Origin of the sequence: Streptomyces sp. NPDC019890 (assembly GCF_044903445.1) — a bacterium.
In the GTDB taxonomy this organism is placed as follows: domain Bacteria; phylum Actinomycetota; class Actinomycetes; order Streptomycetales; family Streptomycetaceae; genus Streptomyces.
In genome coordinates, this window is sequence record NZ_JBJDQK010000001.1 from 846,257 (window position 1) to 901,883 (window position 55,627).

Sequence of the window (55,627 nt, forward strand, 5' to 3'; positions counted from 1 at the left end):
CGGGCCCCCCCCCGGCCTTTTGGCCGGCGCCCCCCTGGGGGCCTACCCCCGTCTTGGGGGGGCCCCCCCCCCCCAAACCCCCCCCCCCGGGCGGGGGGGCCCCGCCCGGCCCCGCCCCACCGCCCTCCCAACGGAGGCAACGCCATCCATCCCCGACACTCGCGCACCACCGCAGCGACCGTCGCCGAGGCCGACGCCTGGGCAGAGGTCCTGGTCCGCTACCGGCTCCTGCACGCCGCCCTCCCGGTGACGAACGGCCAGTGGCTCGTCCAACACGGGCCCCAAGCACCCGTCCTGGTGCTCGCCGGACCCGCCGCGATGGTGGATCTCGCCGCCGAAATCCAGCACCGCACCCGCACCACGAGGACCCGCACCCGATGACGAACCGGACCACACACCACACCACCGAGCCGGGCGAGGAGGACACCAACTCGGCCTCACCACGAGCAAGTTGGTGCAAGAGCATTGCTCCCGGTGGGAGCAATGCTCTTGCGTCTCCCGCCCCGGGGGTGGCGGGAGCGGATCGACACTGGGGGGCGCCGATCCTTCAGGATGCGACCGAGGGCGGCTCGCATCCTGAAGGGGAGGAGAAGCACTCCTGTCACAGTGCCGACTGCGCCCACGCCGAGCCGCCGAAGCCCCGCGTCCAGCAGCGCGAGCGCCTGCGCGACGAGAAGAAGCGCATGCACCAGCCCAGCTGCCGCATGAACGACGACGAGTACCAACTCCTCGTCCGAGCCGCTGCTGCTTGCCAGCTGAGCGTCGCCAGTTTCCTCGCCCACGCTGCCCTCAAAGCCGCCCGTGACCTCGACCGCACGGCCGCCGAAATCGCTGGCGAACGCGAAATGCTGAACGAGTTGTTCGCCCTGCGACGCCACCTCGGCCAGGTAGGCAACAACCTCAACCAGGTGGCCAAGACCCTGAATTCGGGCGCCGATGCCCCGCAGGCCGAGGCAGTCCTCACCGCCGTACACCGCGCCGCCAAGCGTGTGGACACCTTCACCCAGCACTACCTGGACAGCGAGGCCCCGGCTGCATGATCCCCCGAGTCCACGACATGGGCACACGGACCATCGGCCTGCTGTATTACCTGTACGGGCCCGGCACGCACGAGGAGCACATCGACCCCCACCTCGTCGCCGCATGGGATGGCCTGGCCCCCGACCCTGGCCGCGACCCCAAGGCGACGTACGGCGACCTGCAGCGCCTGCTCGATCAGCCCGTCATGGCGTTGCCCAAAAGCCGCAGGCCCGCCGAGCACGTGTGGCACCTCTCCGTGCGCGCTGCTCCCGAGGACCCGATCCTCACCGACGAGCAGTGGGCGGACATCGCCCGCCGCATGGTCGCCGCCACCGGCATCGCCCCGGCAGGCGACGATGCCGCCTGCCGTTGGGCCGCCGTACGGCACGCCGACGACCACATCCACATCATCGCCACCGTCGTACGCGAGGACGGCCGCCAGGCCCGCATCCGCCAGGATGGCGCCCGCTCGCAGGCGGAAGCACGGAAGATCGAAGTTGAGTACGGGCTGCGCAGGCTCAACGCCGGTGACGGCACCGCCGCCAAGCGTCCCACGAGCGCCGAACGCCACAAGGCCCAGCGCCAGGGCAAGGAGCGCACCCCGCGCGAGGAGCTGTGTGAAACCGTGCGTCGAGCGGCGGCCGGCGCCACCAGCGAGCAGGAGTTCTTCGATCGCCTGGCCGCCGCCGGCCTCTTGATCCGCCAGCGCGTTGCGCCCTCCGGCGACTTGCTCGGCTACAAGGTCGCGCTGGCCGACGACCGCAACGAGGACCAGGAGCCGATCTTCTATTCGGGCTCCACCCTCGCGCCCGACCTCTCTCTGCCCCGCATCCGCGAGCGGTGGTCCGGCGCCGAGAACGGCCACAGTAGCGACGCTCCCACGGACCGCTCCGCCGACTCGGCGCGTATCAGCCCGTCGACCGCACGGCGCCGGGCGACGACGGCGGTCTGGCAAGCCGTGCTGGTCCTCGACCAGGGCGACGACGGGCAGATCGCTGCGCACCTCGCAGCGGCCGGCGAGGTCCTCGACGCGCTCGCCAAGACCTCGGCCGCGCACACACGCCGTGAACTCCGTGAAGCCGCCTGGGCGTTCGAGCGGGCCTGCCGCTCCCACATCCGGGCCGAGCGGGGCCACGACCGTGCCCTGCGGCAGGCCGCCCGCGACCTGGTCTACGGCGGGCCGGCACTCGGCCGCGGGGAGGACGGCGCCACCACGGCGATGCTGATCGACATGGCGTTCTTCCTCGTCACCGCCGCCGCCCACTGGCACGGAAAGAAGCAGCACGCCCAGCAGGCAGCTGCTGCCCGCCAAGCCGCCGAACACCTGCGCGCCGCCTACCAGGCAGCCGCGCCCACGCCGCTGGGCGCCCTGTACCAGCGTGGCCGGCGCCTGTCCCAGCCCTTGCGGCACGAGCAGATCGTCTACCTGCGTCAGGCGGTGCCGGAGCTGGCCGAGCAGGTCCTGGCCGAGCCCGGCTGGTACTCCCTGGCCGCCACGCTCGCCGATGCCGAGAGCGCCGGTCACGACCCGGCCGCGCTCCTGGCCAAGGCCGCCGAGCGACGGGAGTTGGACACCGCCGGCTCGATCAGCGACGTGCTTGTGTGGCGGCTGCGGCGGATGGCAGATCTGCCCGCCGACGCATCCGCCATGCCCGAGCACACCACCTCCGCGCCCACAGCCACCCGCGGTACCGCGCAGCGCTCGACGAAGGGCAACGACAGTCTCGGCAAGTCCCGCTGAGTTCAACAATTTTAGAGTTGCAGCAGGTCAGAGACTTACGGCACTCTCCTCGTGCACGGCCCGACGACAGAGACGGAGGCGGCATGTTCCGACGCACTCGTGCGGACCGAGAGTTCCGTGAAGCCCAGCGCGCCGGCCAGGCGATGCTGGCGAAGCACACCGAGCTGCCGCTGCCCGCCGCACCTGGCCCGGCAGCCGCGGCTCCCCCGGCCGCGCTGGAGGCCCCGGTGCCCGACTTCCTCCCGCCGGACTTCCGAGCGCCGTCCCGCCAGGACGTCTCCGGGTTCATGATGCCTTGGGACCAGCCGCTCGTCATCGACGGCGAGGTTCACCAGTGCCACTGCGGCGCGTACCGGAACTGGGTCGTCTTCAACATGCGCGACGACTCGGTGTGGCTGCGCTGCACGGCCGGCCACGAGAGGAAGGAGCCGCGCCTGGACACCGCCTGGTACAACCGCAACTCCGGTCCGGTCGACCACTTCCACCCCACCCTCGAAGATGGCCTGCGCCACCTCGGCCACTGAACCCGCGAAACCCCTTTCCCCACCCTTGCGTTCGTCGGCACTCGGAGGGCCGACCGGTCAGACCGTCCGTCTCGCATCACCTAGGGGTTTCCGCATGCGCCTTTCCAACACGACCGCCCTCGGCTTGAGCGCCCTCACCGTCCTTGCCCTGGCGGGTTGCTCCAGCAGCACCGAGCCCGCCGACGCCCCGGCCGCGTCCTCCGCACCCGCGCACCGGGGCGGCAACGCCGCGAAGGCATCCGCGCCGCTGTCCTCGGCCGAGCTGAGCAAGCGGCTCCTGAACGAGAGCGACCTGGGCGAGGGCTACACCCGCAAGCCCCGGCCTGCGGTCCGGCACGACGACGTCACCGTGATCGGCTGCCCGGCGCTGGAGAAGCTCGGCGACACGGCCACCGGCAGCAGCCTCAGCTTCCCCCGCAAGGCGAGGGCGTCCTTCACGTACGCCGGCAGCAGCAGCTCCGAGGTGAGCGAGGAGCTGTACAGCGACAGCGCCGCGAAGCTGTCCAAGGGCATCGGGAAGGTCTTCGACGCGATGGTCTCCTGCCCCTCCTACCAGGTGGCGTCGGGCAGCACCGTCATCGACATGGGCACCCGGAGGACTACCGCGCCGAATCTGGGCGACGAGCAGTGGAGCCAGCTGCTCACCTACTCCGCCGGCGGGCGGCGCAGCGTCGTCAAGCAGACGGCGATCCGCACCGGCAACGTCCTGGTGGTCGTCTCCGGCTCGCCGGGCCTCGTGGACGCCCACCTGGAAGAAGCGCTCGCCAAGGCCTGTGCGGCACACTGACCCGCTCCACCGTCCCGCCCTGGTGTCCCGGCCTGTCCACTCGACAGACCGGGACGCCGGCGTTTCCGCGCATGAGCCACCAACGGCTATTCCTCGGTGTACGCGTTCTCTGGCGATATCGCCTCGTGAGGATCAGCCAGTCTGGCGGAGTTCGCCTGGCTCGTACCGGAGCTGGAATGTCTGCGCGTGATCCCCGTCCATCCAGTACAGGGTCATGGTCGACAGCATGCTTCTTTTGACATACCGGGTTCGCGAGGGCATTCCTTCGTCCTGTTCGACGATCCACGCTTCCACGCGCTCCGGCAGACCGAACCTCAACGCGTACTCGTCCGGGTGTTCCGCCGAGCGGAGTTCCCAGACGGGGTGTGAGGCTGCCTGATTGATTCGACGGAGGCGCACTGCGTGCGTGGGGTGCTCCCTCGCGTAGTTCACGAAGCCGTACAGATTTTCCGAGGCCAGACCCAGCACGAACGGCGCTGCAGGAAAGGCAAGGACGAGTCCGAGTTTCGATCGGCTGTGCAGTGCCTGTGCCAGGTCATCGAGCGGCTCGCGGAACGTATCCGGCAGGTGCACGTCGTCGCCGTACATGTCCAGCAGAGGGCCGCGGAGGTACTCCCGTATCTTGTGCATCTTCGGCCGCTGGGCTGCAGGCGTGGCTTCGAGCGCTGCGTGAATGGTGTCGGCTGTGGTCTTGACCAGATCCCGCAGTTTCGCGAAGTCCGGGGTAGAGAGGTCGATCAGGGATATCTGGTGGGCCAGCGCGTAGTCCTGTGCTTCCTTGCTGAACCCGGACGTAGAGAAGATCGCGTAGTTGTAGCGGTATCGAGTCCTCGGCCGGCGAGGCCCCAAGGCGGTGAGCGTTGTGGTCTCACCCTCGTTCACGTCATGGATCACGCCGTGGCCGTTGCGCACTGTGGGCAAACCAACTGGCGTCGAAGTCAGGTACTTTGCCTCAACGAACAGGCGGACAGGCAACGAGAACGGCGGGACATATCGGAACTGTCCGAGGGCGTCGACCTGGTGCCATGCCCCGCGCCCGCGGACCAGCAAACCGTTCTTGTCTTCCTTCAGCACCTTCCATGGCTCTTTGTCCTGGTCGTCCCGGTGCGTGAGGACTTCGAAGCCACTGGACCTCAGCAACCAGGCCAGCACTTCCTCCAGCAGATACCCGCGCAATGGTCCTTTGCCTATTACTTTGCCTGTCACGGGGTGATCCTAGGGGCGGTCTGGATCTTGGTTCCAGGGTGTCGTCGCGGTGACTGCCACCGCGGATACGACGAAGGCCCGGTGGTTCCACACCCTTGGAGGTGTGGAACCACCGGGCCCTACAGGGGCGGCTTCACGCCATCGCCCCCGTGGCTCGGTCAGTGGCTATGAGCGGCTCACCCGCCGTCGTCAACTCCGGCGAACGACCGTGAGGCGGTCCTCCGCAACCTCGGGCAGCGTGCGGCGCGGTACCGGGCCGGGGGCGGCGAGCGAGGAGGCGAATGCTGCGACCAGATCGTGCGGGACGCTCGCGCTGAAGCTGGCACACCACAGATACGGCGCCCCCAGGACGGGTTCCGCCCACGCCTGCCACCCCAGAAGGTCATCCCGGGGATCGGCGTCGTGGATGAGCGGCGGCAGCATCTCCAGGGAGACGCTGGCGGAGAAGCCGGGGTCCGTGGCGGTCGTGCGCGGACGGTCCATGTCGCGGAGCCAGCCCCGCGAGGTGAGCGCGGTGAGCACCGACTCGGCGCTCTCGAATCCGGTGTCGGGTGCCTCGCGGGCGTCGAGCGCGAGCAGGAGGTCGGCGAGCGCCTCGTGCGGAACGCCTGCGGTGAAGTAGGCGTTCCACTCAGTCATGGCCGAGGCGGCGTGGGGGCGCGCCGAGAGCTGCCAGGCCACCGGCAGCCCGCCCAGCTCGAACGGGTAGGCGGCGAGGATCCATTCGGCGGCACGCAGCTCGTCCGGGCTCACATAGAGCAGGCTGTTGCGGGAGGTCGGCCACATGCGCCAGCCGAGCCCGGTGAGGGTGTCGCCGATCCGCTCGGCGAGGGCGTCGTCGTCACCGGCTAGGTGGCGCGGGGTGACCCAGTACACCGGGTCCGGCGAGTCGGGGTGGGAAGGATCGATGGGGTAGTGCGGGTGCAGGGGCGCCTCCGTGGGTTCGGGGATGGATCACTGGCCGGCGTTCGGCCCGGTCGCGCCACGTCGGCGGCGCGGGGGTGCCTCGGCTGGCGCCTGCCAGGTCAGAGCGACCGCCACGGCGGGCGGCAGGGGGCCGAACTGCTCGGCCTCCTTGGACTCGGCGATGTAGACCACCGGTCGGCCGTGCTCGTCCACCGCCTTCTCCACACCACCCAGACGGTGGGCCATGGGGAAGAAGGGGTTGATGGCCAGGCGGACGGGCGCGTCACGGTCGCATGCGGACAGCAGGTCGAGGATTTCCCCGACGGTCATCTCGTGCGGGTGCAGGGCCAAGGCGTTCTCCAAGCAGTAGCGGGCGGGGCCGCAAGAGCAGGGGCAGGGTAGGCGTTGTGTACGAATGGATGGGACGTGCAGGTCACAGGGGCCGGGAGGTGGCCAGGATCCGGGTCACGACAGCAGCGATGATCTCCGCTGGCGTCTCCGTGCCGAAGGACATCCGGTAGCCGGGGACATGCTCGGTACCGGTGACAGCGATCACCCAGCCCTCGCCCGTCACCCAGTCTTCGTCAGCACCGCCGGGCCGGCCGTTCGGGAAGTATCCGAGGTAGAACCGGCCGTCGCGCGAGCTGATGTGGACGTCGGCCCGGTCGTCGACGATGTGGGTGAACTCGGCCTCCGTGAACTGGTCGATGACCTGCATCGGCTGGCCGGCGCCGAGCTTCCAGGAGCGGAGCCGCAGGGCCGCGACCGTGGTGGAGAATCCGGGTTGCGCCGCATCCAATGCCACAGCATCACCTCTCTGACCTGGGGTTTTCCGGGAAGGTCGTTTAGGTTGACATGCCGCTGCGGCGTCCACCAGTCCTTTCGGGATCTTTCCTGTCTGCCGCAGGCGAACTGGATCAGACGGGCCACTGCGCGTTGAGGCTGCCGTCACTCACGGCGTCGGTCAGGACGTCGCGGCTCTCCAGGACGCACCGAGTTCCACGAGCCGACCCCGGAGCACGCCGCGCTGCTCCTCCAGGTCCTGCGAGCTTGGCGAGAGGAGATAGATGTTGTCGCGGTAGAGGCGGAACCCAAGGCGCTCACACCCTTGGGCGATCTTGGCGTTCACGCGGTCCCACTCGGATCGGTCCTTCAGGCACTGGCTGCCCAGGTCCGTGACGCCGGGTGAGCACGCAATGGCCCGGCAGCCGGCCATGAGCCTGTGGATCGCCTCGATGGCGAGTACGGCGGCCAGGCCATGCCCTCGCCACTGCTGATCCAGGGTCACCCGGTCCATGACGAGCAGGGCAGAGCCGACGTACTCCAGCAGCTCGCCGACCTCGCTGGTAAACGAGCCCGTCCCCTGATCGAGGAGGACCTGGGCGGTCTCGTACAGCTCCTCGGATTCCTCTTCCATGGCCCAGTAGGCGTTCCGGCCGCGGTCGAGATGCACCCGATAGAAGGTCATCGACCCGACGGCGATGTCCTCCACGGTGCACGAGGGGCAGACTGCGTTGACGCAGCCGCTGGTCTCCGCCGGGCCGTTGCCGCCGTGATGCGTACGCCGGCGGTGGAGGATGGCCACATCCCACCGCTCCAGCGTGTCGGCCTGCGGGGTGTCGCAGAGTTCGTCGACATAGGAAATGCGCAGGTGCAGCTCGGTGGGGTCTGCGGGCAACGAGGAAGGCTCGATCACTGCGGCAGCCTAACGAGGCGCGTACTGCAGCGACGGGGCGTCCCGCCGGCGGAGAGGGAAGCCCCCACACGGCCGCCGCCTCGTCGGCGTTGCTGGGTAGCCGGGCTTCAGTTGGGAGCGAGTTGAGTGTTGCGGTCGGCGAGCGAGCTGATCTCGCCCCCGACACGCAAGCTCTCGCCGCCGGAATCGACCGAGACTCCACAGCCCAACCCACCCGGGGCCATGGCGCATGAGCACACAAGGCTCACGTGTCGGGTGTCGTTAAGGCTCCGCGTCAGGACGGGGCGAGGACGCAGAACTCATGGCCCTCCGGGTCGGACAGGCACGTCCACGGGACGTCGCCCTGGCCGAGGTCGAGGTCGGTGGCGCCGAGGGCCCGCAGCCGGGTCACCTCCGCCTCTTTGTCGTCACCGGGGTACGGCAGCAGGTCGAGATGGATGCGGTCCGGCACGGTCTTCACCTCGGACGTGCGGAGGAACTCGAGATACGGGCCGACACCCTTTGCTGAGCGCAACACCGCATGTTCGTCGGTCACTTCGTGCAGGGTCCAGTCCATCGCCTCGCCCCAGAACCGGGCCATGGCCCGCGGATCCGCGCAGTCGACAAGCACCGCGGCGATCGGTCCGGTGTCCCGGTAGATCTCCCGGGGCTCCAGCACGCAGAACTCGTTGCCCTCCGGGTCGGCGAGGACCGTCCACGGCACTTCGCCCTGGCCCACGTGGGCGGGCGTCGCACCGAGAGCCTTCAGGCGCGCGACCAACTCCGCCTGATGCGCCACAGAGGTGGTGGCGAGATCGAGGTGCAAACGGTTCTTTGCTGCTGCCTTGGGTTCCGGGACGGGAACGACGTCGATGCAGACGGCGACCGGGTCCGGCCAGACGGGGCCGCCGGCGGGTCCGACGTAGGTGGTCACGCCGGGGCTGTAAGCGCTCCAGCCGAGCGCCTCCGCCCAGAACCGGCCGACCGCCGAGTCATCAAGAGCCTTTATGTTCACCTGAACAGGTCGCAGTGCCATGCCGGCGATCCTATGCACCCGCTCTGCAACGACATCCGCACCATCGCCAAACAAAGATCAACTCGCTCACCAGCCGCAATGCTCAGCTCGCCAACTAGATGATCAATTCCAAGTGATGCCTGCGGAGGGTGTGGGGTGGGCGGCGGCCGAAGCCACCGCGAGACGGTCAGGCGGCGGGCTGCCGGCCCTGGTTGTCGAGGTGGCAGCGGGCGGTCAGGCGTCAGGGTCGACTTCGGGGTGCGTGAACCGCACGGGCTTGCCCAGCGACCGGGCGTAGGCGATTTCGGCTCGGGTGCTGTCTCCGATGTAGTCGCCGACTACGAGCACCTCATCAGCGAGCCGGATCTTCGCCCGGTGCAGATCGTCGAGTCGAACCTTCAGCGCCTCGGCCTCGACAGGATCGGACCAAAGTTCGTGCGGCGACTTCATGTCACAGCCCGGTTTGACGACAATCTTTCCGGCTTTAGTCTCCCGCAGATCGGCCTCGTTCATCTCGGTCATGAAGCGGGTGGAGCCGCAGATCACGACGATACGCGGGAGGCTCAACAGCTTCTTCGCGTCGGCGAGCTTCTCCTCGTGGGTGAGCAGTTGCGGGTATGACACTGGTTCCTCCTGGTGGTGTGGTCCAAGGGGTGCCTGCGGAGACGAGAACGAGGGTGTCCAAGATCGTTTTGTGACGAACGACGTGGACACCCTCGCGACAGCACTCTATGCGGCGACCGACGACATGCTGAAGGAGCATCCCGACCTGGCGCCGTGGCGCCCGCCGGTCGGCATTACGCCCCGCCTGAGCGATGCCGAACTGGTCACCCTCGCCACGATGCAGGCCATACTCGGCTACACCTCCGAGGCCAAATGGCTCCGCCATGCCCGTGCCCACCTGCGCCACCTCTTCCCCTACCTGCCCCAGCAGCCCGGCTACAACAAGCGGCTGCGCAAGGCCGCCGGTCTGATGCGAAGCGTCAACCGGATCCTGGCCACCACCACCTCGGTGTGGAGCGACGACGTATGGGTTGTGGACTCCACCCCGGTGGAATGCGGCCGCTCCCGCGAGACCGTCAAACGCTCCGACCTGGCAGGTTGGGCCGAATACGGCTACTGCGCCAGCCACAGCCGCTTCTTCTGGGCCTGCGCCTGCACCTGGTCTGCACCCTTCAGGGCCTGCCCATCGCCTTCGCCCTGACCGGGGCCAAGGCCGACGAACGCGAGACCCTCCTTGACCTCCTGGCAGCCGAATGCGAGCTTCTGCGAGAGCGCCCCCGACAGACTCTCATCGGCGACAAGAACTACTTCGGCCGTGGTTTCGAACGCGAACTGTCAGAGCACGGAGTCCAGTTGCTGCGGCCTGCCCGTAAAGGTGAACGGGAACGGCCTGGCGCAGCCCTGTTCAAGCCGCTGCGACAGGTCATCGAATCGATCAACGAGACCTTCAAGGGACAGCTTGACCTCGAACGGCACCGAGGGCGCACACCCGGAGGTGTCATAGCCCGCGTTATGCAACGCATCCTCGCGCTGACCGCCGCGATCTGGCACAACGACGCCACCGGACAAACCGTCCTACGCTCACTGATCGCCTACGATCACTGACCCCTTGGACTAGATCATCTAGGGCGCTCAGCCCCGCCAGGTGAACTGCTCACTCGCCAGATGAAGTGCTAAGTCACAGTCAGACCACGTCGCCAGGAGTGCCACATGCGTCAGAATTCGAACACATGATTGAATCGGCGCTATGGAGGCACCCATCTATCCCGACGATCTCCTGCATGCGCAGGTCGACTGGAACCGTACGTACGAGGCACTAGCGGCCTCACCTGGGACTCGGCGGGCGACAGCTCTGCGTCGACGCCTTCTGCGACTCTCCGTTCGGATTGTTTGGCACCCGTACTGGACATCTCCGAGCGGCTCGACGGCGGACCGCGCTGAGCTGCGGCGGCAGGCTCGCGCGCTGGAGCCCAGAGCGGCGTAAGCGGAGGCGTCCCATGAGTGGATCTCCGGCAGAACCGCACCCTCGCATATCTCTGTTGCTGCCTGACGCGCAGACCGTCGAGGTGCGCTTGTACGAGAGGCTGCAGACCACGGGGCAGTTTCCGTGGCGATTCCGTATCGGCATCCCTGCTTGGGTGGCGACCGAAGGCGGGGTGGAGCCAGCCGAGTATTCGGTCTGGGTCACCGATCAGCAGCTCCGTCCGATCGACGGAGTGGACCTTTCGACGGTGCCAACGCATCGACGGGTGGAGCCTCCGCTCCTGCCGAAGCCTTCCGGTTGGGTCGTCCGCCCCGACCCACAGCGCCGCGGCGGCACGCTCGTCCACGACGCCACATGCCGGCAGGCGGCAGGCGGAGGCCGAGAGATGGGCTCCCTGGAAGCGCTGGACGCGCTGATGCACCCAGGCGCGAAAGCCTGTTATGACTGCGCTGCCGCTGAAATCCTGCTCCCTGCAATGGAGTTGGGCCAGGGCTATGGATAACCGCCGCGGACGGCCCAGGCCCGCGCGATTCGTCTCCGCAGCGGCGAGCGGCTGCACGGCGCCGGGGCACGCCAAAGCCCCCGGAATCGCGAGGATTCCGGGGGCCGGGTGCGGTGGGGTTGGTGAGGCTAGCTCGCAGTGGAGCCGTCGTCGGAGTCGTCCATACGGCGCCGGCGGGCCACGATGAGAGCGCCTCCGCCGGCGGCAAGAAGCACCCCTGCGCCACCAATCAGCCACGGGGTGGCGTCTGCGCCGGTGTGCGCGAGCGCGCCCTCGGGTGCGGGGGCCGCGGTGCTCGATGTGGCCTCGTCGGTGGCCGGGGTGTCTGAGGCCGAGGCGGACGGCGTCGAGGTGTCCTCGTCCTTGCCGGGCTTGTCCGAGGTGGGCCGGTCGGTCGGCTTGTCGGTCGGCTTCTCCGTGGGCGACGGGGTGGTGGAGCTCTTGGCGTTGGTGACGGTCACGGTGACGGGGTCGCCCGGCTTGGCCCTGAATGCCTTCGAGGGCTTGAAGATTTCGTATCCGTCGGGTGCCTTGACCTGCTTGGCCCAGAAGTTGCTGCCGGTACGGGAGTTGATGGGCAGCTTGCCGCTGGCCGTGCCGTCGGATCCGGTGGTCAGGGTCAGGATGGTCTTGTCGCCGCTGCCGATGTCGACCGTGGATCCGGCCAGCAGCTTGCCGGTCTTGTCGTCCTTGGCCTTCAGCAGGACCGAGGCGGGCTTGAACGGGTCAACGATCGTCAGCGGGGTGTCGGCGCCGGGGGTGACGATCACGTCCTGGTCGTCGACCGTGTCGTGCAGCTTGCTGCCGCTGGAGATCTCCTTGAGGCGGTAGACACCCGGCGTCAGGTCCTTGAAGGCGAGCTGCCCCTGGGCGTTGGTCTTGCCGCTGCCGGCCTCCTTGCCCGTGGAGTCGAACAGCGTGAAGGTGGCCCCGGCGAGGACGTCGCCTCCGGGGTCCTTCTTCACGATGGCGACGCCACCGGTCTCCGCCGCATTGTGCGGTGCGGGGGCGGTGGAGTTGGACGGAGCGGGCTCGGGGCTCTGGGCGGAGGCGGCCGGGGCCCAGGACAGGGTGCCGGTTATCGCGGCGGCAACAGCAACGGCGGCGGGCATGCGGCGGGCGGAACGGGTGCGCAAGAAGGGTCTCTCCTGGTTTGTTGGGCGGAAATGCCTAGGGGTACAAGGGCGGGCGGTCAGCGGGAGCGGGAGGGCGTGCCCGTGACGGGCGTGGTGGGCGCCTGCTGTGCTGTCCGCGCCTGGGGACGGGCGGAACCGGATTCGGCCCGGGTTCCGGGGGACCACACGCGGGCGTAGTGCTGGATTGCCGTTCGTAGTCCGGCGCCGTCCGCGCCTTTCCACGGCGGTTCGCCGGTGTGTGCGTGCCAGTCGCGGAAGACGGCGTATCCGTCTCTGCCGGCCACGAGGTCACGGGCGGCGTCTCGTCGGGCGAAGGTGCCGTGTTCGGCGAAGGGGAGGATCGCGGTGTCGACGACGCCCTGGTCGGGGTGGATGACGCTCAGGCGCAGCCCGTCGTACTCGCCGTGGCGGATGGTGGGGGCGAAGTCGATCCGTAGCCGCAGCGTCGAGTCGGGCTGCGGGGTGGCGTAGTAGGCGTTGCCGACGACGGCGTGCTCGTCGAAGGGCAGCGCGAGGACGTCATCGAAGAACTGCTGTACGTGCAGGGACACTTGGCCCTTCTCGATTGGAATGGGACTGGCAGGTCAGCGGCGTGGGCCGGAGCGCCCGGCGGGGAGGGCTGCCGACGGGGTCGTTGTGGTGCTCCAGCGCGGGACGCTGCGCGTGGTCAGCGCGGGCGGCCGTCGGGGGGCGGTGCGCTGGACGTCGAGTGGCGTCGGCACCCGTGGCGGCGGGGGCGTGATGGGAGTGAGCCGGGCGTATTCGCGTAGGCCGCGCATCATGTCGTCCTTCCAACGCGGCAGCGGCGCGGGGTCGGACACGCTCAGGGTGATGGCCTTCACCAACGGGATCGGGGTGTTCGTGGAGGCGGTGGCGTACCACCGGGCGTGCCCATTCTTCGGGCCGCCCCACATGTACCAGCGGGCCTGAAGCGTGGTGAGTTCCCTTTCCGGGTCGAGGCGGCCGGTGGTGCATTCCAGCCCGGCCATCCCGTCCGGGGTCTGCAGTTCCAGGACGCCCCACCGCGGGTGCTGGATCTTCCAGCCGCGGTTGATCAGTGGAACTACGGCGCCGAAGGCGGCGAGTTCGGGGTCCTTGGGGTCGGGCGGGGCGAGGTAGTGGTCGGGGCCGTCCTGGTACGCCTGGGCCAGGGCCGTGGTGAAGGCCGTGACGAACTCGGTGGGGCAGGAGTCGTTGAAGCTGACGCCCCAGGCGGGCGGGCCGAAGCGGTCCTGATAGGCGTTGATCCGCCAGAGCCCGTCGTCGTCTCCCTCGGGCAGGAATCCGAGGCGGACCTTGCGGTCGGGGGCGGTGAGATAGGCGTTGCCGTCCTCGTCGTGGTGCAGGTCCCAGCCCAGGGCGAGCAGCGGTGCGAGGGCTGGGTCGCCGGTGAACGTACTGCCGGCGAGGTAGCGCGGGGAGACGTAGACGTCCCCGTCGATCGGGTCGGGGTCGGGCATGGGCACATCCGGTGGAGAATCGGGCACGGGCACTGGTACGGACTCAGCGGCTCGCTACGGGCCGGGGGGTATCGACTCGGGGAATCCGGTGTCGCCCGGATCACGCGGCGGATTCGGGGGCCGCGGGTGCGACCTCGACGGTCAGCTGCCTGTACGCCTCCTCGGACCGTTCCTGGGCGAGTTCGGCCGTCGGGGCGGTGACGATCAGGAACCCGATGCGCGAGGTGAACATGTCGCCGGCCGGGGGCAGCACGAGCTGGTCGCCGGGATGGCGCAGGAAGTGAACACGCTCCAGCCACGGCGTGTTGGCGGCGAAGGGTTCGTCGAGGCGGCGGGCGGTGAGCGTGCTGGAGGTGGCGGGGTAGATCAGCCGGATCGCCGCCGCCTGATGGCGGGTGGGGGTGAGGTCGGGAGCGCGGCCACAGGCGATGTCGGTTGCAGTGCGCGGCAGGTCGATGCCGGTCGCGAGGTGGACGAGGTGGCCGATCATGTCTCCGGCGATCCGTGCGTTGACCTCGATCAGACGCGGGCGGCCGTCGACCAGTCTCATCTCGACGTGGCTCACGCCATCGCGGATGCCGAGCGCCCGGATCGCCGCCGCGGCGACGGGGGCCACCGTTGCGAGCAGCGGGTCGCCCGCATCGACGGAGTGGGCCAGCTCCTCGAAGTACGGCTCCATGCCGACGGTCTTGCGCGTGATGGCGACCGCGGTGGTCTCGCCTTGATAGGTGACGCACTCGACGGAGACCTCCGGGCCGTCGAGGTACTCCTCGACCAATACCTGGGTGCTCTCGACGCCATGGTCGGCGGCCTGCACGGCGAACGTGTACGCGTCGGCAAGCTCGGCCGGACCATCGACGCGGATGACGCCGACGCTGGCCGCGTGAGCGGCTGGCTTGAGGACGACCGGGTAGCCGATCCGATCCGCCGCGTTGGCCGCCTCTGCGGCCGTGCGCACACCCTGGGAGGCGGCGGACGGGACACCGTGGCGCGCGAACAACGCTCTGGCGGTGGCCTTGTTGCGGCAACCCTGCATCACCTCCGGTGCGGCAGTGGGCAGGCCGAGCTGGCGGGCGAGGCGGGCGACCGGGACGAGATACCACTCCGTCCACGTCACCACCCCGGCCAGCCGGTGCCGCTCGGCCAGAGCACGGCCGGCGGCGGCCTGGGCGTGCGGGTCAGCAGGATCGGCCACCTCGTAGTCGGTGAGGAACGGCCGCTCCCATGTCGGCTCGGCGCCGGAGATGAGGACAACGTCGTAGGCGGCGGCAACGCTCTCAAGGCAGTACCCGCGGTATGCCTCGGCCTCCATATCAGCGGCGGCGACGACCAGGACGACGGGACGATCGGACAACAAGGAACTCCCAACAGGGGGCAACGGAAGAGAGAGGGTGGGTCAGCCGGTGGCCGCACGGGCGACGGGGTGGGCGCGCGCCGGGTGAAGGCGATGGCCAGACCAAGGGCCTGCAGGACGGCGCAGGCGGTGATGACCTGACCGAGCAGGTCGGGCGGCGTCACTGCGACCAGCACTCCGGCGAGGGGGAAGGGCAGCTGGAGCAGCAGGATGGTCAGGGAGAGGGTGCTGCCGAACACGGCGGTGGGGATCAGGTGGGAGCGCAGGGTTCGCAGGACCACGGTCATGCCGCCCTCGCCGGCCATGAGGACGGCGATCAGCACCAGGTACGTGGTGTAGCTGTGGGCGCTGGAGACGGCCAGGCACGCGGAGGCGGCGATCGTCGCGGAGACCGCGCCGACGGGCCACAGCCCGTACCGGTCGATCGCACTGCGGCAGACGGCGACCGCGAGCAGGGAGGCGACAGCGGCGGCCGACCAGATGAGGCCCACCTCCACGCTGGAGTGCCCCAGCTCCTTGACCACGATGACGGGTGCGGCGGCCTGGAGCAGACCGAGCGCCAGGTTGGACAGTGTGAGCCCGGTGACCAGCCAGGCCAGGGCCGGCAGGGAGCGCAAGGTGGCCCATCCGGTACGCAGCCCCTTGACAACCGGCATCGGATCGGCGGCATGCCGTACCAGATTCTGCCGTGGGGCAAGGACGGCACCAAGCAGCGAGAAGCAGGCGATCGTGGCCAGCATCCCGGCCGCGCCGATCCATTGGAGCATCAGACCGGCGAGTGCGGGCCCGGCCAGGGTGGCGACCTGGTCGATCCCGAGCAGGACTGACTGCACGCGGTGTGCCCTGTCGCCGGCCCTGCGGCTGGCGGTGCCGCCCGCGGTCTCGGCCGCGATGTACGAGAACTCGGTGAGCACGCCCGGTCGACCATCCCCCCGGCCAGTGCGAACGCTGCCAGGCGCGGGGTCCATGCCAGTGCGAACGCGACGCCGGTCAGGGCCGCGGAGTTGGTGGTGGCGAGCACCAGAAGGGGGATGCCGTACGTCGTCATGGCGAACGCCCCGGCGTCGGCGCTGCGTGGCAGGTAGATGCCGCGCAGCAGACTGGGGACCGGACGGCAGGCATGCCGCGGCTCGGAGCCGGATCTCACGCAGCGAACTCCGCATCGGCCGTCGCGGTGCTGGCTGGCCGGTCTCCGGCTGAAGGAAGAACGGACGGATTCGTCCGGATCCACACGGACAGTGCCGCCCACGGCCGGCGCAGGCCCAACGCGGCGTCGGTGGTGGGCAGCAGATCGGCGTCCACCGCCTCCTGCACGGCTGTCGCCATCGCATCGTTGGTATCGGGAAGGGCGTCGAGGACCGGCTCCTGGCAAAGCAGCGCGAGGGTGGCCTGGACGCGGGTGACGAAGTCGCTGTCAATGGCTGGGTAGTGGTGGGCGCGTGCCCAGCGGGCGGCCGTGTCGTACACGTCGGCCAGCTCGGCCCCGGCCTCGGTGAGCAGGTAGGAGGGGTTCCCGGCGTGCTGCCCGGCCTTCACCAGTCCGTGGTCGCGGCCCGCCACGAGGGCGTGGCGGACCTGGTGGCGGGCGAGGTCGGCGAGGGTGCGGGCGAGCGTGCGGCGCGGGAAGGGGCCGTTGTCGTCGATCTCGCTGACCAGTCGGATGAGCCCCGGATGGGCCAGCACAGCGATGGCGCGGTCGACCTGCGCTGCGGTGAGGGTGTCGGCGCAGTTCATCGGCGGTGTCCCCCTGCCGGAGAGATGGCGATGGGGCGGGCGGGTATCTGGTGCGAGAAGAGGTCGCCCGTCTGCCACGTGGCCGGAGCCGGCTGCGCGGAGAGCGCTGGTGCTGCTGGAGCGGTGGCCGGGGGTGCTGGCAGGCGCGACTGGTTCGTGATCCATGTGCCCGGCCCGGTCTGGGACGGGGCTGGCGTGTGCCCCCACACCGGGTGGGCTGCGGCCTCGGCGAGCGGGCGTCCGGCCGCCCAGGCGGAGACCGTCCCGTAGATGGGAGCCAGAGCCCGGCCGTGTTCGGAGAGTTGGAAGGTTGCCTCTTCCCCGGCTGCTTCGACGAGGCCGTCGTCGACCAGTTGCCGCAGGGGTGGATAGACGGCGCTCAGGCCCGAGTCCGGCATCGCCACGGCGGCCAGGGACTTGGCGCTGGTGGCACCGCGGGCCTGCAGTGCCCACAGGATCGGCGTGGCGTGGCGGGGGGTGAGCAGTGTGAGGGTGTCCTCGATGTTCTGCGCCGGCGGGATGCGCTCGGGCTTCTCCTTGCCGGTGGTCTTGTCGACGACGAGGTCCTTCTCCAGGTGCGTGTTGCCCCAGGCGGCGATCACGGTCAGGACCGGCATCAGGTCGGCGCCGCGGGCGGTGAGCCCGTAAGTGACGTGCCGGGGCGCGTACTCGGTGCGCTCGACGAGGCCGGCGTCGGTGAGCTTGCGGAGCCTGGGGTGGAGCTGCCCGTCGGCCAGCCACGGCAGCTTGGGCTTGATCTCGGCGTATCGCAGCGGCTTGGCCGAGAGCGTCATCAGCACCCACACGCTCCAGCGCGGGGTGATCATCTCCAGGGACTCGGTGACGCGCGACAGGTCGGTGAGGGTGGTGCGGGGCAGACCGGTGGTGGCCAAAGGGGAAACTCCTGAACAGGGGGCTGGCAGGCGGGTCAGCGCGTACGGGCGGCGGCGGGAGCCGGTACGGCGGGCGGGGCCGGCGCCAGGCGCTGGACGCCGGGGGCGGGGACGCGGTGCAGGCTCTGCAGGACCGCGCTCACACCCTTGGTGTGGGCGTCTCGGACGGCGACGGATTCGGCGATGCGGCGGGCGCAGTCGAAGATGTGACCGGCGTCGTACGGGCCGATCGTGCGTTCCTGGTCGGTCAGTTGCCGTAGTCGCTGAAGCTGGAAGTCGATGTTCCGCTCGGCGAACTGCAGGTCGCTGTGGCTGCCGAGGAGGGCGGCCAGCATGCTGCCGCGGGGGTGGGAGTCAGCGAGGGCGTCGAGTTCGGCGAGTGGCCGGCCGTACAGGGCCTCGATGCGCTCGGCGATCGTGGTGGACGTGGTGTGGGGCAATCAGCGGGCTTTCACGGTCGGCGGGCCAGCGCCGCCCCGGCACGCGCGGGTGCCGGGGCGACGGGGGCAGCGGGAGGCCGGGCGGTGGTGATCTGCGGCTGGGCAAACTGCACTGGCCGGGCGGTCGCCGGGCCGGGCGGGGGCATGGTCCGCAGCAGCTCGCCCAAAGCGGCGGTGTAGCTGTCGCGGGCGTCGAGCGCCGCTTCCAGCCACTGGGCGTCGAAGCCCATGGCCTCCGCCGACAGTTCGCTCAGGTCGCGGTCAGTGGACGTGGCCTGGTGGATGGTCTCGCGCACGACGGCGACCTGTTCTTCGGCCACGGCCAGGAAGGAACGCAGGTGCAGAGCCCGCTGTAGAGCCGGCGAAGCCGTTCCGGCTGTCGCGGCGGCATACAGCTGGGGGACCGGGGCACCGAAGGCTTCTTCGAGTGCGGCGTCCTTGCTGGTGGGCTTCGCGGTCACGCTCACCGCGTCACACCCCTGACCGAAGCCGCCGGAGCGACGGGGCGTGCTGCGGGCTGGTCTGGAGGGCAGGCCCCCGGCTGGCAGCCGGGGATGCTCCGCGCCAGGCTCCGGGGCCACGCTTGCCGGGGGCGTTCCGGTCGAGGAGGAAGCGGACGACCATGGCCCGCCCGTCGCGGACACTGACCGCCGAGTTCACCTGGTGGGCGAGATCCATCGCGGGGTCGTCGAGTTCGCCAGGTTCCGTGCTGAGCACGCCGACGAGGTCGTCCTCGGCCTTCTCCAGCGCCCTCTGTGCCTCGACGAGGAGGCCGTGCCAGTGGACGACCTCCGTGGCCTCGCGGTTGGCCTGCGGTTCAGCGGCCACAGCCTGGCGCAGTTCGGGAAGGCTCATCTGAAAGCGGGCCTCGAACTGCTCGGTGATGACGCCCATCACGTCGTCGACGCCGTCGGGCACAGCGAACTCCTCTCGGTGAGATTCCTGGAAATTGGGCTGCCGGGGGGCGGGGAAGAATCCCCGCCCCCACGTGCCGAATTCAGCCCTTGGCGGGCGTGCTGCGGGCTGGTGAGGAGGTCAGTCGAGGCACATACGCACGTCGCGGTAGACGTAAGTGCCGGACACCCAGCCCTTTACGCCGGTGGTCTTGTCGGTGATGTAGTGCCAGTTACCGCTGGTCTTGTGGACGGTGAACTTGTGGCCGTTGTAAAGGACGCCGACGGCGGTGGACTTGGTGGTCGCCTTGGAGCGGATGGTTACGGCCTTCGTGCCGATCACCCACGGTCCGGGCCGGTCGCAGTCGCGGACGGCCGGGGCGGCGGCCGACGCAGCAGCGGGTGCGGCGTTGGCCGTGGTGGCGGAGATGAGCGGCAGGGCGAGTGCGCCGAGTACGGCGGCGGATACGGCGATACGGGAGGAGCGCATGAAGAATTGGCCTCCAAGCCAATGAGGGTGGGAATGCGGAAAGAGGGCCCGCGCAGTTGCCGTGCGGGCCGAATTCAAGAGTCCGGAGAATCCCCGGTTTCGCTAACCGGGGATTGCCTGCTATGTTCCGGCCGCCGTGCGTATCCGAGCGTCTGCATCGAGACCGGGGAACGGGGTCTGGGAAGCCGTGAGGTGCGTGCCGCGGTGGAAATTCAACGGACTCGGCCTCGCGGCGGTACGCCAGGAGCGGGGCGCGCTGGCGCGGCGGGCAGGGGGCTGCGGCGCGTGGGTGGTGGCGTGGTCGGCAACGCAATGTCCTGGCCCGACCACCGGTTCTCCCACCACTCGGTGGCGGCCTCGAAGGTGGCGAAGCCGCATTCCCGCAGGGTGTGCGTCCACGCGTCGGTGTCGACTTCCTCCAGGAGCACCCGGAACGGCAGCGGTGCCCGCTCGCCGGTTGCTCGCAGGAGCACCGTGGTCTCCGGCTTCGCCGACGTGTCGTCGGTGTAGCTGGTGAGGAGGGCGAAGTGGTCGCCGTCGCTCATCAAGCGCTCTTCGAGAGCCCTGGTGGCGTCGTCCGCCGCAGCGGTGCCCATGCCCGGCAGCAGGCGGATGGCGTCCTTGGGACAACCGCGGGCGATCAGCCAGGACTGGGCCATGGCCGGCAGCGGCAGCATCTCGTGCTGGAAACGGAACGTGCGCGCGGCGCAGTCGCGTTGCAGGTGCAGGGCGGCGAGCTGGGGCTCGCCGGGGATGCCCCAGGTCACAGCCCTGTCGTGGAGGACGTAGAAGCTGTGCTGGTCACCTTCCGTGTGGTGTTCAGCCAGCACCGTGAGCATGTCCTGCCCGCTCGCGATGTGCTGCCAGAACGTCTCCTCCACACGGTCGTTGACGGCCTCGTATCCATCGAGACGGAAATCTGGTTCGGCTTGGGGCATAAAGGCTCTCGGGTCGGAACAGCGAACGGCGAACGGCGTTGATCGGGGGCGGCGTTGGCGCCTCGGGTCAGCGGCGGGAGCGTGCCGGGGCGGGCCAGGCTCCGGCCCGCTGCGCGGGGGCGGCAGCTGCCACGCTGGTGCGGCGCGAACCGGCGAGGGTGGTGCGGCCGGCGTCAGTGAGGGCGACGGGCTGACCGGCGTGGACCGGGTGGGAGGTGTCGCGCACCAGCAGGCCGGCCTCTTCCAGGCGCTGGAGTTGGCTGTAGGCGACGCGGGTGCCGGAGGCGGTGACGACCGACAGCCGCCCCGTGAGGAGGTGCTCGTGGAGCTTGGCGCCCTGGGCGATGGCCAGCAGCGCGGCGAACTGCGGTGCGGACAACTCCCGGCCCTCGTCCGGGGGCTGCGTGCGGGCGGCGGTCTCGATGGGCTCCAGTGCGGCCAGGACCTTCTCCTGGTGTTCGTCGCGGATGGCCGCCGCCTGTTTCATCTGGGAAACGGTCCGGTCGATACGTGCGAACAGCGCCTGGTCGACGGGGAACTCGCCGGAGCCGAGGCGCTGGAGCAGGACGCGGTAGAACGTCAGGGACGTCTCCGCCTTCGCGAGGTCGCGGTGGGCATCGACCAGGCGGGCGCGCGGCTCGTCGAGCAGGTCCCGGTCGCGGTGCTCCCACAGCGTCTCGACGCTGTGTCCCACGGCCGCCTCGATGCGGTGATCGAGTGCCGTCAGCGCCTTCTTCGCCGGGGCAGGTGTGGAGGACATGGAGAAGAGCAGCTCCTTGGGGTGGTGTTACGGCGGTCATCCCGTGGCCAGGGCGACGCAGACATCGAGGTGGGTGCCGTCGCGCGTGTGCCGGGTGGGACCGAGGCGGCGCAGGAGCCGGAGCATCGGCATGTTCGACGCCTGGATGTACGCGGACAGGGTGTGGGCACCGCGTGCGCGGGCGTGCTCGGCGACGTGCCGGGCCAGGGCGGTGCCGATGCCGCGTCGCTGGTGGGCGTCGGCGACCTGCAGGCCGAGGTCGACAACGCCCGCCTCGCGGCTGAGGGGACCGGCGGACGCCAGAGCGACGGGGCCGTCGCCGACGCCCGGCGCGATCCAGCAGTCTCCGTGGGCCAGGAGACGGGAGAAGTCGCGGCGGGTGATGTGCGTGCGGCCCCAGCGGCGCAGCAGGTTGTCCCGCGAGCAGCGCCGGTGGAAGGCGTCGATGAGGTTCCAGTCGGCCTCGGTTGCCCGGCGTGTACCGGCAAGGACGGGGTGGTTCAGCAGGGGCAGGCCGGCACGGCTGCGAGCAGCGCGCCGCGCCGGTAGGACTTGCGCCGGCGCCCGTCGGGCAGGGTGACGTCGCGGGTGGAGACCTCGTAGGGGGCCAGGAGTTGGGCGAGGCGGGCCTGGGTGAGGTCGGCGTAGCGCCAGCGGCTCTCGGCCACCCCCGGCAGGTCGCGCAGACACGTGACCAGGTCGGCGGAGGACATGGCGTCCGGGTCACCGGCGGCGTCGAAGACCCGAAGGCAGGCGTGCACGACGCCGGCCGGCTGTGGAGGCTCGCTCGGGCAGGACAGGAAGTCGTCGTCCTCGGCCTCGTCGGTCGCGTCCTCGGCGGCACTGGCGGCACTGGCGGCGCAGCAGCACTCCGTGGACAGCAGCCGGGCCAGTACGTGTCCGGCGGCGAGGCGTTCGACGAGGAGGTCGGTGAGCTGCTCCAGCTGCTCGCCAGCGCTGGCACCCACGGCACAGTCAGGACTGGAGAGGTCCAGGAGCTGCTGGTCGAGATGCTGAATCTCGAGGAAGGTGTCCAGCAGCGCACGGTGGTGGGGGCTCTCCTTCGGTGGCTCGGTCTCCAGCAACGTGGCGGCGAGCGAGTCGAGGAGGGTGGGGAACGTCGTCGTCAACGAACGGGGCCCTTCGGGTTCGGGGACAGTGCGGGTTGGGGCAGGCCGGGCATCGCGTAGGGCGGGCCCGGTTTGGGGATGGGGCGCTGGGTGGCCAGTTGCGGGGAGCGGGCGCGGGCGGCGTGAGTGAGGGCGCTGACGGGGCGGCGGTTCATGCCCAGGCGTGCGGCGACCGTGTCGTAGACGTCGTTGCGGGCGCGCTCGCGTACGGCCACCACGTGGATCTCGGTGGTGTGGGTGGAGTTCGCCGGGGCCGGGCGCTGGGCGTAGACGACGCGCCAGGCGTTGCGCGAGTCGACATACAGCTTGCGGAGACCGGAGAGGTCGCCGGTCAGCTTGCTGCCGAACAACTGCGCGTTGACGACGTCCTGGAGCTGGGCAAGAGCCAGGTCACGGATATCGCCGGGAGCCTGGAGCAGGTCGGTCAGAGCGCGGGCATCGAAGCTGAGGCCGAAGGCCGGGCGGTGCTCCTGACCGCTCACTCCGTGGCCTCGCCCGGCTCCTCGGGCTCTTCCGGCTCCTGCGGTTCGGTGTTCGAGGAGCGGGTGGAGGGCTTCGGTCCGGGCAGCAGGCGGTGGGAGGGCCGGTCCGGGGAGGTCATGCACGCGGACAGCGGACCGCCCGGGGCGCGGACCGTGGCCATGGCGTGGGTGAGGAAGTCCCGGTGCCACACGAACAAGCCGGACAGGCCGGCCTCGGGGTCCTTGTGCTGCTGGTAGGCCATCCACAGGGCGTGCAGCCAGGCGACGACGTCGTCGTGTTCCTGCCACTGCTCGCACCAGGGCGCCGCGGTGGTGACCTCCGCCCCGTAGGTCTCCATGAGGAAGTCGTCCACCCAGTCGGTGAGGGTGTCCAACTCGTTCTCGTATTCCTCGCCCTCCAGTTCCAGGATGGGCCGCGGCTCCGTCGGCATGGGCTGAGGCGGCATGCCGGGCAGCCCCGGCATCGGGAAGCCGGGAAAGGGCGACAGCGCGGGCGCGGCGGACAGGCTGTCGAGCTGCCTGGCCTGCTCGGCCGACTGGTCCAGCAGCTTCCGGACACTCGCCTCGATGCTTTCCAGACCGGTATCCGGCAGACGGATCGGGTCCATTTCCCCGTCGTCGCGAGGGTCTATGGATTCAGGCACGAATGGGTCTCCTTGCAGCCGCAGCCTGTGAGTTGAGGAAATGCGGCTTCAACGATCCGGACAATCGCCGGTTTCACTAACCGGGGATTGCCTGCTATAACGCCTCCGGCACCGGGCAGGGGCGGGCATTCAGCCCGCTCCGGACGCCCGGCAGAGGTATCAGGCGGACAGGACGAAATCGTCCTGCGAGAGGGTCTGTTGGACCGTCTCGGTGAGGCGGTCGGCGGCGATCTCCGCGTAGTGCTTGGTCTTCTCGACGCCGATGAAGTCCCGGCACTCCAGCAAGCTCGCCACGCCTGTCGATCCGGAGCCAGCGCAGAAGTCGAGCACTGTGCCGCCGTCCGGGCTGATCTTCACCAGCTCGCGCATCACTTCGACGGGCTTCTGCGTGATGTGCTGCCGGTTCTTGCCCGAGGGCTGCGAAGCCGAGTACAGGCCCGGCAGGTAGACCGGGTTACGGGAGCCGTCGATCTGCCCGTTGGACGCCCAGACAATGAACTCGCAGTTCTGTGTGAAACGCCCCTTCTGCGGCCTGGCCTGCGGCTTGTGCCAGGCCAGCACACCGCGCCACAACCAGCCGGCGGCCTGGATCGCATCCGTCGTGACCGGCAGCTGACGCCAGTCGGTGAACAGCAGCGCCGTGCCACCCACCTTGGTCAGGCGGTGGGCTTCGGTCATGGTCTGGGTCAGCCAGAACCCGTAAGAGCGCTGGTCCATGTTCTCGCCCGTGAAGTCCGGCAGATCGTGGCCGGCGTCGGCGGAGGTGTACTTCTGCCGCGCGCTGCGACTCGTGCGCTCCTTCGCGGTACGACCACCCGAGTTGTACGGCGGGTCGGTGATGACGGAGTCGACGCAGTCGTCCGGCAGTTCGGCGAGGACGCTCAGCGCGTCGCCCTGGTGGAGGGAAAAAGGCAAAGGGGTGCCCCAATTCAGGTCGGGAGATGAGGGGAAGAAGCCCTCCGGCTTACGCACGTGATCCCCGTCGGCCGAATGCGCGGCATAACGAAGCCCGCAGGCCATAAGGCGGGGGGGGAGGAACCAAAACTGTAGGGCACGATCCCCGGTTGAGCGGTGTCGCCGCCAAAACCCCCGGAATCAAGCCTTGATCACCAATTTTTAGGTCAACCGGGGATCGCCTCTTACTGTTTTGGAACTGCCCGGCGAACACCGCCGATGGCCCTTCCCCCGCTCATGCCCCCGTGGAGGTTCCCCTCTGTCCCGGCACACCTGACCCGACGCCCGCTGTGGGTGCGAGAGGCATCTCGCCCCGCTCCGAGGCACCCGATCACCTTCACCCGGCCGCAGCGCCCTTCTCACCTCGCACCGCGCGGCCGGGCTTCACTTCCAAGGACACACCGCTGTGACGCACCCCTACCCTCCCCTGCCTGAAAACCGGCCGACGACCAACCGCCGCCTACCGGGAGGCGGCGAGGATTGAAGGGCCTAGCCGCCGCCATCGGCGTCTTCTGCCTCTCCCCTCTCCTCCTCGCCGGCACCGCCGCGATGGCCGCGGCCGGAAGCGGTGCCGCCTCCCAAAGCGCCTCCTGTGCCACGGGCGCGGACGTCGACACCGACGCCGTCGCCAAGCAGGTCGCCGCGATCCTCGGCGGCAAGGACTCGAATAGGGACATCCGCATCGAGGGGCTGGACCTGCCGGCCGAGCAGATCCCCCATGCCAAGACCATCGTCGCCACCGGTATCTCCCTGAAGATCCCCGAACGCGGGCAGGTCGTCGCACTGGCGACCGCCATGCAGGAATCCCGCCTGCGCAACCTCAACTACGGCGACCGGGACAGCCTGGGCTTGTTCCAGCAGCGCCCCAGCCATGGCTGGGGCACCCCGGAGCAGCTCCGTGACCCGGTCTACGCGAGCACCAAGTTCTACAAGGCCCTGCTGGACGTGAACGGCTGGCAGCAGATGACCGTCACCCAGGCCGCCCAGGCCGTGCAGCGCTCGGGCTATCCCGACGCGTATGCGCAGTGGGAGGGCCTGTCGAAGGCACTGCAGCAGGCCATCGCCAAGTCCCTGCCGAATGACGGGAAGGACAATGCCGACCAGAACAAGGACGAGCCGGCCGGAGGCGGATGCACACCTGGCGAGGACGGCTCCGGCTACGGCCTCATCCCAGATGGCTCCGTGCCCAAGGGTTACGAGATCCCCAAGGACGCTCCGCCGCAGGTCCGCACCGCCATCGACTGGGCGATGCACCAGCTCGGCACCCCCTACCAGTGGGGTGGCACCTGCTTCAACTCCCACGGGCCAGACCCGATGGGCCGCTGCGACTGCAGCTCGCTGATGCAGCAGGCGTACGCCGCCGCCAAGGTGAAGCTGACCCGCACCACGTACACGCAGGTGGGCGAGGGCAAGGCCGTCTCACCGAAGGCCCTGAAGCCCGGTGACCTGCTGTTCACCCGCGGCACGGCGGCCGTGCCCGAACACGTCGGCATGTACATGGGTGCAGGTCTGGTGATCAACGCGCCGCGCACCGGCAAGCCCGTCCGGATCGAGCCGATCAAGGACTGGGACATCCTCGCCGCCCGCCGCGTCGTCTGACGCCGCACCCGTCGCCCGGCCTCCGGGCCATCCCTGACTGGCGTCTCTGAGCGCCGCGAGCGCCGCTCTCCCCTTCTTCTCCCATTTATCTGCAGGCCCCAACCAGCCCGCGTATGCAAGGAGTTCCGCCATACCCATGTCTCTCGCAGACCGCGTCATCTACCTCGCTTACGACCCCGGCGTCACGCCCAAGGAGGGCGGCCTGCCGGGCCTGTCCGTCCTGAAGAACGTCGTAAGCAGCATCAACCTGTTCGGCATCGTGGCTGTCGTCGGTGCGCTGGCCGTCTCCCTCGGTGTCTGGGCCTGGGGCCACCACACCGGTGGCCACCAGGCCGAGGCCAACGGCAAGAAGGGCGCCGTCGTCGCCGCGGGCGCCGCACTCGGCCTCGGCGCCGCAAACGGCATCGTCGCGTTCTTCTCCGCGCTGGGGACGCAGATCAAGTGATGAAACGATCCCTCTCCCCGCTCCACAGCTATGGCGCCGGGCGGTCGGCGAACCGGCGGATCGCCATCGTCGCCATCGTCATCACCGCGCTGCTCGCCGTCGCCGGGTTCGCCGCCTGGTTCACTGGCCGCGGCGAGCAGCAGGACGACGCCCGCCGCTCCACCAGCACAGCTAGCCCGTCGCCTTCCGAGTCCGCGCCGAAGCCGTCGGCCGGCACCGGGTCGGTGCCGAAGCCGCCGCAGATCAGCGAACCGCTCGCGCACGCCAAGGCTGCCGCGCTGATGCTGTGGTCCTACGACACCCGCGCCACCACCCGCGACCAGCAGCTCGCCGGGATGAACGCGTGGATGACGCGCGAGACCAAGTACACCGACTGGACCTCCATCACCGCGCAGGTGCCGGATCCGGTGCTGTGGTCACGAATGGGGGACAACGCCCAGCACGCCACCGCGACGATCACCGAGGCCCACTACCCCAGTGCGTTCAAGCAGGCACTGGCAGAGGACCCGGCCGCGCTGACCAAGGCGTACATCTACGCCGTCACCGTCACCGGCAAGCAACAGATCGCCTGGAAGGGCGGAGGCGGAGGCGCTGAGAACCGGTCGGTCACCCTCGCCGTCCAGTGCCGGCCCTCCCACGACTGCGCCCTCGTCGCCATCGCCCCCCGCGTCGCGCCCTGATGCCCCCACTGACCGAAAGGAGGAAGCCCTCCAGTGGACTTCTGCTCCATACCCGTCGCGGGCCAGCTCTGTGACGCCGCCGACGCGATCGACTTCGTCGCCGACCCCGGCAAAGCCATCACCGACGGCATCGGCAACTGGATCGCCAAGAGCAGCGGCGAACTCGCCGCCGCCGCAGCCGATCTCGCCGCCAAGGCCGTCAACGCCACCACCACGGTAGACCTCAACGCCGGCTGGTTCCGCGACAACTACGAGCTGCTGCTGCCGATCGGCCTGGTCGTACTCGTGGCGACCTTCTGCGCCCAGCTCATCCGGGCCGCCATCAAACGCGACGGACAGTCCCTGACCCAGGCATTCACCGGCACCGCCATGGGCGTCCTGTTCTCCTTCTCGGCCATCGCCCTGACCACCGTGGCCATCGAAGTCGTCGACGCCTTGAGCGACGGCTTGTTCAAGGCCGCGAACAGCAGCGTCGACGACGCGGTCCGCCGCATCGTCAAGGTCAGCCAGATCGGCGCCATGTCCGGACTGGGTTGGATGGTCCCGGCCATCACCGCCCTGGGAGCCGCAATCGGCACCTTCCTGTACTGGTGCGTGATGATGGTCCGCAAGGTCGGCATCCTCGTCCTCGTCACCCTGGCCGTCTTCGCGGGAGCCGGCGGCGGCTGGGAAGTCGCCCGCCGCTGGCGCAGGGGCTGGATCGAAGCCACCGCCACACTCGTGGTCTCCAAGCTGCTGATGACGATCGTGTTCCTCCTCGGCATCTCCGCCATGGGCAAGACCGAATCGAAGGACGGAATCGCCGCCCTGGCCGACGTCATGTCCGGCATCGTCATCATGATCCTGGTCCTGCTGTGCCCCTACGCGACGTTCAAGTTCGTGCACTGGGCGTCCGAGGGCACCAACGGCGAGGACATCCACCGCGCCGGCGGCGCAGGCGCCCAGCTCGCCAAGCAGCATGCCGAACGCGCCGGCCGCAAGGCCGCTGCCATGGCCGCCACCGCCGGAACCGGCGGCGCGGCAGCCGGAGCAGGCGCAGCACCACAAGGCCCCTCCTCCGTCCCCGGCCAGTTCCCCGGCGACATTGCAGCCAACCCCACAAGCGGTGGCGACGACCAGGGCGGACAGCAAGGTGGCACGGGTGTCTCGCCCGGCGGTGACGCGCTCAAGAACGGTCTGGAGAAGGCCGTGCAGCCCCCGCCGACCAGCGCGTCTGACGACACGGGCGGCCAGTTCGGCGGTGCCCCCGGCCAGGGTGGATCCGGTCACGGATCCCCGGCTGCTCAGGGGGGCGGCGGTTGGATGTCACAGGCTCCGGCCAGCGCCTCTACGCCTCCGCCACAGGGCGCTCCGCCGGCCGCAAACTCCGCCGACGCGTCGAGCGGGCCCGGCGCTGCGCCGCCTCCGCCGACCGGCATCTGACCCATCCCCGACACCGAGGCGGGACACACCGCGCCACCCGATGTGTGTTCCGCCCCGGCCACCGCCCCGCGCTTTCTCGGAACGGCCTCTTGTCTGAACTCACCGTCACTCCGCTCACGGTCAAATTCCCGCACCGGTCGAGGCGCGGCATCCTCCTCGGCCTGTCCCTGCCCCAACTCGTCCTCGTTTCCTCCGCCTTGGCGCTATTGCTGGTCACGGTCGTCAGCACCGGACTCGTCGGTGCCATCGTCCTCACTCCCCTGTGGGCGGCCATCGCCGCGCTGGTGGCCATCCGCCGCCACGGCCGCTCGCTGATCGACTGGGCGCCGATCGTCACCCGCTACGTCCACCGTCGCCGTACCGGACAGACCATGTGGCTGGCCCGGCCCGTCACCCGCCCGCGCCAGGACGGCCTGCTGCACCTGCCCGGCACCACCGCCTCGCTGCGCGTGGTCACGCCCGCCGGATCGCAGGCCGCCGCTGTACACGACCCGCATCAGCAGACCCTGACCGCCGTCGCCCACGTCTCCAGCCGCGCGTTCGCGCTCCTCGACCCGGCCGCGCAGAACCACAACGTCGCCGGCTGGGGCCGGGCGCTGGCCGGCATCGCCCGCACCGGCCACATCGCCACCGTCCAGGTCCTGGAACGCACCGTGCCGGACTCCGGCGACACCCTCGCCCGCCACTGGACGCAGCAGGGCCGTCCCGAGACCCCAGTCGCCGGACAGGTGTATGCCGACCTGGTCGCCTCCGCCGGTCCGGCCGCCGCGCCGCACGAGGCGTACCTGGCAATCTCCCTGGACCTGAAGGCCGCCAAGCGGCTCATCTCGCAGGCCGGCGGCGGGCTCCCGGGCGCGTTCACGGTGATGGAGCAGACGACGTCGTCGGTCGCGCAGGCCGCCCGCAGTGCCGGGCTGATGGTGTCCGGCTGGCTCAGTGCCCGCGAGATCGCCGCTGTCGTCCGCACCGCTTACGACCCCAAGGCCCTCTCCGGCCTGCAGCAGTGGTCCGAAACCGGCCGGGCCGAAGCAGACCCCGCCGCCGCCGGACCGGTCGTGCAGGTCGAGGAGTACGACCGGGTCATCACCGACACCGCCCGGCACGCCACCTACTGGGTCGAGAACTGGCCCCGCACCGAAACCAGCGCAGGTTTCCTTCACGGGCTCATGTTCACCGCCGGAGTCCGGCGAAGCCTGTCCCTTATATACGTCCCCCAGGGGCTCGAGTCGGCACTGCGCGACGTCCAGCGCAAGAAGGCCGCGATCATCGCCGACGCCAACGAACGGCAGCGCCGCGGCGTGGTCGACTCCGAGGCCGACTCCGTCGAGTACGCCGACGTCAAGGTCCGCGAACGCCAGCTGATCGCCGGACATGCCGACGTCGCCCTAACCGGACTCCTCACCGTCAGCGCGGAGACCGACGCCCTGCTGGATGCGGCCTGTGCGCAGATCGAGACCGCCGCCGTCACCACTCAAGTCGACCTGCGCCGCCTCAACTTCCAGCAGCCCGACGCCCTGACCCTGGGCGCCCTGCCGCTTGCCCGGACCGCCCTGTGACCGGCCAGTCCGCGGGCCGTGGTGTCATCGACGAGATCCAGGCGCTGCTTGATCCGCTGCGCGAGATGCACCGCCGGCACCAGGAAGCGCTCGACGAACACCGCACTGCGGACGGCGACGTGATCGAGGAGCAGTACGCCGAGTACGAGGAGACCCGTCACACGACGGCCATCGAAGCCAGCGAGACCCTCGACACCGTCATCCAACGGCTGGAGCTACTGGTCGCCACCCCCGCCCGCCGCGCCTTCACCATTGCCCTCAAGGGCACCGGCCATGCGGAAGGTGAGAGCCCCTGGCTGTTCGTCGTCAACGCCACCGACCTCGACGACGCACAGCGCTGCCTTACCCAACTTCCCTCGTACAAGCGCTGGCTGGCGGACATCCGTACACCGGACGACACCGGCCCCCTCTCCGCCGCGGACATCGTGGCCGACCAAAGCCATCCCGGCACCCGAGCGCCCGGCATGTACATCGACCTGCGCCACGAGGAGGCCCGGATCCTCGCCGACCGCACCGGCCGCAGGCGCACCTCCCCTGTCCCAGCGTCCGGCCCGCCCTGCGCAGCACGCCCGCGCGCCCGCTGACCACGGGCCCCGCCCATCGCCCCCTGCTCTCAAGCAACACCAGGCGGACCGCCCTCACTGACCTGCCGCTCCGGCAGGAAGGACTCCCCGTTTTGACTTCACCCTCCCCCGCCAGCGAGGCGCACCCCTACCTCCGCGCCGCCACCGCCGGCGTCCGCCACCACACCCGCTCCCTCAACCCGGCCGCAACCTCGACTCCCCGGCCGGCGAACCGCGTCCATCTCGACGTCCTGCACGCCCATCTCACCGCCCTGCACGAGCTGCTCGACCAACTCGCCGAAACGACCCAGCCGCCGCACCCGGCAGCAGGCCGGCACCTGGCCGCCGCGCACACCCGGCTGTGGCAGGCCACCGCTGAAGTGCACGACGCATTCCACGCCCTGCCGTCGGCCCACGAAGCCGAGGCGGAGTGCCATCCCGAGCGGCTGCCGGAAGGCCCGCCAGTGCTGACGATCTGCCAGCGCCACCTCGCCGGCAGCCACGCCATCCGCCGCAAGACCACCCCCACCGATCTCAACACCCCGCTCCCCGGCCACACCACCACCTACGCCTCATGAGCGGACAGCACCGCCGAAACGAGCACCCCCGATGACCCACCGGCCCGACCGCCGCGCCCGACGCGCCTCGGCCTCACCGCTGTTCACCCCGCACGGCACCGACCGCGCCAGCCGCAAGGCCGCCCGGCGCCAGCTCGCCGAAGCCGCCGCGAAAGCCCGCGCCGAAGCAGCGTCCGACCCGGCCGGACACGAGCCAGTCGAAGAGGACATACCGCTCGCCCTCTATCCGCCCGCCGGACGTCCCGGCCCCGCCTCGGCCCGCGGCAACAAGCTCACGCTCCCCGCCCACCGCATGACCACCGCCACCGCGTCCGGCGCGTACCCCTTCCTCGCCGAAGGCGGGCTCGGCGCCGAGGGCATCTACATCGGCCGCGACGTCCACGCCGAGGCATCGTTCTGCTTCGACCCTTTCGCCCTGTACGGCAAGGTCGAAGGCTTCACCAACCCCAACGTGCTGCTCGCCGGCGTGATCGGGCAGGGCAAGAGCGCGCTGGCCAAGAGCTTCGCACTGCGATCGGTCGCGTTCGGCTACCGCGTCTACGTGCCCTGCGACCCCAAAGGTGAGTGGACCCCGGTCGCCACCGCGCTCGGCGGCACCTCCATCGCCCTCGGTCCCGGTTTGGAGGGCAAATTGAACCCGCTGGACGCAGCACCGCGCCCGCCATCTGTGCCGGAGGCCGACTGGGCCGGCGAGATCCGCAAGCGCCGACTGCTGCTGCTCGGTTCCCTGGCCCGTACCGTGCTCGGACGGGACCTGATGCCGATGGAGCACACCGCCCTCGACGTCGCCCTCGACGCCGTCGTCAGCCAAGGCACCGCCACCGGACGCACCCCCCTCCTCGGCGACGTCGCCACCACCCTCAACAGCCCAGTGGCACTCGACACCGCCGGTGGCGTCATGTCCGGGCGCCTCGGGGAGGCCGCCCGGGACCTCGCCCACGCCATGCGCCGCCTCGTCCACGGCGACTTGGCCGGCATGTTCGACGCCCCCTCCACCGTGAGCTTCGACCCCAACTCGCCGATGCTCACCATCGACCTGTCCCGCCTCGGCGGCTCCGGCGACGACACCGCCCTCGTGCTGGCCATGACCTGTGCCTCCGCCTGGATGGAATCCGCGTTGACCGACCCGAACGGCGGCCGGCGCTGGATCGTCTACGACGAAGCCTGGCGCCTGATGCGCCACCCCGGCCTTCTCCAGCGCATGCAGTCGCAGTGGAAGCTGTCCCGCGGCCTGGGCATCGCCAACTTGATGGTCATCCACCGACTGTCCGACCTGCTCACCGCCGGCGACGCCGGATCCCGAGGCCGAGCCCTGGCCGAAGGGCTCCTCGCCGACTGCTCGACCCGCATCGTCTACCGGCAGGAAACCGACCAACTCCAAGCCGCAGCCGCCCTGCTCGGACTGACCTCCGTGGAAGCCGAAGCCATCGCCCACCTCAATCGCGGCAGGGGCCTGTGGAAGGTCGCCGGACGATCCTTCATCGTGCAGCACCTCCTCCACCCGCACGAAGGGCAACTGTTCGACACCGACGCCCGGATGCACTGAGGGCGTGAACTCACCTACACAGAAAGGGAGTTATTCATGCCGACGCTGCCTCCAAACCCAGACTACGGGGTGTACGAGGGCAGCCGCCGCCGCTCCGATCGCCTCGCCACGAAACCCGCCCTGCTCCCCCAGAACACATCCCGTCCCGGAGATCCCACCTGTCGAACGCAGCCCGACACAACCACCACCCCCGGACCGGGCACGCCGACCGACCCGGCCGGTGGAGCGTCGAAGAACGCTCCGCCCACGGCCTCGACTGGGGCTACGTCCTGCGCCCGCTCGGCATCGATCGCCCGCCTCTGCTGCCCGCCCGTCCGCGCGCCAACAGACCTCAACTCCGCCCACAACGCCTGCCCCTGGAGAATCCGCTGCCCCCACACGCCCGTTCCGAGATCACGATCGTGATCGCCACCTAGCTGCGAGAGAACCGGCTGGACTACCTGACCGCCATGCACGCAAGCCTTGCCCGGCAGAGCGTGCCGTGGGAGGCAGTGATCGCGATCGACGGCGCCGAATCCGGCCTGCTGCCTGCCCCGCTCACCAACGACCCCCGTGTCCGCGCTCTGGCACTGCCCCGCGCCCGCGGCGCCGCATGCGCCCGCAATCTGGCGCTCAACGAAGTCCGTACCAATTCTCTGGGGTTACGCCCTGATGCTGCGGCAAGGCCGGGCGCGTTGGTGCAGCTCAGCGGCGGTCATCTCGAGCCTAGGCTACGCAACACGTGTGGTGCCATCGCTGGATCCAGTGGTCCTGGATCGAGTGGCATTTGTATTCGGAGCCCCTCCGGGGCTCTGCTCATGAGGTTGGTGGGACCCGCCGAGCTGACACCAGAGCTGGCGGACACGGGAGCGCGCCCGGCTCACCATCTGATCCGCCAACGAGACGTCCATCCAGAGATCCTTAAGATCTAGCGTCTCGTGTGTCCAGGATCAGAGGTCAAGCCCCTCCTACGGCGCAGCTGCAAGCCCGATCCGGACGGGTCGGGGCAGCAGGGCTCCGCATTTAGTTGAGCGAACGAGCTGTGCGAAGTTGCGCCACGTCTCTTTGCGGACCCGCTCTGGATCAAGCGCATGAATTCGGGCAAGTGCACGTTCGACGTCATCCACCTTGCCAGGGCGGCGACCCTGACCACTGGACTTGTCGCCGAACGGATGATCAGTCTCAGGGAGGACTCGGTCGAGCGGCAGGCTCGCCAGCAACTCAGGCTTCCGCAACATCGAAGCGTTGACCGAGAAATAGCAGCCAAGCTCAACCGCTCGCTCGGTTTGTGCTTCGTTGCCAAGCCACCAGTGAAGCACCGCGCCGTGGATGGGTCGGGCCGTGAGACACTCCAAGGTGACATCGATGGCGGTGAAGCTGTGGATACTTGTAAGTCGGGGGTTGTATTGCAGCGCAGCCAAAACCGCGTCCAGGGTCGCCCGCTGCGTGTCCAGGGGCACACGTGACTTGCCATCCAGGCCAACCTCACTGACGTACGGCGTTCGGTCGATCAGCTCGGCAAATCGAGCTGCGTCGAAGGCCCTCTGCACGCCAACGAGGCCCGGGTGACAGCCGACACCCCAGATAGTCCATGGGTCAGATCGTCTGAGTGCACGCTCGGCTTCATCGAGCGAACGAGTCGCGGCGAAGATGAGCGAACCGAGCTCCAACAGATCGCTGGGCGAGATGTCTGGATCAATGTGGGCGTGCATGTCGATCGGTGGCAGGCGTCTCATTGATAGAGGCTCCGTAGCTCTTGGATCCCACGCTGGCAAAGGTCAAACGCATCGCGCAGTGGGTAGTTGTCTGGAAGGCTCAGCGTGGTGAGGGCGCGCGTTCTCACGCCCCGGTGAATGAAGTTGCGAACCGGCTGCTCGACCGACTTGCTCTCCAGCCACTTCTGCACGGCAGGGTCGCTGCTTGGCGCGATGTAATCGCTGAGGTCGGGGACCTCAGCGGCGGCGAAGGATGCCCGTCGCAGCACGCACCCGAAACAGATGCCACAGGCCCGGTCGGCTGAAATGCCGTGGGCTCGCTGCCCAGTCAGCGCGCACGAGTGGGTGGCACTCAGAAACGAGGAGGCTTCGTCTGTGCCGACCAGGTCCACGACGCGCCTGTACATCTCGCCCTTGGTGACATGCGCGAAGGGGTTCTCGATGACCGCGTGGGCACCGACTTTGGTAAGCACAGCCGCCAGGTCCTGCAGAAACTTGGGATGCGTGGTGCGTGTCGACAAGCTGCCGAGGCGCTCCGGGCCCAGCGGCGGATTGATCGAGGCGAAGCCGTTCTCGGGGATCCACAAAGGCACTTGGTGGAGGGAGGCCACCGCCAGGCCGAGAGCCAGGAAGAGCAGTGACCGCGATCGGGTGGTTGACTCGGACGGATATGACGTGCCGTCGATGCGCTCACTGCGGCGTCCCAGGTGCACGACTATGTGTTCCTGGCGCGGGCCGGGGATGAGTCGTTCGAGCTCGGTAGCGATATGTCGCTGGATGGGTGCCAACATCGTGTTGTTGTAGTGCGACAGCAGGACGTGTTGCTGGTCCGTAGCAAGCAACGAGCGGGAATACAGCCCGCCGATCGCCGAGTCTGCACCGCCGCTAAGTAGGACGATCCGCTGGGGAGTGACGCTGGTCTCGTCGGGCGCCTGGGTCTCGGCCGGTTCCGGCTGCTGAGTGAACGACAGGCTCCAGCGGTCGCCGCTGAGGAACCCGAGCACCCCTGCAAGTTCATCCGCCACGCCGTTCCAGGCTGCCGCGTCGGAAACAGGGATCTCAAGCTCGAGCTGGCGCCGATTCCAGTTCGCGCCACGGCCTTTGCGTAGCGTAGAGCGGTCAGCGGCAAAGGCGGTCAGCGCAACCCGAACCACATCAACGTTCAGGGGCGGAACCGGGCCGAGTGTGGCCAGGCTGGGGCTGAAGCCTCTGGTGAATGTCGAACGCTGGTCCGGCAGCCAGTAGAAGGACTGTGCGGCCTCATCTGCCGGGATATCGTCGGTTGCACTCAGGCGCAACGTGAACCGGGACATCAGCTGCCTCCTCCGAGGATGCCACGAATGGTCTCTAGTCCCGCCTCGACGGCGCGGCTAACTTCATCCTCGGTCGCGCCGTCGACCGACAGATTGGCTTGAGCGGCAATCGCTTCCGCGGCGTCACGGATGTCGCTCTCAGCAACATGTGCCAGGTCATGGTGGTTGATCTGATCGCCCGACTCAACCAACAGAGTCTCGGCGATGATGACGGCGATGGTCTGACGGACCATCTCTTCTGGAGTCAGCCGGTAGCCATCCCGTTCCTGCTCCATCACCCACTCTGCCACCTCGGCCGCCACGAAGCGCTGTTCATGGTCTTCGATGGTGCTGTCCGGCGTGCTGCAGGCCATGTCAACGATGCGGCGTACCACTTCGATGTCGTCCCCGAGCCCGCGCAGCTCGTTGTAGTCCAGGCCCAGACGTTGCAGGGTTGCCGCGTCACCCGTGCTGTACGCATGAGCTGCCGCCGCCGCGCGGCCGGCAGTGCGAGCTGAGCCAGCGGCAGTACGTTGCGGACCGCCGCCGCTACGCGATCCGCCCCCACCGCCAGAGGCGCCTCCGCCTCCGCCCGGACCGCCTCCATCACCGCCGCTCGCCACGCGAGGGCGGATCAGGTTGATGACGCGCCCCAGTGCAGCAGGATCGAGCGGCGGTCGCTGCCCATCGGAACCTGAACCGTCCGAACCCGACAGGCCATCCAGGTAATCGCTGATGTGATCGCGAACCGCTTTGCCGTCGTTGCCGCCGCTGCCGGAGTAGGCGCCGCTGGTGCCCATCAGACGTTCCCTTGGTTGCCCAGGGCGCTGTCGACCGCCCGTTTGACCTGGCCGTCCGGCAGCTTGCTTTTCCAGGTGGTAAGCACACCGCGGATTGGCGCGGAGTCATCCGTCTTGAACTGCATCGGTGTCGCGATGGTGATCTCGCTGGGCGGCAGCATCAGGAGGGCATCCCGAGCCGCGGCCGCCACGCTAGGACGGCGACGGGCGATGCGCAGGATGGCATTGACCCCGCCCTTCTGCTTGGTCGGTTGGTCGCGCATCGTCCGCCCGATATGGCGCAGCAGGTCAGTGGCATCGCCGTCACCCAGCTCATCCAATTCGGCATCGGTTACCGATGCCTGTTCTCGGCGAGATTCCGAGAGCAGGTTGGCGGCAATGTCGCGAAGTCGCTCGGGCAGGCTGTCGTCGATCAGCGTGACGCCGGCGAAGGTGGCAGCCAGCGTCAGGTAGGGCGACAGATCGAGCCCACGTAGCGGCGGGGCCAACTTGGCCCACCGCACCATGGCCTGAGAGAACTGACCCGAGACGGTTGGCGTGGCCGCCCGGGTACGACGGGTAGACGCGCTGCGCCGTGGTTGTGTACCTGATTCGGCCACATCATCAGGCCCGTCCTGCCGCTGAGTGTCGGTTTGCGCGGGCCGCCCAGCTTCCTCCTCCAGCCGTTCCAGGTGGTCACGCATCTCGCCCTTGGCGAACCAGTCGAGTAGCAGCTTGAACTCGGGCTTCATCAGCGCTTCGAGGGTCATGAGCTTGGCGACCACCGCAGCGTCCAGACTGATGCCACGGCGCGAGGCCACAGACTGACGGACGTGCAGGTCGTTGAGGAAACGCTTGATATAGCGCGGGTTGCCGTGCAGCTTCTCGTAGAGCAGTGGCGTTAGGCGGGCGGCGAAGGCCAGCTGGTCGTCCATCGCCAGCCCGTCGATCTCCCCGATGTTGTCGACGCTGCCGCCGTCGCGGCGAATCTGCGCGCAGCGTTCGATAAGCGTGGCAAGCTGATCGGGCTTGGCGGTTGCCTGCAACTGAAGAAGCAGCAGGTACGCCTGGGTGTCGAAGTGACTTAGAGCCGGAAGCGGGATGGTCGTCTGCACGATCTTGTGCAGGTAGAGCGTGGCCGGGTCCTGCCGTTCGCCGTCGCTCTCGTCAGGCCGCCCTGTGTCCCTGAACCGAGTGCGGATCGCATCCGAGACCCGCTCCTCGTCGGCAGCGATCACGAAGGACATCTTCGGAACAGCCAGGAAAAGGCGCATCGCTTCCAGGCTCTCCACGACCGTCTCCGGCAAGCAACGGTCAAGATCGTCCACCAAGACGGCGACCGCCCTGATGTGCTTGAGATCGTCGGAGGCGATTAGTGCCGCGAACTCGTCTCGGAATTCTTCCAGACCACGCACCGACTCCGCGTCGTCCTCCTTGGGCTTCACCAGCTCAACGAGCTTGTCGAAGTCGGGGATCTGCAAGGTCAGCGACGAGGTGGCAGCCAGCTTGATCGCCTTGGCCCAGTCAATACGCTTGCCGAGCCGGACCAGGAGGTTCTTTGCTTTGTCGGTCTTGGTCTCCGAACGGTCGACCTCAGCGGCAAGCGCGTCCAGGACCTCCGCGATAAGGCTCTCCTTGGCGCCCGTCGAGGGGTCGTAACGCCACGGGTCAGTCTGGATCACCAGCACCTTCTGCTTGTCCGCCGCACGGCGGTCGAGTTCTTGGGCAACCAAGCCGAGCACGGTCGTCTTACCGCTGCCCCAACTCCCAGACAGTCCAAGGGCTACCGGATCGAGCGCCTCATCGAGCAGCGCGTCGGCGACCGTCTGGGCGACAGCGTCGAACGACAGCAGATCCACACCTGATGGATCATCCGACCACAGGCCGGAACGCTGGACTGCGGTCATACCCGTCTCCCGGCCCCGGGCATCCTGGGACCCGCCAACTGAATAGCTCATACGAACCCGCCACTTGCGCTCATTACGACAAGTTACGACATGCACAGCAACACCGGACGACAGTTCACCAACCTCTAGACCCCTCGTCATTTTGCCGGGCCCGCAGCAACTCCATGTAGCCCTCCACCTCGCCGACCTTGGGCGGTACCAGGTGATAGGTGCAGGCTTGCCTGGACTTCGTCACCCTCTTCGTCAGCCGCCCCATGTAGTAGCCCGTGCCTCCCAGTCGCAGCCTCGGCACTTCGATCGTCAACAGAGATGCGCCTCGGTCAGCCGCATCCCCGAGCCGCCCGCGAAGCTCAGCTCAGATATCAGTTCGTTCGTCCGACGTTCAGGGCGCGGGTCATTTCGCGATTGGCTGCCCGGGCTGCTTCGAGTTCCTCGGTTCGCTCCTCCAGCTCGTTGGCTGTGCCAGCGAGTTCGTGTTCCACCGTGAGTCGCCGAGGTTCTCGGACAGGCGTGTCTCCAGTTGGCGTACTCGCGCCGTGAGTCGTTTGTTCCGGCAGGAGCACGGGACCTGGCAGGTGACCAAGGATGCCGGCCGCTACAGCGACGGCACGCCCCTGGACCCCAGCGCCTCCCCGGGCTGGAAGGCACTTCGCCGACCACGCCTGGTACGAGTTCCGCGACGTCCTCACCCACGGGCCTGCCCTGCTGGAACAGTGCCGCCCCGCCGACACCGCCTGGCCCGAGGACGCCGCCGCGCTCGACCGGCTGCGGGATGCCCTGGAGTAGGGTGCCTCGGTCCTCACCGGCTGGAACACCCGGTTGGAGGGCCTGCGACAGACCCCCGCATCGCCGCCGGGCGAGACCTACACCGAGGCGAAGACGCGGCGCGACACCCAGGTGCGACCGGCAATCGAGACCTGGCTGGCCGACAGCGACGCACTCGTCCGCCAAGCCCGCGCCGCCGCACCCGACGCCCGTCCCGCCCTGACCCCACGCGACCGGGCCTCGCCGCCCTCCCCCAGGCCTACCAGCACCACCCAGTGCGACGCCCGCCCGCCGCTGACCCTCACAGATAAGGATTCACCTCTGTCCGAGCACTTCCACTTCGGCACCCACCCCGACCACGGCTTCGTCGCCACCACCACCGCGAACATGCCCGCACACCTGGCCGACTGGTACCTGACCCGCGAGCAGTTCGAGCAAGTCCCCGGCACCCCGGGCCTGTACCGGCTCACCAACCCCCACGAGGACGGCCAGCGGCGCACCCGCCAGGCCGTCCACGACCTGCGCACACACGGCTACAGCGTGCAGGCCGACTACTCCCTCGACCCCGCGCTCACCCAGAGCCCTCCTCAACCCGCCGTGCGCAACGGGCTGATGGAGCGCCGCAGCCGGATCGCCCAGGCCGCCACCGCACGCTCACCGCAGCGCGGCCCCGCCCTCACCACGTCGCCCGGCACCCGACCGATCCCGCCCCGGCCGACCTACGCACCCACGGTCGGCGCCACGCAATCTGCCGGGCACGGGCGGGGCAGGCGAGCCTGAGCACCGAGCCGATCCGCATCACCCGCGGGCGAGGCGGCGAGGTCGAGGTCGAAGGCCCTCTCGACGCCTTCGCCGCCAGCATCCTGGCCCGCGCCGGATGCGAAACCTGGCCCACCCTGCGCGGCTCGTGGATACGGCTGCCGTTCGACATGGGCACCACCTGGGAGAACGAACACGCCAGCTGGGCCGCCGACATGCTCACCGCCGCCCGCTACCAGGTCCAACTCGACCCGAGCCTGCGCCCGGCACCGGGCAGCAGCTCCCCGCCCGCATCGGCACCGCGCCGTACCAAAGCAGCGATGACCGCCCAGCCCGCGCCTCCCGATGCCGGCCGTCGCCCCCGCCGCTGACCTGCCCCAGGAGGGCTCATCCCCAACACCACCACGCCCACATTGTGCACCCTCATCAACCATGTCCGCGCCTACGCGCTGCGCTTCTCGGTCATCCACCTTCGCTGCGAGACCGCGCTCGACGCGCTGCGCAACCGCCACGGCACCATCGCCGACACGGAGGCAGCCGACACGGCGTGCGCCGAGCGCAACCGGGAAGCCGCCCAGGCGTTCCAGACGTACCTGCTGCCGCACACCGAAGCCCTGCTCTCCCACGCGCGGACCGCGCTGGACGCGATGCCGCCCGCCCGCCACCACACCGGATGGCAGGCACTGCTGGACGACCTCGGCCACGCGGCCACCCAGATCCACCGCATCCTCGACGCCGCGCCGGCCGAGCCGGACAGTGAGGCCGCCCGCGCCCAGGACGTCGCCTTGTGGCCGTATCTGACGACCTGGGCTGAGCGCAGTGACATCGTGCGCGACCTGGCCGACCAGCACCGTCTCCCCGCCCCGGCACCGGGACTGTGCACCGACGAGCAGTTGGAGTGGACCGCCCGAGCATTTCGACGACGAGGACGCGACCGTCCTCGCGCTCGCCGGCGACCTGGACAGCCCTCAGATGCAGGTGCTCGGACGGTACGACAACGAGTACGTGGCCGGGCAGGCATCTCCGCCCGCGGTACCGCCCGGCGTGCTGCGCCCGGATGCCGCCCACTACCGCCTCCGCGTCCCCGCCGCGGAGGTCTCTGTGCAGGAACTGGTCCGGGACGTCGTCGGGGCGCGGCACAGCGGGGACGTCTCCGAGGCCCCGTGGACCGCGGCCGACGACACCGGCCACGCACCCAGCCACCTGACCCGCATGACCGAACTCGTCGACACGGCCGCGGAGTTCGCGGACGCGCTGGAGACCCGGGCAGGGCAGCACGCAGCCGTTCGGCTCGGTGTGATCGCCCAACAGCTCCGCGTCCTGTCCCGCGAACTGCACGCGGCAGCCGAGGAATTGTCAGCCGATGCCGGCGTTCTGCCGCCGCACCGGACCCGCCGCCCCCGGTTCCTGCCCGCCCCGTCGCAGCCGGCCCTGACCACCACACCGCCCGCGACCGCACCGCCCGCTGCGGCGCCCGCGCACCGCCGGTAGACCGACCCGGCCCGGCGACGACCACCACGTACACCCCCTGACGGAAAGCCCATGCTCTGTTGCCCCTGACCGATCACCCGCCGCTACCGGCGCCGCGCACCACCTACGGCGCGGTACTGGGCAGCCGCCATGTCGCCCGCCTCCTCGGCGGCACCCTCGTCGGACGCCTGCCCAATGGCATGGCGCCCGTCGCCATCGTCCTGCTGATCACGGCCGGCGGCGGTTCGCTCGCGTTCGGCGGACTGCTGAGCGCCCTGTACGCACTGGCCTCCGCGCTCTCCCAGCCGGTCAAGGGCCGCCTGATGGACCGCTACGGCCAGACCCTGGTATCCGGCCCGGCGGTGGCCCTCAACTCCGGCAGCCTGCTGCTGCTTCCGGCGGTCGGCACGGCCGGGCATCCGTCCGTCCCGACAGCCGTCGTCGCTCTGGCCGGACTGTGCACCCCGCCGCTGGAAGCAGGACTACGGGCCCTGTGGGCTTCCGTTCTCCCCGACCCAGGCCAGCGGCGGGTCGCCCTCGCCCTCGACACCGGCACGCAGGGCCTGCTCTACATCGCCGGCCCTCTGCTCGTGGCCGCCCTCGCCTCTGCCCACGGCCCCGCCACCGCGATCGTCGTGACCGCCACGCTCGGGCTCTTCGGCACCGTCGTGGTCCTCACCACGCCGACCTCCCGTACCTGGCGGCCCGCACCCGCCGACCCCGGGGATGCGACCGGCCGTCTACTGAGCGCCGGGCTCGTCCTACTCTTCGTGGCGCTCGCCGGCGTCGGCTTCGCGATCGGCGGCATGAACGTGTGGGCGGTCACCATGGCCGACGAGCACGAGATGGACCTGCTGTCCGGATTGCTGCCCGCCACGTTCTCCACCGGCAGCTTCCTCGGCGGCCTGATCTACGGACGCCGCACCTGGCCCGGCTCGAACACCAGCCAACTCCTGTGCAGCGCCCTCGGTTTCCTTGCCGGATGGCTGCCGCTGCTCGCCCTGCCCGGACCGTATGCGGCAACGGCCGCGGTCGCGGTGCCCGGCCTGTTCCTCACCCTGATCGTCACCTGCGGCTTCATGGCCACAGACACCCTCGCCCCCGCCACCCGCACCACCGAGGCGTACGCCTGGCTGATCCTGTCCATCGGCGTCGGCCAGTCCGGCGGCACCGCCCTCGCTGGCGCCCTTGCCGCGCTCTCGCTGGCCGGACCCGCGCTGCCCGCCGCAGGCGCTGCCGCCGCCCTCACCGTCCTGGCCCTCGCCCGCCCCCGACTGGCCGCCGCCCAAGCCCCGGTGCGCCGCGACCGGCACAGGCGCACGCCAGTCCACGCCGCACGCACCTGAACCCCACACGCCCCCACCACTCCGAGGGGCGGCTCTTCCCATGCCCCTTCCGACCAACCCGCGTGAGACCTCTACATCGAGGACTGCGCGATCTGCACCTCACGCGACCGCGACGCCCTTACGCTGCTGCGCTGCACCGTCCACACCCTGTTGGAACACGGATGCTTTATGGCCGCCGACGACATCCCGGCCGCGATCCTGGCCGACGGCGGCGACTACCTGCACCGGCTGGCCGCATCACCCGGTGGTGACTACGCCACCCCAGTTCCCGGGCTAGAGCACTGGGCCTGGGTGGACGCCGAGGTACGCCTCGCCCTCGTCACTGGCCTTAACTCCGCCGGCACCCTGGACCCCCGCATCGACGACGTGATCGCCGCCGCCTCCCGATGGCCAGCCCGTCGGCAGGAGGACCTGTTCCTGCGCGCCGCCGAGCAGTTCGCCGCACAGCACGCAGCAGCGCCCTGCGCCCTGACACCCCTGCCGCCGACGGCACACGCCCCCACCGAGCCGAACGCGTTCGGCAACACCCCCGCCCCCGACATGAGGAGACCCATATATGGCTGTCCGCACGGCCTGGAACGTTGCCCACACCTGTGGACATGAAGTGACGCACGACCTGTCGAACCGTCCGGCAGACAAGCGTGCCGGCTTCGCCCGCTGGCTCGCCGCCAAGGACTGCACCGACTGCTGGAAGGCCGCCCGCGACGGCGACAGCGCCAGCAAGGAGGAATGGCTCGCTGCCAAGCGCGCCGAGGAGCAGCAGGCCGCGAAGGACTGGGCGCAGCAGTTCGAGATGCCGCCGCTCGAAGGCCCCGAGCGGGCCCTGGACTGGGGCGAGCGTTCCCGCCACCAGTTGGTGACCGCCGCCTACACCGCTCTCACCGTCCAAGGCAGCTGGGACGAGGCTGACTGGGCCGAGCTGGAGGAGAAGATCCGCACCGTCACCCGGGCCGGGTGGTGGATCGACCAGAGGGACGCCGAGGACACTGACCTGCCCGAACTCCTCGACGCAGCCACCGACGACGACCGCGGGACGGAGAACCCGTTCCGGTAATGCGGGCGGCTTCTACCCGACGATCCCCGGTTAGCGAAACCGGGGATCGTCCAGACCATTGAATCCACCCCACCGCCACCCCGCGCCGTTCCTGGAAGGACTCATCGCTGTGCCCGACGCCGTCTCCCGCCCTCCGTACGTCCCCGTCGACATCCTGACCCCCGACCGGGACATCACCCACGCGCACTTCCGGCCCGGCGACCAGGTCGTGATCCTCAAGGGCGTGGCCGGCGAGGAGCTGTGGGGCGACGCCATGACGGTCGTCACCCCTTCCTGGCACACCCCGACCAACGAGGACGGCTGGCGGCTGCGCGACCCCAACGGGGGCGAGCGCACCTATGTCACCGGCCACGCCCGCTACCTCGTCCACCTCTCCCGCCGCTGCCCCGACTGCCTCATCTACCTGCGCGCCCTGGAGGACTACCTGCTGCCCAAGTTCGCCGACGCCACCGAAGTGACCGACTGCGGCTGGTACTCGCTGACGCACCTGAACCAGCTGGTGCACATAGCCGACGCCCGGCCCAACCGGTGATCACCTACGTGCACGGCCGGGGCATCTCGTCCACCGATGCGCTCGCCGAGGCCCTCGGCCGCCCCGTCACCGAACGGGAAGGGCTGACAGACCACACAGTCGTCGCGTACTGGTCGCGCCTGGACCACTACCTCGACGACGAGCAGAAGTGCTGGACGTCGGCCCAGTGGGCGGAGCACCTGGACGACCCGAACTGGGAACACCCGTTCGCCGCCAGCCCCCAGGACGACCGCCGCACGACGACGCCACCCTGCACGGCGCCGCCCAAAGCACCCCGGCCACAGCCCGAATGCCAGCCAATCCGGCTGCCGTTCCCCCGCGCCGCTCCCGCTGACCGACTCCCAGAAGGAATGCTTCTTGGCCCTTGCCGACCGCATCGTGACCCTGCGGCGCGACGAGCACTCCGGCGAAGTCCTCGCCCGCGGAGGTGACCCCGAGGCGCACAGCATCCTTCAGCGCGCCGGATTCGTCCTCATCGCCCGCCTCCACGAGCACTACCACCGCTTGCCCACCGGCCTCGATCCCGCCGAGGAAGCCCGGCTCGCCACCCGCGCCGTCTCCCGCCTTCGCACCGTCGGCTACCACGTCGACTGCGACGACGACTTCGCCACCGACCTGCGCGAACCGCACTACCTCCCCCTCGGCGCCCAGGTCGCGCACATCGCCACCCGCATCCGCGAAGCCGACGTCGCCGAGGCCCTCACGGAGCTGACCGCCGCCCACAACGGCATCCTCACCGCCCTCGGCGAAGTCCTCACCGCGACCGCCGACTTCTACCAGGACCTCGGCCAGAGCGCCGACCCCTACGCCGCCAAACGGCTGCGCTACCTCGGCGCCGAACGACTCGGCGTCATCGCCTCCGACCTCCGGTACACCCGCAACGAACTCGCCGACCGGCATGAACCACATCCGCGACGCACCGCGTGCAGCGGCGAAGTCTCGCCCGAGGAACACGAGGCGTCCGCCGTCTGCGCCTGCCCGCCCCCGCCCCGTGTCGCCACCGCCCCCGCTGTCCCAGCGGCGGCCGGTCGCCGGCGCTGAGCCCCAAACCCCCTGCACCGAGGAGAACATGCCCGACCTGAGAGACACCCGCGACCTCGAATCGTTCGCCACCGCCCTCGCCGACGAACTGCCGGGTTACTGGACGAGCGCCGGCACGCCGAATATCCCGACCAGTTCCCCATCGCCGAGGACGTCTGGGACATGAACATGCTCTCCAGCGCCATCGCAGAAGTGGTCCTGGAGCACGACGCCGTGCTGACCCGCGACGACGGCGCCCGCCTGTACGTGATCAGCCGGCCTCACCACGGCGACGAGTACCTCGTCGGCGCCTTGGCCCCGCCCGGCTTCGATCCGGAAGCCTTCCGCGGCGTGCGGGAGCCGGACGGCATCGCCGTTCCCGACGATCCTTTCCGCGCGTCGGACCACGTCATGGTCGATCTGCTGCCCCGGTACGACAAGGCCGTCGCCCAGGTCCAGCACAACGCCGACCACCCCGCACCGCCCCCGCCGACACTGGCCCCCGCGCCAGAGCGCGTCGTCATGACCTGGTTCGGCGAGGGACTCCTGGCCGCGAAGACCGAAAGCCAGGAAGCGGCCAAGGCCCTGCACGACAACGGCTTCGCCTGGGATCCGCAGGAGCTGGCGTTCGTCCTGTCCGGAGACGACACCGCCCACCAGGCCCGCTGTGTACGGAAGGCCGGCGCCCAGCTGGCCCAGCACGGCATCGGCGTCATCATGCGCCATCCGCCAGCCCGGCCCGCACTGGAGACCACGGCAGCAACCCCGCCTGCGCCGACGCACAGCAGGCCGGCCGCCCGCACCCGGTGAGCGCTGTCAACGACGAGGAGCCGCGGTTCCTCGTCCTGGACTACATCACCATCACCCGGGATCCGCGCAGCCAGCTCGTCGTCGCCATCGGCGGCGACGATCGGGCGGCCGGGATTCTGCAGACCACCGGGGGCTTCGTCTCCGCCCCCGGGCCCCGCGGCCCCTACCACCGCCAGCCGCACGCCCTGCCCGTCGACCAACAGCGAGAAGGCGCCACCGCCGCAGCCCACGCGCTGCTCCTGGCCGGGTTCAGCGTCCACCTCGACCCCTCGCTCAACGCCCTCGGCGCCCCCGGCGGCGACCGGCAAGCGTCCCACCGCTACCTCAATCAGCTCGCCGAGCGCGCCCGCCAAGCTGCCGACGGCCGCGACGTCGCGGCGGTGCTGACCGAGATCGCCGCACCCCACGACGGACTGCTCCCCCGCCTGGTGCAGACCCTGATCTCCACCTGGGCGCCCTGGACACGGCGCCTCGACGACGCCGGGCGGGAATCCGCTCTCGCGGAACGGCTGATGAACACCACCAGCAGCCTGTCCAACCACTCCTGGCAGATTCAGCAGATACGCGACCAGGCGGCCAAGGCGCCCCCGGTGGCGAAGACCGCACCGGACCGAGCGCCGGCAGCCCCACCACAGCAGCCCACCGCGCCGTCGTCTCCGCGGAGGCGATGAGCCCGAACACCCCCAGGAGCACCCTTACGTGGGAAACCGCGCCGACGACTACGGCAGTGACGTCGAGATCTACCGCAAAGCGCTGACCACCACCATCCACGCCGACACCCCCACCGGCGCCCCCGAAAAGCTCCTCGCCCTCCTCGACAGCCTCGGCCTGGAACGCAAGACCGTGACAACCGCCGGACCGGGGTACGTCTGGCACGAGGTCCCCGAGCAGCTCACCGAGGATGAGAAGAAGAAGCTCGCCAGCCGCGCCATCCCCTCGCTGCTCGTGGCCGGATACGTCGTCAACATCCCCGACGACCTGTTCGACGCAGCCGCCTACAGCGAAGCCGCCGACGAGATCCGCGCCCAACGCGCCGCCGCAGCCACTACGGCTCCCCGCCGGACGGCCACCCCGGCTCCTGCCACCCGCGCCGCACGCCCCCGCCGCAGCGCCTGACCCCGCGCCGCCCCAGCCCCGCTCGAGCCGGGGCCGCGCCCCACCGCACGCCCTCTGGAGCACCCGCAATCCCCGAACCCGACCGCACCCCGCCCCCGATCAACGCCGCCCGCCGGCCCCGCCTGGCCGTCTTCCTCTTCCGCCGCTACCTGCGCGCCTGCGCTGTCGGCAGCACCGAGCGGACCACACCGCTCGCCACCGGCCCGTACGCGGCCCTCGACGAATCCCGCCGCCGCGACCTCCGTCACTGACGCCCCTCACCCTCCGGCCGCCCCCACTTCCTTGTCCGGGAGGACCATGACCAACACGACCCCCTACCCTGTACGCCTCGCCCGCGATATCTCCCGCCAGATCGACCAGCTGAGCGAACACCTCGCGCAGGCTCCGCCGCGGCAGGCCGCCCAGATCCTTGGGCAGGTCCTCGACGCCGAGGAGGGCATCCTCGGCCGGCTGACGACCCTGGTGGCTACCGGCTCCCACTTCGCCAAGGACCACACCGAGAGGGGGACGTTCCCGCCGGAGGTATGGCTCGCCCTCGGCCGCGCCGCGAACGACCTGAGCCATCTGTGCGTGAACCTCGACGAGTACGCCGACGACTTCCGGCAGATCGCCCAGACGCCATCGGCCAGCAGCATCACCATGACGCCAACGCCGGTTGTCTCGTCCCTGGTTGCCCGGCGGCGCCGATGAAGAAGCAGCAAGGGACCGGCTGGGGACCCGCGCACCAACAGGTCCAGCAGCACTACCTCGTTGAACCCCGCCACCTCGCCGGCGGCGGTGACCTGCGCCACGTGACCGAGTTCCTGCGGGCCTCCGGCTGGAAGGACCTCTCCAAGCCCGGCGGCCCCCTCCTCTTCGACAGCCCCGACCGCTCCGTCCGCATCGGCTACGACCCCTTCACCCCGCCTGGGGGGTGGGCGATCCGCGGACATTCCACCGGCAACCAGCCCGCCTGGCACGCGACCCTCACCCCACAGGTCCCCGTCGAGATCGTCGCCGGTTTCACCGACGCCCTCACCCGGCCCCGCTCCGCGCACGCCCCGGACGCGTGGGCACCCCTACAAGCCCAGGGCTGGGAAACCGAACGCGGGCAGCACTTCACCGCCACCAGCCCGGACAAGGGCGCGTTCATGCAGTTCCACCAGTCCGAGCCCGGCGAGGCCCACTGGTGGGCCGGCGCCCGCACCGAACACGGCCGGACCTGGGACGCGATTTTCACCCCCACCACCCCCATGCACCTCGTCCAGGCGTTCACCACCGCCCTGGCCGACCCTCAGCCGGTCATGCGACCGCGCGGGCACGTCCCACCCAGCGACCGGATCCGCACCACCTCCGTATCCGTGCTGCCCGCAGAACTCAGCGCCTGGCAACAGGCCCGCATCACCGCCGCCCGCGCCGCCACCTGGGCCCGCAACTCGTGGGCCAGTACCCGGCCCCGCAAGTACGGCCCCACCGCGAGTCCGTACGCCACGGCCGGCGGCGCACGGCAGCGCCGCTGACGTAACCCGGCGCCCCGCCCCGTCTCTTCGCCCCCACCCCTCTCCGCAAGGACGTTCATGCCCGAACCCACCCTCGACGACGGTCTCACCCCCGAGCACATCCGACAGGCCGCCCACACCCTCGCCCAGCTCACCGCGTACCTGCGCACCGGCCCCTCCCTGCCCGAGGTACTGCCGCTTCTTACGCCCCTCGTGGACGAGGACGACGGCGTGCCCGTGCGGCTGGCCGATGCCCTGCGCGCCGTTTCCCGCCTCCTGGCCCAGGGAGCGCACGTGCCTTGGAGCGACGAAGTGCGGGGCCTCATCAGCGAGTACCTCGAAGCCGCCACCATCCTCCAGGAGCTGCACGTCCTGCACTGGACCCTCCGTCACCTGGAGCGGACACCGAACCGTGCCCCCGGTACGCCGTGCCCGTGACGGAGCGGCAGCTGGCCGCCTTCGCCGACGACCACCGGTACAAGATGCAGTTCGACACCAGCCCGCGATACCTCGCCGGTCCCGGCGACGCACGGCACGTCACCCACGCCCTGTCCGCCGCTGGCTGGACGAACCACTCCGACCCCGCTTCACCGACGGTCCGCCTCACGAGCCCCGACTACCAGGTGCGCCTCCAGCTCGACCCCCAGTCCTCTACGTCCGCCTGGTGGCGGCTGACCAGCGAACCAATTGATGGGCCGGGGTGGTGTGCGGAGTTCGGCGAACTTGTCCCCGCCGAGATCTTGGCCGGGCTGACTGACGCCCTCACGTCCCCCGCCCCGGACTCCGTACCCGGCGTATGGCCAGTTTTGGCAGCGGCGGGCTGGACGTGCATCCTGCACGAGGACGGCACCGGCCAGGCCCTGTCACCCGACCAGCACCTTCGCGTGCAGCGCGTCCGGTACGGCGAAGGCGACGGCTCTTGCATCTGGCGTGCGGAGGCCAGTGGCACCGAGGCGTACGAACTGCCGATCTGGCACGCCTGGCTGCGCGACACCATCCCCGCGCACCTGCTGACCGGGTTCGCCGCGGCGCTCGCCGGCCCGGAGCCGGTCCAGCGCGGCATGTACGACCGGACCGGTCACCACAGCGTGACCCAGGAACGCAGCACGCTCACGGGCGAGCAGGTCGTCGCAGCCCACATCAGCCGCCTCGACGCGGTACGGGCTCGGGCCCGTACCGCCCGCCGGCGCCAGAAGCTCTCCGCTCACGCCTCCCCGGCCCCCGCCCGGCCCGTCGCCACGCCTGCGGCACGCAGTCGGTGACGACGCCACTCCCGAAAGACCCATCCGTGACCACCCCACCCCCGAACGAAATCCACGAGCTTCGCCTGAAGGCGCTCGCCACCTTCATCCGTGAGAGCGACAAGATCCTCGTCAACTGGGACGCCTACTCCGACGAGCACACCGACCTCGACGGCTGGCCCCATGACGCCCGCTCCTACGGGCTGCGCGCGAGCCGGCGTGACGCCGACGCCTGGCGGTCCTTCAACCGGGTCCGGTCCTTCGCCAAGGACCTGCTCGCCACCGCCGAGGTCCAGCTGCAGCAACTGCCAGCCCGCACCATCCAGTCCCGGTGGGCCTGGCAGCTCGCCACCCTGGACACCGCCCTGGTCGAGCTTTCCGCCCTGCAGCGGGACTGGCTCAACGTCCGCGATTCACTGCCTCCGTCCGCCAAGCCGGGCACCGAGGAGTACGACGAGCCGCTCGCCGAGCGGTATGCCGAAGCCTGGCACTACCTCGACGAATGGTCCAGCCACGGCCAGGCCGTCCTCGACATCCACGCCGCCGCCCAGCACAGCCCGCCACGCGTGCTGGCCATCACCCCGGTGCAAGCTCCGGCGGCGCCTGCCCAGGCCGCCAAGCCGTCCACGGCCAGGCGGTGACGCGCATGCACGACGAGATCGAACAGACCCTGGTCTCGCCCCGCTACCTCGCCGGCGGCGGCGACCCCGCCTGGATCACCATCCCGCTCCACCGCGCCTGCGGCTGGAGTTTCGGACACGACCCGCTGATGCCGCGAGTGCACCTGTCGAGCCCCGACCAGCAGGCCCTACTGCGCATCGACCCCGAACCGGACCGACCCTGGTGGACTCTCCAACACGCCCGCACCGGCAGTCAGCCGGCCTGGTCGGTGAGCTTCGGCGCCCGCACGCCGGTGGAGATCATCGCCGGATTCACCGACGCCCTCACCGCGCCCCACGCGGATCCTGGCCACGCTCCCGATCCGAATGAACCCCTGCGGCAGGCAGGGTGGAATGACGCCCGCGACCACGACGGCCACAACTCGCCCGACGGATACGCCCACGTCGAGCACTTCACCGAAGGCGGCTCCAACAGCTGGTACGCCACGGTCGCCGTCAGCGAAGACCCCGAGGGCCTGATCTGGGAGGCGTACCTCGACGGCAACACCCCACGCCACCTGATCACCGGCTTCACCCGCGCGCTCGCCGACGAGGCCCCTCTTGCCCGAGATCCCCTCCAGCTTCCCACCTTCAGCCGCCGCCATATCCGTGCCAGCACCCACCAACTGCCCGCCCACGCCGTCGCCTTCGCGCTGGAGAACCGCGTCAAGGACCTCACCGCCCGGCACACCAGGACCCCGACGCCTGGACCACGGCCCCCGCACAGACCCCCGCCCCGTCGCACGCGCTAACCGCCCCGCACATCCCCCCTGGAACCGCCCTCTTGTCCGAGTCCCCCTCCACGTCCAACGACGGCTACGACATAGCCTTCCGCGTCCTGCTCGGCGCCATCGCCATCGCCCTGCCCCTGTCCAACCTCACCTGGCTCGGCGGAAACGCCACCGCCTGGCTCACCAACTCCGCCCCCTGGGCCCCCTACCAGCCGGCCGACGCCCTCCTCCACCCCGAACTCCTGTGGCCCGGCAGCGGAGAAACGTCCCTGCTGATCGGTGCACGCATAGTGCCGATCGCCCTGCTGATCGCGCTCGCCCTGCTCGGCGCCTTGTTCTGGTCGCGGCACAAGAACGGAAGCGGCGGCCGGAAGAAGCGGGTCGCCGGAATGGCGAAGCAGAAGGACATCGGGCCTCTGCTCTCCAAGGACATCACCGCCAAGGCCAGGTCCCTGCGGCCGAGCCTGAAGGACGCCAAGACCATCGAGGCCAACGACACCGGCATCCTCCTCGGCAACCTCCAGGGCACCCGCCACGAGGTCCGCATGGGGTACGAGGACGTCGCCGTCGCGATCATGGCCCCGCGGTCCGGCAAGACGACGAGCCTTGCGATCCCGTCCATCCTCAACGCACCCGGCCCCGTGCTGCTCACCTCGAACAAGGCGGCGGGCGATGCCTACACCGCGACCCTCGGCGCCCGGCAGCAGGCCGGGCGGACGTGGAGCATGGATCCGCAGCAGATCGCCCATGCCTCGCGCGAGATGTGGTGGAATCCGCTCGCCGATGCCAAGACCCTCGACGGTGCCGGCAGGCTGGCCGGCCACTTCCTCGCCGCGTCCGTGGACGCCTCGCAACAGGGCGACTTCTGGTCCAAGGCCGGATCCAACATCCTGTCCCAGCTATTCCTCGCCGCCGCCCTGGACAACAGGCCAATCACCGACGTCATGCAGTGGCTGGCTTTCCCCGCCGACCGCGGCCCCCTCGACATCCTCCGTGATCACGGCTTCGCAGCCGTCGCCGCCCAGCTCAAGGGCACAGTGGAAGGCCCGCCCGAGACCCGCGACGGCATCTACGAGACAGCGAGGCAGTACGCCGCCGCACTCCTGAACAGCGAGACTTCCGCCTGGGTCACTCAGCAGAAGGGCATCCGCGAGTTCAAGCCGTCCGAGTTCGTCACCAGCAAGGACACCTTGTACTTGCTGTCGAAGGACGGCGGAGGCGGCGCGTCCGCCCTGATCGCGGCATGCGCGGACTCCGTGATGCGGGCCGCGACCGCCCAAGCCGAGCGCACCGGCGGACGTCTCGACCCGCCCATGCTGGCGATCCTCGACGAGGCCGCCAACGTCTGCAAGATCAGCGACCTGCCCGACCTGTACTCCCACCTCGGATCGCGCGGCATCATCCCGATCACCATCCTGCAGTCCTACCGCCAGGGCCAGAAGGTCTGGGGCGACGCCGGCATGGACGCCATGTGGTCCGCCTCCACGATCAAGGTCATCGGATCCGGCATCGACGACCCCGACTTCGCCGACAAACTCAGCAGGCTGATCGGCGACCACGACGTGGAGACGAAGTCGACCTCCGCGTCCGAATCGGGGAAGTCCACCTCGGTGTCGATGCGACAGGAACGGATTCTCGCCGCCGACGCCATCCGCGCCCTGCCCAAGGGCACCGCGCTCTGCTTCGCCACCGGTATGCGCGCCGCGATGCTCGACCTTCGCCCCTGGTACCTCGAGCCCGGCGCCGACGAACTCTCAGCCGCCTCCAAGCGAGCCTCCGACGGCATCACCAAGCGGGCCGTCGCCAAGGCAGCGCCTCGCCAGTCCGACTTCGGGAAGGCGGCGTGAGCGAGTCGCGCCTGCATCTGGTGCCGGTGCGCTCGCGGGAGGCGAAAGAGTTTGTCCGCACCTGGCGCCGGCACCCTCCGCCGCCCGCCGGGCGGACCTTCGCCGTCGGCGCCGCCGACGAGTCGGGCGTGCTGCGGGCGGTGGCCATCGTCGGCCAGCCTGTCGCCCTGCACCTCGACGACGGAGCCACCCTCGAAGTCACGCGCACCCCCAGCGACGGTGTCAGCAACGCCAACTCCATGTTGGACGGGGCGGCATGGCGCGCGGCGCAGCAGTCGGCTACCGGCGGCTGAGCTACACCCAGGACGGGGAGAGCGCCTCCCTGAGCGGAGCAGGCTGGCGCGTTCTCGCCCAGCGCCCTCCCCGTCCCGGCTGGCACAGCCCATCCCGGCCACGAGCCGACCACGGCACCAGCCACATCGCCCGCACCCTGTGGCAGGCCCCCTGACACCCCATCCCCCTCGTGAAAGAACACCGGCCTTGTACGAACCGCACGACCTGGACAAACTGACCCCGCACGACGTCATCGACACGGTGATCAGGGACGTCCATGCCCACCAGGTCGACCCCGGCCCGGGCGGCTTTCTCACCGCCACCCGGCACATCGGCCTGATCAGCCACCTCGTCACCCGTCTCAGCGGCGACGCACTCCACTACGCCGAGCAGGCACACAAGGACCCGCGCCTCCCATGGCGACCGGTCGAAGCTCTGACCGTAGCCGCGGTCCCCCTCGGCCAGGCCCTCGCTCGCTACACCCAGGCCCTCGTGCGCCTCGCCGCGCTCACCCAGCCCACCGAGCACCGCAGCATGGCCGCTGCCCTGGACCGGATCGAACTCCACAGCGCGATGCACACCCACCTGCACGTGGCTCAGCACCCTCTCGCCGAAACCCGCGTCGCCGTCTACGCGCCGAGGCCCACCCCAGTCACATCGCCGCCGCAGCCGACCTCGCCGGCTGAGCACTCTCCTCGCCGCCCGCGCTGAACAGAACCGCCCGCCCACACCCCGGAGTTCCTCCTGGCTTTCACCGACCACCACGACGTCTTCGTCGGCTCGACCGACGACGGGCACACCTTCGTCGTCATCAACTCTTCCCTTCCCGCGGCCCACCTCATCCTGGCGAAGAGCGGCTTCACCGCCCGTGAGCACCAGGGCCGCACCCTGTACCTCCTGCCGCCCGGCACCCCGACGGAGGAGACGCACGGCCGCACCGGCACCGCCCTGTACGAACTGCTGGCGCACACCATGGACTTCGTCGACTTCAGCTCGACCACCCGCTGCATTCAGTCCGGCCCGCTGCCCGACAGCGCGGCCCGCTTCGACCTGTCCGCCGGGCGCGGCACCGCCGCCGAATTGGCTGCAATCCAGCAGGAAGCCGGTACCGCCGGGCCGGACGCGGATGAACTGGAGCAGGGCGTAGTCGACGGATGTTCACCGTGGACGTGCCGCGGCTCTGAAGTGGAGCCTGTGCAGGACGACTTCGGGCTGGCCGCGTGATAGTTGACCTCTTCTCCGGACCTGGGGGGTGGTCGCACGCTCTGGCGGTCCTCGGCGTGAGGGACGTGGGCCTGGAGTGGGATGAGTGGGCCTGTAAAACGCGTGCAGCAGCAGGGCAGTTGACCATCCGGACGGACGTCGCGATGTATCCCGTCTGGCCCTTCACCGGCCGGACGACGGGGCTGATCGCGTCCCCGCCATGTCAGGCGTGGTCGATGGCCGGCAAGCGGCTCGGTCTGCTCGACCAGCCTCTTGTGCACCAGGCTGTCGCCGACCTCGCTGCCGGACGCGACACCCGCGAGAAGCTGCTGGCCTCCTGCCGGGATGAGCGCTCCCTGCTGGCCGCCGAGCCGATGCGTTATCTGCACGCCCTCAACGCGGTCGGCGAGCCGGAGTGGGTGGCGATGGAGGAGGTCCCGGACGTCCTGCCCCTGTGGAAGCAGTACGCCGCGATCCTGCGCCGCTGGGGCTTCTCCGTGTGGGCCGGGATCCTGAACGCGGCCGACTACGGCGTGCCGCAGACGAGGCGGCGGGCGATCCTGCTCGCCTCCCGTACCCGGACCGCCGAAC

At 69.8% G+C, this 55,627-nt stretch carries 66 protein-coding genes and 2 pseudogenes (1 of these 68 only partly in view); 37 read left to right on the forward strand and 31 right to left on the reverse strand.

Going from position 1 to position 55,627, the window contains the following annotated elements:
• Positions 1-377: 377 nt before the first annotated feature.
• The 4 genes from ACI2LP_RS03730 to ACI2LP_RS03745 all read left to right on the forward strand — a co-directional run bounded on the left by ACI2LP_RS03730 (position 378) and on the right by ACI2LP_RS03745 (position 4,072).
• Positions 378-1,040 carry a plasmid mobilization protein gene (locus ACI2LP_RS03730; protein WP_404722905.1) on the forward strand — a complete coding sequence of 221 codons (663 nt, stop codon included), beginning with the start codon at positions 378-380 and terminating at the stop codon, positions 1,038-1,040.
• The gene (locus ACI2LP_RS03735; protein WP_404722906.1) at positions 1,037-2,761 is read left to right on the forward strand and encodes a relaxase/mobilization nuclease domain-containing protein; all 1,725 of its coding nucleotides are present in this window, start codon (positions 1,037-1,039) and stop codon (positions 2,759-2,761) included. The genes ACI2LP_RS03730 and ACI2LP_RS03735 overlap by 4 nt, the downstream gene beginning before the upstream one ends.
• 83 nt (positions 2,762-2,844) lie before the next feature.
• The gene (locus ACI2LP_RS03740) at positions 2,845-3,285 is read left to right on the forward strand and encodes a hypothetical protein (protein ID WP_404722907.1); all 441 of its coding nucleotides are present in this window, start codon (positions 2,845-2,847) and stop codon (positions 3,283-3,285) included.
• A gap of 94 nt (positions 3,286-3,379) precedes the next feature.
• Entirely contained in the window at positions 3,380-4,072 is a 693-nt protein-coding gene (locus ACI2LP_RS03745; RefSeq protein WP_404722908.1) for a hypothetical protein, read from the forward strand.
• 132 nt (positions 4,073-4,204) lie between these two features.
• On the opposite strand, the gene ACI2LP_RS03750 is transcribed toward ACI2LP_RS03745, so the two are convergent.
• From ACI2LP_RS03750 to ACI2LP_RS03780, 7 genes are all read right to left on the reverse strand, one after another.
• Positions 4,205-5,278, reverse strand: coding sequence for a hypothetical protein (locus ACI2LP_RS03750; protein ID WP_404722909.1), 1,074 nt, complete (start codon positions 5,276-5,278; stop codon positions 4,205-4,207).
• A gap of 189 nt (positions 5,279-5,467) precedes the next feature.
• Complete coding sequence (locus ACI2LP_RS03755; protein ID WP_404722910.1) at positions 5,468-6,154, reverse strand: DUF317 domain-containing protein; 687 nt, start codon at positions 6,152-6,154, stop codon at positions 5,468-5,470.
• A gap of 78 nt (positions 6,155-6,232) precedes the next feature.
• Positions 6,233-6,514: a hypothetical protein gene (locus tag ACI2LP_RS03760; protein ID WP_404723049.1), complete on the reverse strand. Its 282-nt coding sequence runs from the start codon at positions 6,512-6,514 to the stop codon at positions 6,233-6,235.
• Positions 6,515-6,617: 103 nt separating this feature from the next.
• Positions 6,618-6,989 carry a DUF317 domain-containing protein gene (locus ACI2LP_RS03765; protein ID WP_404722911.1) on the reverse strand — a complete coding sequence of 124 codons (372 nt, stop codon included), beginning with the start codon at positions 6,987-6,989 and terminating at the stop codon, positions 6,618-6,620.
• 159 nt (positions 6,990-7,148) lie between these two features.
• Positions 7,149-7,880, reverse strand: a complete 732-nt coding sequence (locus tag ACI2LP_RS03770) for a hypothetical protein (RefSeq protein ID WP_404722912.1) — start codon at positions 7,878-7,880, stop codon at positions 7,149-7,151.
• Positions 7,881-8,154: 274 nt separating this feature from the next.
• Positions 8,155-8,895, reverse strand: a complete 741-nt coding sequence (locus tag ACI2LP_RS03775; protein ID WP_404722913.1) for a VOC family protein — start codon at positions 8,893-8,895, stop codon at positions 8,155-8,157.
• A gap of 213 nt (positions 8,896-9,108) precedes the next feature.
• Complete coding sequence (locus ACI2LP_RS03780) at positions 9,109-9,498, reverse strand: hypothetical protein (RefSeq protein WP_404722914.1); 390 nt, start codon at positions 9,496-9,498, stop codon at positions 9,109-9,111.
• Positions 9,499-9,568: 70 nt separating this feature from the next.
• On the opposite strand from ACI2LP_RS03780, the pseudogene ACI2LP_RS03785 reads away from it, so the two are divergent.
• Together ACI2LP_RS03785 and ACI2LP_RS03790 are read left to right on the forward strand one after the other, a co-directional pair.
• A pseudogene (locus ACI2LP_RS03785) lies at positions 9,569-10,482 on the forward strand (IS982 family transposase).
• 434 nt (positions 10,483-10,916) lie between these two features.
• A complete protein-coding gene (locus tag ACI2LP_RS03790; protein WP_404722915.1) occupies positions 10,917-11,363 on the forward strand; it encodes a DUF6233 domain-containing protein in 447 nt (148 codons plus the stop codon).
• Between the two features lie 128 nt (positions 11,364-11,491).
• Here ACI2LP_RS03790 and ACI2LP_RS03795 read toward each other — a convergent pair whose 3' ends face one another.
• From ACI2LP_RS03795 to ACI2LP_RS03880, 18 genes and pseudogenes are all read right to left on the reverse strand, one after another.
• On the reverse strand, positions 11,492-12,499 hold the full coding sequence (locus ACI2LP_RS03795; protein ID WP_404722916.1) for a SpaA isopeptide-forming pilin-related protein: 1,008 nt from the start codon (positions 12,497-12,499) through the stop codon (positions 11,492-11,494).
• 56 nt (positions 12,500-12,555) lie between these two features.
• Positions 12,556-13,050, reverse strand: a complete 495-nt coding sequence (locus tag ACI2LP_RS03800; protein ID WP_404722917.1) for a hypothetical protein — start codon at positions 13,048-13,050, stop codon at positions 12,556-12,558.
• A gap of 33 nt (positions 13,051-13,083) precedes the next feature.
• Positions 13,084-13,959, reverse strand: a complete 876-nt coding sequence (locus ACI2LP_RS03805; RefSeq protein ID WP_404722918.1) for a DUF317 domain-containing protein — start codon at positions 13,957-13,959, stop codon at positions 13,084-13,086.
• A 100-nt stretch (positions 13,960-14,059) separates the two neighbouring features.
• Positions 14,060-15,271, reverse strand: coding sequence for an ATP-grasp domain-containing protein (locus ACI2LP_RS03810; RefSeq protein ID WP_404722919.1), 1,212 nt, complete (start codon positions 15,269-15,271; stop codon positions 14,060-14,062).
• Between the two features lie 104 nt (positions 15,272-15,375).
• Positions 15,376-16,460: pseudogene (locus tag ACI2LP_RS03815) on the reverse strand (MFS transporter); the annotation flags it as partial.
• Complete coding sequence (locus ACI2LP_RS03820) at positions 16,457-17,047, reverse strand: regulator (RefSeq protein ID WP_404722920.1); 591 nt, start codon at positions 17,045-17,047, stop codon at positions 16,457-16,459. The gene ACI2LP_RS03820 and the pseudogene ACI2LP_RS03815, both read right to left, overlap by 4 nt.
• Positions 17,044-17,940 (reverse strand): winged helix-turn-helix transcriptional regulator, encoded by an 897-nt coding sequence (locus tag ACI2LP_RS03825; RefSeq protein WP_404722921.1) that lies wholly within the window; start codon positions 17,938-17,940, stop codon positions 17,044-17,046. The genes ACI2LP_RS03820 and ACI2LP_RS03825 overlap by 4 nt, the downstream gene beginning before the upstream one ends.
• Before the next feature lie 35 nt (positions 17,941-17,975).
• Complete coding sequence (locus tag ACI2LP_RS03830; RefSeq protein WP_404722922.1) at positions 17,976-18,380, reverse strand: hypothetical protein; 405 nt, start codon at positions 18,378-18,380, stop codon at positions 17,976-17,978.
• A gap of 11 nt (positions 18,381-18,391) precedes the next feature.
• On the reverse strand, positions 18,392-18,847 hold the full coding sequence (locus ACI2LP_RS03835; RefSeq protein ID WP_404722923.1) for a hypothetical protein: 456 nt from the start codon (positions 18,845-18,847) through the stop codon (positions 18,392-18,394).
• Between the two features lie 4 nt (positions 18,848-18,851).
• Positions 18,852-19,298 (reverse strand): hypothetical protein, encoded by a 447-nt coding sequence (locus ACI2LP_RS03840; protein WP_404722924.1) that lies wholly within the window; start codon positions 19,296-19,298, stop codon positions 18,852-18,854.
• 117 nt (positions 19,299-19,415) lie between these two features.
• Positions 19,416-19,763 carry an SH3 domain-containing protein gene (locus ACI2LP_RS03845; RefSeq protein WP_404722925.1) on the reverse strand — a complete coding sequence of 116 codons (348 nt, stop codon included), beginning with the start codon at positions 19,761-19,763 and terminating at the stop codon, positions 19,416-19,418.
• Positions 19,764-19,975: 212 nt separating this feature from the next.
• Entirely contained in the window at positions 19,976-20,701 is a 726-nt protein-coding gene (locus ACI2LP_RS03850; RefSeq protein WP_404722926.1) for a hypothetical protein, read from the reverse strand.
• 67 nt (positions 20,702-20,768) lie between these two features.
• On the reverse strand, positions 20,769-21,461 hold the full coding sequence (locus ACI2LP_RS03855) for a hypothetical protein (RefSeq protein ID WP_404722927.1): 693 nt from the start codon (positions 21,459-21,461) through the stop codon (positions 20,769-20,771).
• 36 nt (positions 21,462-21,497) lie between these two features.
• The gene (locus tag ACI2LP_RS03860; protein ID WP_404723050.1) at positions 21,498-21,974 is read right to left on the reverse strand and encodes a GNAT family N-acetyltransferase; all 477 of its coding nucleotides are present in this window, start codon (positions 21,972-21,974) and stop codon (positions 21,498-21,500) included.
• A complete protein-coding gene (locus ACI2LP_RS03865) occupies positions 21,962-22,591 on the reverse strand; it encodes a DUF3631 domain-containing protein (protein WP_404722928.1) in 630 nt (209 codons plus the stop codon). Before ACI2LP_RS03865 ends, ACI2LP_RS03860 begins: the two co-directional genes overlap by 13 nt.
• Positions 22,588-23,073 (reverse strand): hypothetical protein, encoded by a 486-nt coding sequence (locus ACI2LP_RS03870; protein ID WP_404722929.1) that lies wholly within the window; start codon positions 23,071-23,073, stop codon positions 22,588-22,590. Before ACI2LP_RS03870 ends, ACI2LP_RS03865 begins: the two co-directional genes overlap by 4 nt.
• Positions 23,070-23,681 (reverse strand): DUF4913 domain-containing protein, encoded by a 612-nt coding sequence (locus tag ACI2LP_RS03875; protein WP_404723051.1) that lies wholly within the window; start codon positions 23,679-23,681, stop codon positions 23,070-23,072. Before ACI2LP_RS03875 ends, ACI2LP_RS03870 begins: the two co-directional genes overlap by 4 nt.
• A 195-nt stretch (positions 23,682-23,876) precedes the next feature.
• Entirely contained in the window at positions 23,877-24,632 is a 756-nt protein-coding gene (locus ACI2LP_RS03880; RefSeq protein ID WP_404723052.1) for a DNA-methyltransferase, read from the reverse strand.
• Positions 24,633-25,151: 519 nt separating this feature from the next.
• Between ACI2LP_RS03880 and ACI2LP_RS03885 the strand changes: the two genes are divergently transcribed.
• The 8 genes from ACI2LP_RS03885 (at position 25,152) to ACI2LP_RS03920 (ending at position 33,060) form a co-directional block, all read left to right on the forward strand.
• Positions 25,152-26,270 (forward strand): C40 family peptidase, encoded by a 1,119-nt coding sequence (locus ACI2LP_RS03885; RefSeq protein ID WP_404722930.1) that lies wholly within the window; start codon positions 25,152-25,154, stop codon positions 26,268-26,270.
• A gap of 130 nt (positions 26,271-26,400) precedes the next feature.
• Positions 26,401-26,715 (forward strand): DUF6112 family protein, encoded by a 315-nt coding sequence (locus tag ACI2LP_RS03890; RefSeq protein WP_404723053.1) that lies wholly within the window; start codon positions 26,401-26,403, stop codon positions 26,713-26,715.
• Positions 26,715-27,395 carry a hypothetical protein gene (locus ACI2LP_RS03895; protein ID WP_404722931.1) on the forward strand — a complete coding sequence of 227 codons (681 nt, stop codon included), beginning with the start codon at positions 26,715-26,717 and terminating at the stop codon, positions 27,393-27,395. Before ACI2LP_RS03890 ends, ACI2LP_RS03895 begins: the two co-directional genes overlap by 1 nt.
• A 33-nt stretch (positions 27,396-27,428) precedes the next feature.
• Entirely contained in the window at positions 27,429-28,817 is a 1,389-nt protein-coding gene (locus tag ACI2LP_RS03900) for an ATP-binding protein (RefSeq protein ID WP_404722932.1), read from the forward strand.
• Between the two features lie 89 nt (positions 28,818-28,906).
• Complete coding sequence (locus ACI2LP_RS03905; protein ID WP_404722933.1) at positions 28,907-30,373, forward strand: SCO6880 family protein; 1,467 nt, start codon at positions 28,907-28,909, stop codon at positions 30,371-30,373.
• Positions 30,370-30,957, forward strand: coding sequence for a hypothetical protein (locus ACI2LP_RS03910; RefSeq protein ID WP_404722934.1), 588 nt, complete (start codon positions 30,370-30,372; stop codon positions 30,955-30,957). Before ACI2LP_RS03905 ends, ACI2LP_RS03910 begins: the two co-directional genes overlap by 4 nt.
• A gap of 92 nt (positions 30,958-31,049) precedes the next feature.
• Complete coding sequence (locus tag ACI2LP_RS03915; RefSeq protein ID WP_404722935.1) at positions 31,050-31,514, forward strand: DUF6238 family protein; 465 nt, start codon at positions 31,050-31,052, stop codon at positions 31,512-31,514.
• Positions 31,515-31,545: 31 nt separating this feature from the next.
• Positions 31,546-33,060 carry an ATP-binding protein gene (locus ACI2LP_RS03920; protein WP_404722936.1) on the forward strand — a complete coding sequence of 505 codons (1,515 nt, stop codon included), beginning with the start codon at positions 31,546-31,548 and terminating at the stop codon, positions 33,058-33,060.
• Between the two features lie 947 nt (positions 33,061-34,007).
• On the opposite strand, the gene ACI2LP_RS03925 is transcribed toward ACI2LP_RS03920, so the two are convergent.
• The 5 genes from ACI2LP_RS03925 to ACI2LP_RS03945 all read right to left on the reverse strand — a co-directional run bounded on the left by ACI2LP_RS03925 (position 34,008) and on the right by ACI2LP_RS03945 (position 39,036).
• Positions 34,008-34,775: a TatD family hydrolase gene (locus ACI2LP_RS03925; protein ID WP_404722937.1), complete on the reverse strand. Its 768-nt coding sequence runs from the start codon at positions 34,773-34,775 to the stop codon at positions 34,008-34,010.
• Positions 34,772-36,067: a hypothetical protein gene (locus ACI2LP_RS03930; RefSeq protein ID WP_404722938.1), complete on the reverse strand. Its 1,296-nt coding sequence runs from the start codon at positions 36,065-36,067 to the stop codon at positions 34,772-34,774. Before ACI2LP_RS03930 ends, ACI2LP_RS03925 begins: the two co-directional genes overlap by 4 nt.
• On the reverse strand, positions 36,067-36,846 hold the full coding sequence (locus tag ACI2LP_RS03935) for a hypothetical protein (RefSeq protein ID WP_404722939.1): 780 nt from the start codon (positions 36,844-36,846) through the stop codon (positions 36,067-36,069). The genes ACI2LP_RS03930 and ACI2LP_RS03935 overlap by 1 nt, the downstream gene beginning before the upstream one ends.
• A complete protein-coding gene (locus ACI2LP_RS03940) occupies positions 36,846-38,732 on the reverse strand; it encodes a P-loop NTPase fold protein (RefSeq protein ID WP_404722940.1) in 1,887 nt (628 codons plus the stop codon). Before ACI2LP_RS03940 ends, ACI2LP_RS03935 begins: the two co-directional genes overlap by 1 nt.
• A gap of 115 nt (positions 38,733-38,847) precedes the next feature.
• A complete protein-coding gene (locus ACI2LP_RS03945; protein WP_404722941.1) occupies positions 38,848-39,036 on the reverse strand; it encodes a hypothetical protein in 189 nt (62 codons plus the stop codon).
• Between the two features lie 281 nt (positions 39,037-39,317).
• On the opposite strand from ACI2LP_RS03945, the gene ACI2LP_RS03950 reads away from it, so the two are divergent.
• The 3 genes from ACI2LP_RS03950 to ACI2LP_RS03960 all read left to right on the forward strand — a co-directional run bounded on the left by ACI2LP_RS03950 (position 39,318) and on the right by ACI2LP_RS03960 (position 40,627).
• Positions 39,318-39,518, forward strand: a complete 201-nt coding sequence (locus tag ACI2LP_RS03950; protein ID WP_404722942.1) for a hypothetical protein — start codon at positions 39,318-39,320, stop codon at positions 39,516-39,518.
• A 33-nt stretch (positions 39,519-39,551) separates the two neighbouring features.
• Positions 39,552-40,277, forward strand: coding sequence for a hypothetical protein (locus ACI2LP_RS03955; RefSeq protein WP_404722943.1), 726 nt, complete (start codon positions 39,552-39,554; stop codon positions 40,275-40,277).
• Positions 40,278-40,426: 149 nt separating this feature from the next.
• Positions 40,427-40,627, forward strand: coding sequence for a hypothetical protein (locus ACI2LP_RS03960; RefSeq protein WP_404722944.1), 201 nt, complete (start codon positions 40,427-40,429; stop codon positions 40,625-40,627).
• Between the two features lie 71 nt (positions 40,628-40,698).
• Here the strand turns inward: ACI2LP_RS03960 and ACI2LP_RS03965 are convergent, their stop codons facing one another.
• Positions 40,699-41,082: a hypothetical protein gene (locus tag ACI2LP_RS03965; protein ID WP_404722945.1), complete on the reverse strand. Its 384-nt coding sequence runs from the start codon at positions 41,080-41,082 to the stop codon at positions 40,699-40,701.
• Here ACI2LP_RS03965 and ACI2LP_RS03970 point away from each other — a divergent pair.
• From ACI2LP_RS03970 to ACI2LP_RS04065, 20 genes are all read left to right on the forward strand, one after another.
• On the forward strand, positions 41,076-41,747 hold the full coding sequence (locus tag ACI2LP_RS03970) for a hypothetical protein (protein WP_404722946.1): 672 nt from the start codon (positions 41,076-41,078) through the stop codon (positions 41,745-41,747). The two genes, ACI2LP_RS03965 and ACI2LP_RS03970, sit on opposite strands and share 7 nt — an antisense overlap.
• A 59-nt stretch (positions 41,748-41,806) precedes the next feature.
• The gene (locus tag ACI2LP_RS03975; RefSeq protein ID WP_404722947.1) at positions 41,807-43,072 is read left to right on the forward strand and encodes an MFS transporter; all 1,266 of its coding nucleotides are present in this window, start codon (positions 41,807-41,809) and stop codon (positions 43,070-43,072) included.
• A 168-nt stretch (positions 43,073-43,240) separates the two neighbouring features.
• Complete coding sequence (locus tag ACI2LP_RS03980) at positions 43,241-43,675, forward strand: hypothetical protein (protein WP_404722948.1); 435 nt, start codon at positions 43,241-43,243, stop codon at positions 43,673-43,675.
• Complete coding sequence (locus ACI2LP_RS03985; RefSeq protein ID WP_404722949.1) at positions 43,629-44,126, forward strand: hypothetical protein; 498 nt, start codon at positions 43,629-43,631, stop codon at positions 44,124-44,126. Before ACI2LP_RS03980 ends, ACI2LP_RS03985 begins: the two co-directional genes overlap by 47 nt.
• 109 nt (positions 44,127-44,235) lie before the next feature.
• On the forward strand, positions 44,236-44,658 hold the full coding sequence (locus ACI2LP_RS03990; RefSeq protein WP_404723054.1) for a hypothetical protein: 423 nt from the start codon (positions 44,236-44,238) through the stop codon (positions 44,656-44,658).
• Between the two features lie 357 nt (positions 44,659-45,015).
• Positions 45,016-45,699, forward strand: coding sequence for a hypothetical protein (locus ACI2LP_RS03995; protein ID WP_404722950.1), 684 nt, complete (start codon positions 45,016-45,018; stop codon positions 45,697-45,699).
• A gap of 162 nt (positions 45,700-45,861) precedes the next feature.
• Complete coding sequence (locus ACI2LP_RS04000) at positions 45,862-46,488, forward strand: hypothetical protein (protein WP_404722951.1); 627 nt, start codon at positions 45,862-45,864, stop codon at positions 46,486-46,488.
• Complete coding sequence (locus ACI2LP_RS04005) at positions 46,485-47,159, forward strand: hypothetical protein (RefSeq protein WP_404722952.1); 675 nt, start codon at positions 46,485-46,487, stop codon at positions 47,157-47,159. The genes ACI2LP_RS04000 and ACI2LP_RS04005 overlap by 4 nt, the downstream gene beginning before the upstream one ends.
• A 28-nt stretch (positions 47,160-47,187) precedes the next feature.
• Positions 47,188-47,604 (forward strand): hypothetical protein, encoded by a 417-nt coding sequence (locus ACI2LP_RS04010; RefSeq protein WP_404722953.1) that lies wholly within the window; start codon positions 47,188-47,190, stop codon positions 47,602-47,604.
• Between the two features lie 297 nt (positions 47,605-47,901).
• Positions 47,902-48,294: a hypothetical protein gene (locus ACI2LP_RS04015; protein ID WP_404722954.1), complete on the forward strand. Its 393-nt coding sequence runs from the start codon at positions 47,902-47,904 to the stop codon at positions 48,292-48,294.
• Entirely contained in the window at positions 48,291-49,103 is an 813-nt protein-coding gene (locus ACI2LP_RS04020) for a DUF317 domain-containing protein (RefSeq protein WP_404722955.1), read from the forward strand. The genes ACI2LP_RS04015 and ACI2LP_RS04020 overlap by 4 nt, the downstream gene beginning before the upstream one ends.
• A 57-nt stretch (positions 49,104-49,160) precedes the next feature.
• On the forward strand, positions 49,161-49,520 hold the full coding sequence (locus ACI2LP_RS04025; protein WP_404722956.1) for a hypothetical protein: 360 nt from the start codon (positions 49,161-49,163) through the stop codon (positions 49,518-49,520).
• Entirely contained in the window at positions 49,517-50,344 is an 828-nt protein-coding gene (locus ACI2LP_RS04030) for a DUF317 domain-containing protein (RefSeq protein WP_404722957.1), read from the forward strand. Before ACI2LP_RS04025 ends, ACI2LP_RS04030 begins: the two co-directional genes overlap by 4 nt.
• A gap of 26 nt (positions 50,345-50,370) precedes the next feature.
• Positions 50,371-50,964, forward strand: a complete 594-nt coding sequence (locus ACI2LP_RS04035) for a hypothetical protein (protein ID WP_404722958.1) — start codon at positions 50,371-50,373, stop codon at positions 50,962-50,964.
• Between the two features lie 5 nt (positions 50,965-50,969).
• Positions 50,970-51,734: a DUF317 domain-containing protein gene (locus ACI2LP_RS04040; protein WP_404722959.1), complete on the forward strand. Its 765-nt coding sequence runs from the start codon at positions 50,970-50,972 to the stop codon at positions 51,732-51,734.
• Between the two features lie 32 nt (positions 51,735-51,766).
• The gene (locus ACI2LP_RS04045; protein WP_404722960.1) at positions 51,767-53,560 is read left to right on the forward strand and encodes a type IV secretory system conjugative DNA transfer family protein; all 1,794 of its coding nucleotides are present in this window, start codon (positions 51,767-51,769) and stop codon (positions 53,558-53,560) included.
• Entirely contained in the window at positions 53,557-53,853 is a 297-nt protein-coding gene (locus tag ACI2LP_RS04050) for an XF1762 family protein (RefSeq protein ID WP_404722961.1), read from the forward strand. Before ACI2LP_RS04045 ends, ACI2LP_RS04050 begins: the two co-directional genes overlap by 4 nt.
• 187 nt (positions 53,854-54,040) lie before the next feature.
• Positions 54,041-54,544 (forward strand): hypothetical protein, encoded by a 504-nt coding sequence (locus ACI2LP_RS04055; RefSeq protein ID WP_404722962.1) that lies wholly within the window; start codon positions 54,041-54,043, stop codon positions 54,542-54,544.
• Between the two features lie 261 nt (positions 54,545-54,805).
• Positions 54,806-55,057: a hypothetical protein gene (locus ACI2LP_RS04060; protein ID WP_404722963.1), complete on the forward strand. Its 252-nt coding sequence runs from the start codon at positions 54,806-54,808 to the stop codon at positions 55,055-55,057.
• Positions 55,054-55,627, forward strand: partial view of a DNA cytosine methyltransferase gene (locus tag ACI2LP_RS04065; RefSeq protein ID WP_404722964.1) — the 5' end (the start) only. 698 nt of this gene lie beyond the right edge of the window; the window shows 574 of its 1,272 coding nt (coding positions 1-574); its start codon is at positions 55,054-55,056; its stop codon lies off the right edge, out of view. The genes ACI2LP_RS04060 and ACI2LP_RS04065 overlap by 4 nt, the downstream gene beginning before the upstream one ends.

Excerpts from the sequence above, each read along its gene's own strand:
- ACI2LP_RS03730 (WP_404722905.1), top strand. The coding sequence starts at position 378 with ATGACGAACCGGACCACACACCACACCACCGAGCCGGGCGAGGAGGAC.
- ACI2LP_RS03735 (WP_404722906.1), top strand. The coding sequence starts at position 1,037 with ATGATCCCCCGAGTCCACGACATGGGCACACGGACCATCGGCCTGCTG.
- ACI2LP_RS03740 (WP_404722907.1), top strand. The coding sequence starts at position 2,845 with ATGTTCCGACGCACTCGTGCGGACCGAGAGTTCCGTGAAGCCCAGCGC.
- ACI2LP_RS03745 (WP_404722908.1), top strand. The coding sequence starts at position 3,380 with ATGCGCCTTTCCAACACGACCGCCCTCGGCTTGAGCGCCCTCACCGTC.
- ACI2LP_RS03760 (WP_404723049.1), bottom strand. The coding sequence starts at position 6,514 with ATGACCGTCGGGGAAATCCTCGACCTGCTGTCCGCATGCGACCGTGAC.
- ACI2LP_RS03775 (WP_404722913.1), bottom strand. The coding sequence starts at position 8,895 with ATGGCACTGCGACCTGTTCAGGTGAACATAAAGGCTCTTGATGACTCG.
- ACI2LP_RS03805 (WP_404722918.1), bottom strand. The coding sequence starts at position 13,959 with ATGCCCGACCCCGACCCGATCGACGGGGACGTCTACGTCTCCCCGCGC.
- ACI2LP_RS03810 (WP_404722919.1), bottom strand. The coding sequence starts at position 15,271 with ATGGAGGCCGAGGCATACCGCGGGTACTGCCTTGAGAGCGTTGCCGCC.
- ACI2LP_RS03820 (WP_404722920.1), bottom strand. The coding sequence starts at position 17,047 with ATGAACTGCGCCGACACCCTCACCGCAGCGCAGGTCGACCGCGCCATC.
- ACI2LP_RS03845 (WP_404722925.1), bottom strand. The coding sequence starts at position 19,763 with ATGCGCTCCTCCCGTATCGCCGTATCCGCCGCCGTACTCGGCGCACTC.
- ACI2LP_RS03850 (WP_404722926.1), bottom strand. The coding sequence starts at position 20,701 with ATGCCCCAAGCCGAACCAGATTTCCGTCTCGATGGATACGAGGCCGTC.
- ACI2LP_RS03855 (WP_404722927.1), bottom strand. The coding sequence starts at position 21,461 with ATGTCCTCCACACCTGCCCCGGCGAAGAAGGCGCTGACGGCACTCGAT.
- ACI2LP_RS03875 (WP_404723051.1), bottom strand. The coding sequence starts at position 23,681 with ATGGACCCGATCCGTCTGCCGGATACCGGTCTGGAAAGCATCGAGGCG.
- ACI2LP_RS03895 (WP_404722931.1), top strand. The coding sequence starts at position 26,715 with ATGAAACGATCCCTCTCCCCGCTCCACAGCTATGGCGCCGGGCGGTCG.
- ACI2LP_RS03920 (WP_404722936.1), top strand. The coding sequence starts at position 31,546 with ATGACCCACCGGCCCGACCGCCGCGCCCGACGCGCCTCGGCCTCACCG.
- ACI2LP_RS03925 (WP_404722937.1), bottom strand. The coding sequence starts at position 34,775 with ATGAGACGCCTGCCACCGATCGACATGCACGCCCACATTGATCCAGAC.
- ACI2LP_RS03930 (WP_404722938.1), bottom strand. The coding sequence starts at position 36,067 with ATGTCCCGGTTCACGTTGCGCCTGAGTGCAACCGACGATATCCCGGCA.
- ACI2LP_RS03935 (WP_404722939.1), bottom strand. The coding sequence starts at position 36,846 with ATGGGCACCAGCGGCGCCTACTCCGGCAGCGGCGGCAACGACGGCAAA.
- ACI2LP_RS03940 (WP_404722940.1), bottom strand. The coding sequence starts at position 38,732 with ATGACCGCAGTCCAGCGTTCCGGCCTGTGGTCGGATGATCCATCAGGT.
- ACI2LP_RS03950 (WP_404722942.1), top strand. The coding sequence starts at position 39,318 with ATGCCGGCCGCTACAGCGACGGCACGCCCCTGGACCCCAGCGCCTCCC.
- ACI2LP_RS03960 (WP_404722944.1), top strand. The coding sequence starts at position 40,427 with ATGGGCACCACCTGGGAGAACGAACACGCCAGCTGGGCCGCCGACATG.
- ACI2LP_RS03965 (WP_404722945.1), bottom strand. The coding sequence starts at position 41,082 with ATGTCACTGCGCTCAGCCCAGGTCGTCAGATACGGCCACAAGGCGACG.
- ACI2LP_RS03980 (WP_404722948.1), top strand. The coding sequence starts at position 43,241 with ATGGCCGCCGACGACATCCCGGCCGCGATCCTGGCCGACGGCGGCGAC.
- ACI2LP_RS03985 (WP_404722949.1), top strand. The coding sequence starts at position 43,629 with ATGGCTGTCCGCACGGCCTGGAACGTTGCCCACACCTGTGGACATGAA.
- ACI2LP_RS04000 (WP_404722951.1), top strand. The coding sequence starts at position 45,862 with ATGAACATGCTCTCCAGCGCCATCGCAGAAGTGGTCCTGGAGCACGAC.
- ACI2LP_RS04015 (WP_404722954.1), top strand. The coding sequence starts at position 47,902 with ATGACCAACACGACCCCCTACCCTGTACGCCTCGCCCGCGATATCTCC.
- ACI2LP_RS04020 (WP_404722955.1), top strand. The coding sequence starts at position 48,291 with ATGAAGAAGCAGCAAGGGACCGGCTGGGGACCCGCGCACCAACAGGTC.
- ACI2LP_RS04025 (WP_404722956.1), top strand. The coding sequence starts at position 49,161 with ATGCCCGAACCCACCCTCGACGACGGTCTCACCCCCGAGCACATCCGA.
- ACI2LP_RS04040 (WP_404722959.1), top strand. The coding sequence starts at position 50,970 with ATGCACGACGAGATCGAACAGACCCTGGTCTCGCCCCGCTACCTCGCC.
- ACI2LP_RS04060 (WP_404722963.1), top strand. The coding sequence starts at position 54,806 with ATGGACTTCGTCGACTTCAGCTCGACCACCCGCTGCATTCAGTCCGGC.